Origin of the sequence: Catellatospora sp. NPDC049609 (assembly GCF_040675365.1) — a bacterium.
Lineage (GTDB): Bacteria > Actinomycetota > Actinomycetes > Mycobacteriales > Micromonosporaceae > Catellatospora.
Genome location: NZ_JBFAOU010000047.1, coordinates 1 through 48,172, shown reverse-complemented (window position 1 = coordinate 48,172; position 48,172 = coordinate 1). Strand labels below are relative to the sequence as shown.

44 protein-coding genes, 1 tRNA gene and 1 other RNA gene are annotated in these 48,172 nt (G+C 72.8%); 21 read left to right on the top strand and 25 right to left on the bottom strand.

The window, feature by feature from the left end:
- Positions 1-126: 126 nt before the first annotated feature.
- Positions 127-855 (bottom strand): tyrosine-protein phosphatase, encoded by a 729-nt coding sequence (locus AB0J67_RS15985; RefSeq protein WP_363482369.1) that lies wholly within the window; start codon positions 853-855, stop codon positions 127-129.
- A gap of 148 nt (positions 856-1,003) precedes the next feature.
- Here AB0J67_RS15985 and AB0J67_RS15980 point away from each other — a divergent pair, with 148 nt between their 5' ends.
- The 5 genes from AB0J67_RS15980 (at position 1,004) to AB0J67_RS15960 (ending at position 5,855) form a co-directional block, all read left to right on the top strand.
- A complete protein-coding gene (locus AB0J67_RS15980; RefSeq protein WP_363482366.1) occupies positions 1,004-3,205 on the top strand; it encodes a germacradienol/geosmin synthase in 2,202 nt (733 codons plus the stop codon).
- A gap of 254 nt (positions 3,206-3,459) precedes the next feature.
- The gene (locus AB0J67_RS15975) at positions 3,460-3,996 is read left to right on the top strand and encodes a hypothetical protein (RefSeq protein WP_363482363.1); all 537 of its coding nucleotides are present in this window, start codon (positions 3,460-3,462) and stop codon (positions 3,994-3,996) included.
- Between the two features lie 77 nt (positions 3,997-4,073).
- Entirely contained in the window at positions 4,074-4,442 is a 369-nt protein-coding gene (locus AB0J67_RS15970; RefSeq protein ID WP_363482360.1) for a hypothetical protein, read from the top strand.
- Positions 4,443-4,581: 139 nt separating this feature from the next.
- A complete protein-coding gene (locus tag AB0J67_RS15965; protein WP_363482358.1) occupies positions 4,582-4,914 on the top strand; it encodes a PadR family transcriptional regulator in 333 nt (110 codons plus the stop codon).
- Positions 4,911-5,855, top strand: a complete 945-nt coding sequence (locus AB0J67_RS15960; protein ID WP_363482355.1) for a permease prefix domain 1-containing protein — start codon at positions 4,911-4,913, stop codon at positions 5,853-5,855. Before AB0J67_RS15965 ends, AB0J67_RS15960 begins: the two co-directional genes overlap by 4 nt.
- 63 nt (positions 5,856-5,918) lie before the next feature.
- Here the strand turns inward: AB0J67_RS15960 and AB0J67_RS15955 are convergent.
- Both AB0J67_RS15955 and AB0J67_RS15950 read right to left on the bottom strand, forming a co-directional pair.
- Positions 5,919-5,991: transfer RNA gene (locus AB0J67_RS15955), tRNA-Ala, on the bottom strand.
- A 175-nt stretch (positions 5,992-6,166) separates the two neighbouring features.
- Positions 6,167-6,721 carry a YqgE/AlgH family protein gene (locus AB0J67_RS15950; RefSeq protein ID WP_363482374.1) on the bottom strand — a complete coding sequence of 185 codons (555 nt, stop codon included), beginning with the start codon at positions 6,719-6,721 and terminating at the stop codon, positions 6,167-6,169.
- A gap of 217 nt (positions 6,722-6,938) precedes the next feature.
- On the opposite strand from AB0J67_RS15950, the gene AB0J67_RS15945 reads away from it, so the two are divergent.
- Positions 6,939-7,517, top strand: coding sequence for a nucleosidase (locus AB0J67_RS15945; RefSeq protein WP_363482352.1), 579 nt, complete (start codon positions 6,939-6,941; stop codon positions 7,515-7,517).
- Positions 7,518-7,610: 93 nt separating this feature from the next.
- Here AB0J67_RS15945 and AB0J67_RS15940 read toward each other — a convergent pair whose 3' ends face one another.
- The 11 genes from AB0J67_RS15940 to prfB form a co-directional block, all read right to left on the bottom strand.
- The gene (locus AB0J67_RS15940; protein WP_363482349.1) at positions 7,611-8,642 is read right to left on the bottom strand and encodes a hypothetical protein; all 1,032 of its coding nucleotides are present in this window, start codon (positions 8,640-8,642) and stop codon (positions 7,611-7,613) included.
- Positions 8,643-8,682: 40 nt separating this feature from the next.
- Positions 8,683-8,949 (bottom strand): hypothetical protein, encoded by a 267-nt coding sequence (locus AB0J67_RS15935; RefSeq protein WP_363482346.1) that lies wholly within the window; start codon positions 8,947-8,949, stop codon positions 8,683-8,685.
- A 169-nt stretch (positions 8,950-9,118) separates the two neighbouring features.
- Positions 9,119-9,494, bottom strand: a transfer-messenger RNA (tmRNA) gene (gene ssrA, locus AB0J67_RS15930).
- Between the two features lie 86 nt (positions 9,495-9,580).
- Positions 9,581-10,720 (bottom strand): SRPBCC domain-containing protein, encoded by a 1,140-nt coding sequence (locus AB0J67_RS15925; RefSeq protein WP_363482343.1) that lies wholly within the window; start codon positions 10,718-10,720, stop codon positions 9,581-9,583.
- An 80-nt stretch (positions 10,721-10,800) separates the two neighbouring features.
- A complete protein-coding gene (locus AB0J67_RS15920) occupies positions 10,801-12,042 on the bottom strand; it encodes an SRPBCC domain-containing protein (RefSeq protein WP_363482340.1) in 1,242 nt (413 codons plus the stop codon).
- Positions 12,043-12,107: 65 nt separating this feature from the next.
- Entirely contained in the window at positions 12,108-12,836 is a 729-nt protein-coding gene (locus AB0J67_RS15915; RefSeq protein WP_363482337.1) for a cellulose binding domain-containing protein, read from the bottom strand.
- Positions 12,837-12,911: 75 nt separating this feature from the next.
- Complete coding sequence (smpB, locus tag AB0J67_RS15910) at positions 12,912-13,388, bottom strand: SsrA-binding protein SmpB (RefSeq protein WP_363482334.1); 477 nt, start codon at positions 13,386-13,388, stop codon at positions 12,912-12,914.
- Between the two features lie 247 nt (positions 13,389-13,635).
- Entirely contained in the window at positions 13,636-14,877 is a 1,242-nt protein-coding gene (locus AB0J67_RS15905) for a peptidoglycan DD-metalloendopeptidase family protein (protein WP_363482331.1), read from the bottom strand.
- Positions 14,878-15,026: 149 nt separating this feature from the next.
- A complete protein-coding gene (gene ftsX / locus AB0J67_RS15900) occupies positions 15,027-15,902 on the bottom strand; it encodes a permease-like cell division protein FtsX (RefSeq protein ID WP_363482328.1) in 876 nt (291 codons plus the stop codon).
- Between the two features lie 64 nt (positions 15,903-15,966).
- A complete protein-coding gene (gene ftsE / locus AB0J67_RS15895) occupies positions 15,967-16,647 on the bottom strand; it encodes a cell division ATP-binding protein FtsE (protein ID WP_203689272.1) in 681 nt (226 codons plus the stop codon).
- Between the two features lie 213 nt (positions 16,648-16,860).
- A complete protein-coding gene (gene prfB, locus AB0J67_RS15890) occupies positions 16,861-17,976 on the bottom strand; it encodes a peptide chain release factor 2 (protein ID WP_363482324.1) in 1,116 nt (371 codons plus the stop codon).
- Positions 17,977-18,090: 114 nt separating this feature from the next.
- On the opposite strand from prfB, the gene AB0J67_RS15885 reads away from it, so the two are divergent.
- The 3 genes from AB0J67_RS15885 to AB0J67_RS15875 all read left to right on the top strand — a co-directional run bounded on the left by AB0J67_RS15885 (position 18,091) and on the right by AB0J67_RS15875 (position 21,742).
- Positions 18,091-19,302 (top strand): ROK family protein, encoded by a 1,212-nt coding sequence (locus tag AB0J67_RS15885; protein ID WP_363482321.1) that lies wholly within the window; start codon positions 18,091-18,093, stop codon positions 19,300-19,302.
- A gap of 122 nt (positions 19,303-19,424) precedes the next feature.
- Positions 19,425-20,684: a 6-phospho-beta-glucosidase gene (locus AB0J67_RS15880; RefSeq protein ID WP_363482318.1), complete on the top strand. Its 1,260-nt coding sequence runs from the start codon at positions 19,425-19,427 to the stop codon at positions 20,682-20,684.
- 59 nt (positions 20,685-20,743) lie between these two features.
- Positions 20,744-21,742 carry a BadF/BadG/BcrA/BcrD ATPase family protein gene (locus AB0J67_RS15875; RefSeq protein ID WP_363482315.1) on the top strand — a complete coding sequence of 333 codons (999 nt, stop codon included), beginning with the start codon at positions 20,744-20,746 and terminating at the stop codon, positions 21,740-21,742.
- 9 nt (positions 21,743-21,751) lie between these two features.
- Here the strand turns inward: AB0J67_RS15875 and AB0J67_RS15870 are convergent, their stop codons facing one another.
- The 3 genes from AB0J67_RS15870 to pruA all read right to left on the bottom strand — a co-directional run bounded on the left by AB0J67_RS15870 (position 21,752) and on the right by pruA (position 25,143).
- Positions 21,752-22,267, bottom strand: a complete 516-nt coding sequence (locus tag AB0J67_RS15870; protein WP_363482312.1) for a PadR family transcriptional regulator — start codon at positions 22,265-22,267, stop codon at positions 21,752-21,754.
- A 359-nt stretch (positions 22,268-22,626) separates the two neighbouring features.
- Positions 22,627-23,409, bottom strand: a complete 783-nt coding sequence (locus AB0J67_RS15865; protein WP_363482309.1) for a tryptophan 2,3-dioxygenase family protein — start codon at positions 23,407-23,409, stop codon at positions 22,627-22,629.
- Positions 23,410-23,496: 87 nt separating this feature from the next.
- The gene (gene pruA / locus AB0J67_RS15860) at positions 23,497-25,143 is read right to left on the bottom strand and encodes an L-glutamate gamma-semialdehyde dehydrogenase (protein ID WP_363482305.1); all 1,647 of its coding nucleotides are present in this window, start codon (positions 25,141-25,143) and stop codon (positions 23,497-23,499) included.
- Positions 25,144-25,433: 290 nt separating this feature from the next.
- Between pruA and AB0J67_RS15855 the strand changes: the two genes are divergently transcribed.
- Positions 25,434-26,378 carry a hypothetical protein gene (locus AB0J67_RS15855; protein ID WP_363482302.1) on the top strand — a complete coding sequence of 315 codons (945 nt, stop codon included), beginning with the start codon at positions 25,434-25,436 and terminating at the stop codon, positions 26,376-26,378.
- A gap of 4 nt (positions 26,379-26,382) precedes the next feature.
- Here AB0J67_RS15855 and AB0J67_RS15850 read toward each other — a convergent pair whose 3' ends face one another.
- Complete coding sequence (locus AB0J67_RS15850) at positions 26,383-26,889, bottom strand: hypothetical protein (RefSeq protein WP_363482299.1); 507 nt, start codon at positions 26,887-26,889, stop codon at positions 26,383-26,385.
- Positions 26,890-27,023: 134 nt separating this feature from the next.
- Between AB0J67_RS15850 and AB0J67_RS15845 the strand changes: the two genes are divergently transcribed.
- Both AB0J67_RS15845 and AB0J67_RS15840 read left to right on the top strand, forming a co-directional pair.
- A complete protein-coding gene (locus AB0J67_RS15845) occupies positions 27,024-27,257 on the top strand; it encodes a helix-turn-helix domain-containing protein (protein WP_363482296.1) in 234 nt (77 codons plus the stop codon).
- A 99-nt stretch (positions 27,258-27,356) separates the two neighbouring features.
- Positions 27,357-27,857, top strand: coding sequence for an Rv3235 family protein (locus tag AB0J67_RS15840; protein WP_363482293.1), 501 nt, complete (start codon positions 27,357-27,359; stop codon positions 27,855-27,857).
- Positions 27,858-28,084: 227 nt separating this feature from the next.
- Here AB0J67_RS15840 and secA read toward each other — a convergent pair whose 3' ends face one another.
- Positions 28,085-30,922, bottom strand: coding sequence for a preprotein translocase subunit SecA (gene secA / locus AB0J67_RS15835; protein WP_363482290.1), 2,838 nt, complete (start codon positions 30,920-30,922; stop codon positions 28,085-28,087).
- A 359-nt stretch (positions 30,923-31,281) separates the two neighbouring features.
- Between secA and AB0J67_RS15830 the strand changes: the two genes are divergently transcribed.
- The 3 genes from AB0J67_RS15830 to AB0J67_RS15820 are packed head-to-tail and all read left to right on the top strand — an operon-like array spanning position 31,282 to position 34,662.
- Entirely contained in the window at positions 31,282-32,928 is a 1,647-nt protein-coding gene (locus AB0J67_RS15830) for a BTAD domain-containing putative transcriptional regulator (protein ID WP_363482287.1), read from the top strand.
- Positions 32,929-32,977: 49 nt separating this feature from the next.
- Positions 32,978-33,547, top strand: a complete 570-nt coding sequence (locus AB0J67_RS15825) for a GNAT family N-acetyltransferase (protein WP_363482284.1) — start codon at positions 32,978-32,980, stop codon at positions 33,545-33,547.
- Positions 33,544-34,662: a GNAT family N-acetyltransferase gene (locus AB0J67_RS15820; protein WP_363482281.1), complete on the top strand. Its 1,119-nt coding sequence runs from the start codon at positions 33,544-33,546 to the stop codon at positions 34,660-34,662. Before AB0J67_RS15825 ends, AB0J67_RS15820 begins: the two co-directional genes overlap by 4 nt.
- Before the next feature lie 61 nt (positions 34,663-34,723).
- Here AB0J67_RS15820 and raiA read toward each other — a convergent pair whose 3' ends face one another.
- The 5 genes from raiA to mtrA form a co-directional block, all read right to left on the bottom strand.
- Positions 34,724-35,356, bottom strand: coding sequence for a ribosome-associated translation inhibitor RaiA (raiA, locus tag AB0J67_RS15815; protein WP_363482278.1), 633 nt, complete (start codon positions 35,354-35,356; stop codon positions 34,724-34,726).
- Positions 35,357-35,609: 253 nt separating this feature from the next.
- Positions 35,610-36,338 carry a ComF family protein gene (locus AB0J67_RS15810; protein WP_363482275.1) on the bottom strand — a complete coding sequence of 243 codons (729 nt, stop codon included), beginning with the start codon at positions 36,336-36,338 and terminating at the stop codon, positions 35,610-35,612.
- Positions 36,339-36,341: 3 nt separating this feature from the next.
- A complete protein-coding gene (locus AB0J67_RS15805) occupies positions 36,342-38,003 on the bottom strand; it encodes an LpqB family beta-propeller domain-containing protein (RefSeq protein WP_363482272.1) in 1,662 nt (553 codons plus the stop codon).
- Between the two features lie 194 nt (positions 38,004-38,197).
- Positions 38,198-39,829 carry an MtrAB system histidine kinase MtrB gene (mtrB, locus tag AB0J67_RS15800; RefSeq protein WP_363482372.1) on the bottom strand — a complete coding sequence of 544 codons (1,632 nt, stop codon included), beginning with the start codon at positions 39,827-39,829 and terminating at the stop codon, positions 38,198-38,200.
- 151 nt (positions 39,830-39,980) lie between these two features.
- On the bottom strand, positions 39,981-40,670 hold the full coding sequence (gene mtrA / locus AB0J67_RS15795) for an MtrAB system response regulator MtrA (protein WP_120316862.1): 690 nt from the start codon (positions 40,668-40,670) through the stop codon (positions 39,981-39,983).
- A gap of 248 nt (positions 40,671-40,918) precedes the next feature.
- Between mtrA and AB0J67_RS15790 the strand changes: the two genes are divergently transcribed.
- The 5 genes from AB0J67_RS15790 to AB0J67_RS15770 are packed head-to-tail and all read left to right on the top strand — an operon-like array spanning position 40,919 to position 45,846.
- The gene (locus tag AB0J67_RS15790) at positions 40,919-41,773 is read left to right on the top strand and encodes a hypothetical protein (protein ID WP_363482268.1); all 855 of its coding nucleotides are present in this window, start codon (positions 40,919-40,921) and stop codon (positions 41,771-41,773) included.
- The gene (locus tag AB0J67_RS15785) at positions 41,773-42,339 is read left to right on the top strand and encodes a DUF4129 domain-containing protein (protein WP_363482265.1); all 567 of its coding nucleotides are present in this window, start codon (positions 41,773-41,775) and stop codon (positions 42,337-42,339) included. Before AB0J67_RS15790 ends, AB0J67_RS15785 begins: the two co-directional genes overlap by 1 nt.
- Complete coding sequence (locus AB0J67_RS15780; RefSeq protein ID WP_363482262.1) at positions 42,336-43,550, top strand: DUF4350 domain-containing protein; 1,215 nt, start codon at positions 42,336-42,338, stop codon at positions 43,548-43,550. The genes AB0J67_RS15785 and AB0J67_RS15780 overlap by 4 nt, the downstream gene beginning before the upstream one ends.
- Positions 43,547-44,527 carry a MoxR family ATPase gene (locus tag AB0J67_RS15775; RefSeq protein ID WP_363482259.1) on the top strand — a complete coding sequence of 327 codons (981 nt, stop codon included), beginning with the start codon at positions 43,547-43,549 and terminating at the stop codon, positions 44,525-44,527. Before AB0J67_RS15780 ends, AB0J67_RS15775 begins: the two co-directional genes overlap by 4 nt.
- A gap of 5 nt (positions 44,528-44,532) precedes the next feature.
- Positions 44,533-45,846, top strand: coding sequence for a DUF58 domain-containing protein (locus AB0J67_RS15770; protein ID WP_363482256.1), 1,314 nt, complete (start codon positions 44,533-44,535; stop codon positions 45,844-45,846).
- Positions 45,847-45,993: 147 nt separating this feature from the next.
- Here AB0J67_RS15770 and AB0J67_RS15765 read toward each other — a convergent pair whose 3' ends face one another.
- Positions 45,994-46,977, bottom strand: a complete 984-nt coding sequence (locus AB0J67_RS15765) for a stage II sporulation protein M (protein ID WP_363482253.1) — start codon at positions 46,975-46,977, stop codon at positions 45,994-45,996.
- An 81-nt stretch (positions 46,978-47,058) separates the two neighbouring features.
- On the opposite strand from AB0J67_RS15765, the gene AB0J67_RS15760 reads away from it, so the two are divergent.
- Positions 47,059-48,066: an RDD family protein gene (locus AB0J67_RS15760; RefSeq protein ID WP_363482250.1), complete on the top strand. Its 1,008-nt coding sequence runs from the start codon at positions 47,059-47,061 to the stop codon at positions 48,064-48,066.
- The last annotated feature ends 106 nt before the right edge of the window (positions 48,067-48,172 follow it).

The following is a 48,172-nucleotide window of genomic DNA, read 5'->3' as shown; positions in this document are numbered from 1 at the left end:
GCCAGCCGTCTCCCAGCGCCCACCGCCGCCTGCCGGATCGCGACGCGGCCAACCCCAACAGTTCGCGCAAGATCGACGCGATCTTGATCGGCGCGCGGGGCCGACGGGACCCGGCCGGCGGGTCGGTTACGGGGTCAGCAGGGTTTCGCGGAGGCGGGCCACGTAGGCGTCGTCGACGCCGAGGCGCTTCTCGGCGTAGCCGCGCAGCGAGCCGTAGTTCTCATTGACCCAGGCCAGGAACAGGGTCATCACCTCGGCGGGGGCGCGGCCGTAGCCGAGCCAGGTCGGCGGCTGCCCGGAGCGGGCGGTCCAGTCGGCGACCAGGCGCTCGCTCGCCAGCTCGGTGAGGGCGTAGTCGGCGACGATCACGTCCTCGGGCACGTCCAGCAGCGCCAGCACCAGCGCCGCGACCAGGCCGGTGCGGTCCTTGCCGGAGGCGCAGTGGAACACCACGGGCGCGTTCTCGTCGGCGGCGATCACGTCGAGGGCCTGCCGCAGCTCGGCCACGCCGTCCTCGGCCACCTCGGTGTACTTGCCCGCCAGGAAGGGCCCGGTCGGCACGTCGGGGTCCAGATCGGCCTGCCGGTACGGCCGGTGCTCGATGCTGAGGTTGTGGTACGCCAGCCCGGGGTGCTCGCGTACCCGCCCGGCACGGTCGATCTCCCACGGGTAGCGCAGGTCGATGACGGTGCGCACGCCCAGCTCGGCGAAGCGCGCCCAGTCCGCCTCGTCCAGCTTGGACAGCGAGTCGGACCGGAACAGCCGGCCCCACCGCACCGTCCTGCCCGCGTGCCCCCGGTATCCGCCGAGGTCGCGGAAGTTGTGCACGCGCCCGAACGCGATGTGTCTGTCCACAGTCGGCACGGTAGCCGAGGCGGTGCCGCATAGCCGATCCGGTTAAATTTCGCAATCTACTCAAATCGGGCAAATCGCTGTACCGTCGTCAGCAGCCGCGGCACACGGAACTGCACGTCATCGCCAGGAAACACGTCAGGAGACGGTGATGCAATCGTTCACCCTGCCCGACTTCTACCTGCCTCACCCGGCCCGGCTCAATCCGCACGAGCAGCACGCCCGGGACCACTCCGACGAGTGGGCACGGCGGATGGGCATGCTCGACGCGCCCGGCCCGTCCGGGGAGCCGGTGTGGGACCAGGAGAAGCTGAGCAAGCACGACTACGCGCTGATGTGCGCGTACACCCATCCCGACTGCGACTCCCCGACGCTGGACCTGGTCACCGACTGGTACGTGTGGGTCTTCTTCTTCGACGACCACTTCCTCGCGTCGTTCAAGTACGACCGCGACCTCGCCGGGGCGCAGGAGTACCTGGACCGGCTGGAGCTGTTCATGACCGAGCCCGGCCAGGTGCCGCCGGAGCCGCGCAACCCGGCCGAGGCGGGGCTGGCCGACCTGTGGGCGCGCACCATCCCGCACCGGTCCGACGGGTGGCGGCGGCGCTTCGTGCTCAGCACCCACAACCTGATGGTCGAGTCCATGTGGGAGCTGGAGAACATCTCCCGGCACCGGGTCGCCAACCCCATCGAGTACATCGAGATGCGGCGGCGGGTCGGCGGCGCGCCCTGGTCGGCGAACCTGGTCGAGTTCGCCTGCGGCGCCGAGCTGCCCGACCGGCTGGCCGAGCAGCGGCCGCTGCGGGTGCTGCGCGACACCTTCTCCGACGCGGTGCACCTGCGCAACGACCTGTTCTCGTACCAGCGGGAGGTGGCGCAGGAGGGCGAGAACTCCAACGCGGTGCTGGTGCTGGAGCGGTTCCTGCAGGTGCCGCCGCAGCGAGCCGCCGACCTGGTGAACGAGCTGCTCACCTCGCGGCTGCACCAGTTCGAGAACACGGTGCTGACCGAGCTGCCGCTGATGTTCGCCGAGCACGCGGTGACCCCGCCGGAGCAGCTCGCGGTGAGCCTGTACGCCAAGGGCCTGCAGGACTGGCAGGCGGGCGGGCACGAGTGGCATGCCCGGTCCAGCCGCTACCAGCGGATCGAGTCGGGTGGCGGGGCCGGTCCGCTGGCTCCCGGCCTGCCGACGCTGCTCGGGCAGTACGCACACGTGCCGCTGGCGCGGCGCACCGGCCACCTGCCGCTGCCCGCCTTCCACATGCCGTACCGGCCGCACACCAGCCCGCACCTGGCCCGCGCGCGGCGGCACGTGCTGGCCTGGGGCCGCGAGATGGGCTTCTTCGACCCGGTGCCCGGCACCGGCGTGCACGGCCTGTGGGACGAGCGCTCGATGGCGGGCTACGACCTGGCGCACTGCGCCGCGATGATCCATGCCGGTGGCACGCCGGAGCAGGTCGAGCTGTCCGCGGACTGGCTGGCCTGGGGCACCTACGGCGACGACCTGTTCCCGGTGCAGTACGGGCGGACCCGCGACTTCCTCGGCGCGAAGGCGCAGAACGCGCGGCTGTCGCTGTTCATGCCGCTGGACGGGTCCCCGGTGCCGGAGCCGCTGAACCCGGTCGAGCGGGGCCTGGCGGACCTGTGGCGGCGCACCGCCGACCCGATGGCGCCGCCGGCACGGGCCCGGTTCCGCAAGGCCGTCGAGGACATGACCGCGTCGTGGCTGTGGGAGCTGGCCAACCAGATCCAGAACCGGGTGCCCGACCCGGTGGACTACGTGGAGATGCGGCGGGCCACCTTCGGCTCCGACATGACCATGAGCCTGGCCCGGCTGGCGCACGCCGGGCAGGTGCCCGCGGCGGTGTACGAGCACCGGGTGCTCCAGCAGCTCGAACACGCCGCGCAGGACTACGCCTGCTTCACCAACGACCTGTTCTCGTACCAGAAGGAGATCGAGTACGAGGACGAGATCCACAACATGGTGTTCGTGCTGGAACGCTTCCTGGGCTGCGACCGGCTGACCGCCCGCGACCTGGTGGCCAAGCTGATGACCGAGCGCATGCGGCAGTTCGAGCACACCGTGGCGGTGGAGCTGCCCGCGATGTGCCGGCAGCTGGGCCTGACCGACGAGGCGTGCGGGCAGCTCGACGCGTACGCCGACCACCTGAAGGACTGGATGTCGGGCATCCTGCGCTGGCACGAGCAGTGCGTGCGGTACTCGGCCGCCTCGATGCCGCTGCGCAGCCCCGGCATGGCCGCGCCGCACCTGCCCGCGGTGCCGCTGCCGTCGGGCCTGGGCATGTCGGCGGCGCGGGTGCTCGAATGGCTGCACCCGGTGCATCTGAACTGAGCGGTACAGCGGTGGCGCGGGCGTCGGGGGATGGCTCCCACGCCCGCGCCACCGTGCGCTCGGCCCCACCAGCGAGCCCGTGAGCTGTGCCAGAAGTTCACAACTTATCGATGTTTCTAGATTGTTTCAAGACCGGCCTACATATCGATATCTGACAGTCTATCGATCTATGGCCACGCTTAGTATATCGACGGTTGCCGAAGAGTGACGACCCGGCGACCTGTCCCGTCCCGTCCCCTGAATCGGAGGCCCTCGTGGTCCGACTCGCCCGTGCCGCCGTCACCGCCGTCCTGGCGATCGGCGGCACCCTCTTCGCGGCCGCCCCCGCCGAGGCCGCGGTGCTCGACGTGAGCTGCACCTCGCCCAACAGCACCAACGTCATCACGTTCAGCCCGCCGCTGACGCTGGTGAACCAGCCGACCGTGGTGTCCCGCAGCACGTCGTACCAGCCCTGCCGGGCGCCGCGCTGGCCCAACCTGACCCACGGCAAGGAGGCCAAGACGATCACCATGCTCGACGACTGCACCATGGTCCTCGGCACGCTGAACGTGAACTTCACGATCACCTGGAACACCGGCCAGACCACCACGGTCAGCGCCGTGCGCACCGCGTCGCTGTCCGGCTCGAACCTCGTGGTGACCTTCAACGGCACCGTGACGGCCGGGCTGTTCCTCGGCAGCAACGTCAACCAGGTGTTCGTCGGCTCCGGGGTCGACCTGATCAACTGCCTGGCCGGACGCGGCTCGGTGCAGAGCATCGTGTCCCGGGTGCAGCTGACGATCACGCACTGACGTGCGATCCGCCGCGGCGGCCCCAGCCCCGGCCGCCGCGGCCCCACGCGAGCACAGCGATGCCCGACAATGCCTTCATGACACTCGCGGAGCCGGATCCGGAAGCGCTGCCCGACGAGCCCCTCGACTACCGGGCGGGCGCCTACTACGCGCTGCGGTTCGCCCTGGTGGTCGCCTGGCTGGTCGCGGCGTACTTCCTCTTCGCCATCGCGGTGTTCGGCTTCGGGCACACCTCGCTCGATCCGGGCGCGCCCCCGCCGCACGCGGCGGCCCTGCGCCGGCACGCGGACTTCGTGCTGGCGCTCGACGTGCTGCTGGGCGTCCAGACGGCCGGCGCGCTGGCGCTGTGGCTGCTGCGCCGCCGGCCGGTCGTGGCCGCCGCCCTGCTCACCGTGACGGTGGTGCTGGCGATGTGCACGTTCGGGCTCCGCACGCCCCCCGCCTGACGGCGGCGTAACCACCTTCCGGCACTCCCGCGCCGCCCAGGTCTGTCGACCTGGGCGTTCCCGCGCGCCCGGACCACCCTCCGGAAAGGATTGGTGTGGTCCGTTGCATTAGTGTGTGGCACACAGTATCGTGTGAGACATGGACGACGAACTGCTCTCGACGCACCTGCAGGAACTGCGGCGGGGCACGGTCGTGCTGGCCTGCCTGCTCGTACTGCACCGGCCGAACTACGGCTACGCCCTGCTCGAGGTGCTGCAGCAGCACGGCTTCACGGTCGACGCCAACACCCTCTACCCCCTGCTGCGACGGCTGGAGAAGCAGGGACTGCTCACCAGCGACTGGAACACCGACGAATCGCGACCGCGCAAGTTCTACCGGACGAGCGCCGAGGGGACCGCGCTCGCGCAGACCCTCGGCGACGACTGGAACTCCCTGCACACCGCATTCCGATCCCTGAGAGGCGAGTCATGACCACCCTCACCGACCGCTACGTCGACACCGCCGTGCGCCGCCTGCCGCCCCGCCAGCGCCCCGACATCGAGCGGGAGCTGCGTGCCTCCATCGAGGACGCGGTCGAGGCCCGCGTCGCGGCCGGCGAGGACCCCGCCGAGGCCGAGCACGCCGTGCTCACCGGCCTGGGCGACCCGGCCCGGCTGGCCGCCGGATACGCCGACCGGCCGCTGTACCTCATCGGCCCGGCCCTGTTCGTCGACTACACCCGCCTGCTGACCGTGCTGCTCGCCACGGTCGTGCCGATCGTCGCGGCCGTCGCCGCGGTGGTGCGCGCGGTCGACGGCGCGGCCTTCGGCGCCATCCTCGGCGGCGCCATCGGCGCGGCCATCACCACCGCCGTGCACATCGCCGCCTGGACCACCCTGGTCTTCGCGGTCCTGGAGCGCACCGGCAGCCGCTGGACCCCGTCGGACGCGCAGCCGTGGACGCCGGACAACCTCCCCGCGCCGCCGAGCCGCCGGACGCGGCGGGCCGAGCTGTTCATCGAGAGCGTCTTCACCGTCGCCTTCGCCGCTCTCCTGCTGCTCTCGCCCCGCCTGGGCCTGGAGCGGACCAGCGGCGGCGACCCGATCCCCGTGCTCGACCCGTGGCTGTGGGACACCGGCATCGTGTACGCCTTCGTCGCCCTGGTGCTGGCGAGCCTCGTCTTCACCTTCGCCCGCCACCACTCGCGCTGGTCCCCGGCGATCGGCGTGGCCGGCGGCCTGGTCCAGGCCACCCCGGCCGCGCTGCTGATCTGGCTGGCCACCGAGGACCACGTGCTCAACCCGGCCTTCGTCGCGGCGACCGGCTGGCCCGAGCAGGCGACCCGCTGGATCGCCCCGGCGCTGATCATCTCCGGGGTGCTGGGCATCATCTCGGCGATCTACGAGACGGTCCGGCACGCCCGCAACCGCTGAGCCGCACCGCCGCCCGCACAAAGCAGAACGCCCAGGTCATCGACCTGGGCGTTCCTCATTCGGTGGAGCCGAGGGGACTCGAACCCCTGACCCCCACACTGCCAGTGTGGTGCGCTACCAGCTGCGCCACGGCCCCTTGTTCCTGGTAAGTCCCCGTTTGACGTTTCCGTCGCTCGGGCACCTGCGAAATAGTACACGGCCCCGGGCCCCTGGCAAAAACGGGTATCCCCGCGAGTTGACCAGGAGGTTGTGCACCCGCCACACCGGTCGATCATGAACCTTTGTTCATGATCGACAAAATGAGCGGTGGGTCAGTTGAGGGCGACGTCCGGGGGGAAGTTGGCCACGGCGGCGGTCATGCCGCCCTGGCGGCGCAGCACCAGTGACCACAGCTCCTCGGGCTGGGTGCGGAACGGATCGCTGGGCAGCGCCTCGAACACCAGCCAGGCGTTCTCCTCGATCTCCTGCTCCAGCTGCCCGGCGCCCCAGCCGGCGTAGCCGTGGTAGACGCGGACGCACTCCAGCCGCTGGCCGATGCGGGCCGGGTCGCGGCTGAGGTCGACGGTGCCGATCTGGCCCATCACCCGGCTGAAGCCGACGAACCCGGCGACGCCCGCGCGGGCACGGGCCACACAGATCGCCGAGTCGGTGCCGACCGGGCCGCCCTCGAACAGCACCCCGGGCTCGCGCAGCAGCGACTCCCAGCCGGGCAGGATGTCCCCCACCAGCGCCTCGGTGGGCCGGTTCAGCACCACCCCGAGCGCCCCGTCCGCCTCATGGGCGAGGACGAAGACGACCGTACGTTCGAAATTGGGGTCTCGCAGCGAGGGCAGGGCAACCAGCAGGTGCCCGGTCAGTGACTCCACCGCGTCCCGCCCCGCGCCTTTCCCCACCTTGTCGTGCCGCGTTATGTGCGGCTCTCCCGACGCCATGAATGGCACCCTATCCGTCCGGAGGCGGCACGGTCAGGGTCTCCGCGCGGCAACTGCGCCAAACTTCCCCGACCCGGTGAACGTGAGCCTGCTGACCTGCCGCAGACGGGGGATCTGAGAGCAAAACGACACGCCGCCTAGACTTCCGGCCATGAAACTGACCGGCACCGTGACCCCCGACCGGCCGCTGATCGTCGTCGCACTGCCGGAGGAGGCGGCGCATCTGCGGACCGACCTGCCGGTGCTGCTGACCGGGGTCGGCAAGGTGCGGGCGGCGCTCGCCGTGACCCGGGCCCTGGCCACGGGCCCGCTCCCCCTGGAGATCATCAATCTGGGTACGGCCGGGGCGCTGCACTCCGGGCTGGCGGGCACCCATGAGATCAGCCGGGTGGTCCAGCACGACTTCGACTCCGCCACCATCGAGGCGCTGACCGGCCGCAGCTTCGGCGCCCCGCTGGACCTGCTCGGCTCCGGCCCCGTGCTGGCGACCGGCGACGTCTTCGTCTCCGACCCCGCCCTGCGGGCCGCCCTGGCCGAGCAGGCCCACCTGGTCGACATGGAGGGCTACGCGGTCGCCGCCGCGGCCGCCGACCACGGCGTACCCGTACGCATGATCAAGCACGTCAGCGACGAGGCCGACGCCGCCGCCTTCGCCTCGTGGACCGAGTCCGTCGACGCCTGCGCCCGCATCCTCGCCACCTGGCTCACCGACTGGCAGCGCACCCGCTGACCAACGACGATCTTGCGCGAACTGGTGGGGATCTGCCCGAAAGGGGCGTGTCATCCCCACCGTTCACGCAAGATCGTCGTGATCTTGGGCGCGTCAGGTCAGGTTCTTGGTGACGGGTTGGCCGGTGGTGGCGTCCAGGAGGATGCGGGTGCCGAGGGGGGTGGTGAGGGTGACCTCGACGGGGGCTGCGACGAGCATCGCCACGCAGACGCGGTCCTGGTCGGGTGGGGTGACGGTGCCGCCGATGACGACCACGTCGACCGATTCCCAGACCAGCGGCGCGATGTCGGAGTCGCAAGCGCCGACGCCGAGGCGGTAGGCGACGGTGCGGTCGTCGGCGCGGTCGAGGGTCTGGGTGGCGACCAGGTGGAAGTCCGGGTCGGCGGGGACCGCAGGCGGGGCGGGCAGCTCCGGCAGCGGGCGGACCGCCTCGGGGGCCACCGCCACGCGCACCATCGGGTCGGGCAGCTCCTTGACGGTGAAGACCCAGGCGGGCACCGTGGCCAGGCCCCGGCTGGTGCGCAGCTGCGCCGTGCCGAGCTTCGCGGCCGTGACGGTCAGCGCCGTGCACGGGCCGGCGTGGGCGGACACCGAGCCGTCGGCGCCGGCGCTCGCGTCGGGCGCGGGAGCGTCGGGCGCGGCGGCGGACCGCTCGCACTGCGGCTGCCCGCCGTGGGCCAGCGCCCGGTAAGCCGCGTCCGCGCTGACCAGCGGCACGCGCAGGCTGGTGCCGTCGGGGAAGGCGACCGAGCCCGTCCCGGCCTCCCGCGGCAGCGAGCCGGCCAGGCGGTACCACCCGGCCGACGCCGCGTTCTTGGTGGCATCGTCGGGGTAGCCGCGTTCGGGTTCGATGGTGAGCGGTGCCAGCGGCACGAAACCCTCGCGCCACGGGCCGGTGAGGTTGGCGTCGCGCCACTGCCGGGCCACCTCGGCGGCGCGGCGCTCGAACGCGGCCGCCGCGTCGGCGGGGGCGGTGGTGACACCGGGGCCGGCCTGGTCCGTGGCGGCTCCGGCGCAGCCGGCCACGAGCAGGGCCGGCAGCACGGCCAGCAGGGTCAGTCCGCGGCGCAGGCGGAAGGTCGCAGTAGCGGCGGCGCGCCGCGACGAACCGAATTCGGGGAGCATGTCCTGTCCGACGCGCCGCGCGGGGCACGGGTTGCCTCGGTCAGGTCTCCCCGCCGAGATCGATGCCGTACGCCTGATACAGCACGTCGGCGGTGCGCTGGCGGTAGGCGGACAGTCGGCGGGCCAGGGCCTCCTCGCCGTGCCGGTCCGCGGGACGGGAGGTCACCGCGTCGAGCAGCGCCCGCCGGTCCGACTCCAGCGCCCGGACGCTGTGCGTCAGCCGGGGCGCGTCCGCGATCACGTCACCGAGCCGCCCGGCAGGGCCGAGCACGGTGTTCGACAGCTCGTCCAGTGGATCGGTGGCCATACGTCACCCCCCGGGACCGCGAAACGTCCTTGCGTTCGATGGTCACGCCGAGCGGGCCCGATGTCCATAGTTTCGCCCGCTTTGAACGCTCGTTCAGCCGGACACCGAGATCAGGTCGGCGCTGCTCATGACGAAGGCCCCCGTCCGTGTGGACCGGGGCCTTCGCGATAGGTGGAGGTGCCGGGAATCGAACCCGGGTCCATCGCCGCATTGCCAGGGCTTCTCCGAGCGCAGCTCACTATGCCTCTACTCGGCCCCACCGATCACATGAGCGAGACGGTGTGACGGGCCCAGTCGCGATTGATCTCGCCTCAGCAGCCCCGCGACGGGACTGAATCGGCCAGCCTACTAACTGATGCCGGTACATGGGCCGTAGGCACTCCCAGACCGACAGACCTGCTACTCGCCTCAGGCGGCGAGAGCGAGGTCGCGCTTCACGTAAGTGTTGGCGCTTGTGTTTTTCCGACGATGATTATCGAGACAACGTCGGCTTCCTCGGCTCGCTTCTCCTGACTCAACGTACGATGTCGAAACCTGTCACCCCCTGGTCGTGCGCACTGGCACGCACGGTGACGATCACCGTGTACCTCAAGAGTAACGCCCGGAGGCGACGAAGTCATTCCGGTATCGGTCAACGCCCCGTGCAGGCGGTCCCGTCGACCGTGCACGCGGTGATCGACTGGCCCAGCGCCAGCAGCGCCGGGAACCGGACGGTGAACGTCACCGACCCGTTGGCGTCCAGCCTGCCCGCCGTGCCGACCGGGGTCACCGTCACCTGGGTGCCCGACTGCGCCAGGCTGACCGCCGCCGCCGAGCGGTTCTCCACCGTCTTCTCCGCCGGCAGCGTCAGCACCACGGTCCAGTCCGCCCGGGTCGCCTGCCCCGGATTGCGCACCGTCACCTCGGTGTCGAACCCGCCCAGACCCAGCAGGGCGATCGTCTTGTACGACGCGGTCAGCGGCACCGCCGCCGTGGCCGATCCGGTGGCCTCGGGCAGGGCCGTCCCGCTCGCCGACGGCTGCGCGCCCGGCGCCGGGGTCCCGCCCGGGGACCAGCCCGGCTGCGGGGTGCCCGAGCCGGCCGCCGAGGTGCCGGTGGCAGCCGCCTGCACCCCGGAGTCGAGGCCGTACACCTGCTGGGGGTCCTGGCCGGGGTCCGTGCCGCCACCGCCGATCATGACCGCGGCCGCGGTGCTGACCAGGACGACCAGCACGACCGCGCCGGCCAGCGACAGCAGCCGCATGCGCCGCGAGCCGCCCGGGGGCTCCGCGCGCGGCGGACCGAGCGGCACCGTCTCCCGCCGGCGCGGGATGGCCGTGTGCAGGTCGGCGACCACCCCGCCGAGGTCGACCTCGCCGGAGGCCAGCCGCTCCAGCGTCAGCGGCAGCTGCTCGGCGAACATGAACTGGTAGGACCGGCGCAGCTCCCGCCGGCGCCGGGTGCCGTCGACCCCGAAGAAGCCCGCCTGCAGCAGGGTCAGCCGGGTGCCCGTGCCCTGCTCGGACAGCTCCCAGCTGACCTCGGTGTGGGTGTGGTCGTCGCGCCAGTGCATGGCCAGCTTCTCCTGCGGCACCGCCTCGACCACGTCCAGGTCGAACGGGGTGGCCAGGCCGGCCAGTCCGGGCGGCGGGAAGGCGCGGAACGTCTCCCCCGGGTTCGGGGCGAGATCGGTCGGCACGAACCACTCGCGCAGCAGGCGCTGCTCGGTGAGCGCACGCCAAACCCGAGCCCGGGGGTGGGCAAGATCTACGTCGAGTCGCAGCTCGGTCACGGACCGACTATAGGGTCGTCGCGCCCACGACGGCAGCCCCCGGAAACGACCGTGCACACCGGACGGCTGACGGTTGTCCGTCAGGAGCAGGGTGTGCTGTTCACGGCGCAGGCGTCGGGGCGGGTCGCCCCGGAGGGGTCGCCGACCTGGAACGCGAAGCTGAAGTCCCGGGCCGCGGGCAGGTTGCGGTGCACCTGCTGCGGGGTGAACGTCACCCGGGTGCCGTCCTGCCGGAAGTCGATCCGGTCCCAGGCGCTGGTCACCTGCGCATCCGCCGGCAGGTCGAGCGTGGCGGTCCAGCCCGCCAGCCCGCCCGCGCCGGGGCGGACGGTGATCTCGCCGATGAAGCCGCCGGTGAACGCCTCGGTGGTGCGATAGGACACGCTCAGGGCGCTGGGCGCGGCGGGCCGGGTGTCGTCCGCTGCCGACGGTGACGGGGCGGCGCTCGCCGAGCGCGGCGGCGCCGTGGCCGGTGACGGCGTCGGTGCCGGGCTCTGCGCGGGCGCGCCGGACGCGGCGGGCTTCGCCGGATCGGCCGCCTGGACCCCGGATCCGGGCCCGCGCCCGCTGCCCGCGGCCTCGGCGGCCGGGCCGGGCGTACGCAGCAGCAGCGTGGTCACCGCGGTGACCAGCAGCACCGTGATGACCATCGCGCCCGCGACGGACAGCAGGCGCAGCCGCCGCTCCACCGGCATGGCGTACACGCTGCGGAGCAGGCCGTCCCGCGGTGTCCCGGCGGCGGCGGTCGGCACGGGCGGCGCCTCGTCCGGCAGCGCCGCCTGCTCCGGTGCCGTCTCGGGCGGGGCGGCCGGGGCGGGCGCCGTGGCCACGGCCGGCGGGCGGCGCGGCATGTCGGCGGCGTCGTAGACGTCCCGGCTGCGCCGCCGCCGGGCGGGCGGTGACTGCTCGGCGTCGAGCCGGGCCAGCAGCGCGGGCAGCCGCTGGGCGAACATGAGCGCGTACGCCCGCTGCAGCTCGGCGCGGCGCTCCTCGCCCGCGATGCCGAGGAAGCCGGTCTGGCTGATCCGCATGCGGCAGCCCGCGGCGATGGTGGACAGCTCCCAGACCACATCGGAGTGCAGCTGCTCCCCGCGCCAGCGCAGGGCGAGCCGGGTCGGGCTGACCACCTCGACCACGTCCATGTCGAAGGGTGCGGTGAAGCCGGGGATGTCCGGCGTGGGGAACGCGCGGTAGACCCCGCCCGGCACCGGCAGCAGGTCGGTGTGCAGGAACCACTCGGCGAGCAGGCGCCGGTCGGTCATCGCCCGCCAGACCAGCTCCACCGGGTACGGAAGCTCCACATCCAGCCGCAGCACGGTCACGGAGCCGAATATAGGGCCGCCACGACCGTGCTGCCGCCCGCTTTACGGCGGAGTTAAGGCTCCTGTCAGGCAGCCTGGCACGCGGCCCCGTTCACGGTGCAGGTCACCGCGAAGTCGCCCTGGCCGCGCTGGCCGATGAAGCCGAAGACGTACGTCGCACCCGGCGCCAGCGGGCCGCGGTCGGGGGTGAACACCCACACCCCGTCCTTGCCGGAACGGCCGGCCTCCCAGTCGCCGCTCACCGACGCGCCCTGCGGCAGCTGGAAGCGCACCGACCAGGTCAGCGACTCGGAGCCGGTGTTGCGCACCTGCACGGAGACGACGTACCCGCCCGGCCAGACGTCGACGTCGTACACCGCGGTGGCGGCGGCGCCCTCCGCCGGGGGCGCCGCGACGACGGTGCGCGACGGGCTGGGGGTGAGCGACGGGAGCATGGTGGGGCTCGGGGACGCCGCGGCCGTGGGCCCCGCCGTCGGGCTGGCCGCCGGCTCGACCGGCGGCTGCGCGGCCAGGTCGGTCGGGCTCGGCGTGACCACGCCGAATCCGTCCACGAAGCCCGCGCCCGGGGTGCTCGGCACGACCTCGGGCAGGACCAGGGCGGGCGGGTTCGGCGTCGGCTTGGCCAGCGCCCACGCCGTCGCGCCGGACAGCAGCAGTCCCGCGGTCGCGACCGCGATCACCAGGGGCTGGCGCCGCGACGGCCGCTGCTCCTGGCGCTCCTGCACCGCCAGCTCCTCGACCGTACGGGGCAGCAGGGTGGTCTCGTCGTCCTCGCGAAGCCGATGCTTGCTCACGTTCGGCGAGGTTACCGGGCCGGGGCAGGCGTGCGCGATCGGCCATCCGACTGCAACCCGGCGGCGATCACCGGGTTAGCGCATGCCCTTGGCGCGGCGGCCCATCTCACGCTGGATCTCGCGGTCGGAGTCGCGCTTGGCGATGTCCTGCCGCTTGTCGTAGGTCTTCTTACCGCGCGCCAGCCCCAGCTCGACCTTGGCCCAGCCGTCCTTGAAGTACATCGACAGCGGCACCATGGTCAGCCCGCCCTCGCGGGTCTTGGTGATCAGCTGCACGATCTCCTTGTGCTTGAGCAGCAGCTTGCGGGTGCGCCGCGGCGCGTGGTTGGTCCACGTGCCCATCGCGTACTCCGGGATGTGCAGCTGGTGCAGGTAGATCTCGCCGTCGCGCTCCTGGCCGAACGCGTCGACCAGCGACGCCCGCCCCGCACGCAGCGACTTCACCTCGGTGCCCATCAGGGCGATGCCGGCCTCGAACGTCTCGAGGATGGTGTAGTCGTGGTACGCCTTGCGGTTGGACGCGATGACCTTGCGCCCCTTCTCCCGCGGCATGACGGCCCTCCTCTCCTCGATCACCGAACCCGACAATGCTACCGACCACCACACCGGGACCGCGATCGAGATAGACCCGCCCTCAACCAGGGCCCACGACCGCGTCCGGCCGCCGGGCGCACCCGCCGCGCATTCGGCCGCCGGGCGCACCCGACAGGAGCGGAAGTCCGCGCAGCGGACGAGCGACCGGAGGGTAAGCCCGGCTTCAGAGGCCGAATGCCGCGCCCGCGGAGCGGGCGCCAGCAGCTCAGCACAGGCAGCCGGGGAGCCAGTCGAGGGGCTGCACGGGGGTGCCGTTGCGGCGTACCTCGAAGTGCAGGTGGTAGCCGGTGGAGGCGCCGGTGGTGCCGACGCGGCCGATGAGCTGGCCGCCGCGGACCTTGTCGCCGTTCTTCACCAGGATCTTGGACTGGTGGGCGTAGCAGGTGGAGATCACCTTGCCGCCGGACCGGCCGTGGGTGACGCAGGTGTAGTTGCCGTACCCGCCGAGCCAGCCGGCGCTGCTGACGGTCCCGCCGGCCGCGGCGTAGATCGGCTGGCCGCCGCCCGCCGCGATGTCGACGCCCGCGTGCAGCTGCCAGACGCCGTAGTACGGGTCGTAGCGGTTGCCGAAGTCGCTGGACTTCCAGCCCTTGGTCGGCATCAGGAACCTGGCGCCCGGCCGCAGCACCGGCACCCACTTGCCGTACTGCTGCTCCCAGCCGCGCAGCTCGGCGGCGATCTGCTCGCTCTGCTCCTTGACCTCCTCGTAGCGGCGCTTGACGTCCTCCTTCTCCTCCTTGGCCGCGGCCAGCGCCTTCTCCCGCCGCTCGGTGAGCACGACCAGGTCGCGCTGCGCCTGCTCGGCGTCCTTGCGGGCCTGCTCGGCGGCGATCAGCGCCGCGCGGGCGCTGCGGGCCGCCTCGTCGGCCTCGCGGCGGATCAGCTCGGCCGCGCTGGTGACCTCCTTGGCCTCGCGCCGGGCCGCGACGTAGCCGTCGATGGCGTCCCGCCGGATCTGTCCGAGCTGGTGCAGGTAGCCGGTGCGGTCGAGCAGCTCCTTGGGCCGGGTCGCGGCCAGCAGCGTGTTGAGCTCGGCCAGCCCGGCGCCGTGCAGGGTCGCGATGGCGAACCTGGCCATCCGGTCGCGGCCCTGCTCGACCTGGCGTACGGCTTCCTGGTAGCGCTGGTCGGTGACGGCCCAGGCGGCGGTGGCCTTGTCGGCGCGGCGCTGCGCGGAGACCGCCTTGGTCTCGGCGACCACGACGGCGGACCTGGTGGTGGCGATGCGCTCCTGCGCGGCGGGCATGGCCTTCTCCGCCTGGGACAGCTCGGCGGCGGCGTTGCGCGCCTTCTCCGACACCGCCTCGAGCAGCGCGCCGGTCTTGGCCAGCTCCGCGTCGATGCGCTTCTTGTCCTGCTTGATGTCGTCGGGCGCGGCGTGTGCGGGGATGCCGACCGCGACCGCGGTCAGCAGGGCGCACACCACCTGTACGAGTCGCCAGCGCACGGGACCTCCTGCGTCTCGGCTGTCCCGATCACCCTACTGCCGACATACACCTATTTTCTACGCAAAAGCGACACTCAACCGTGATCTGGGCGAAAAAGTGACGGCCCGCCCCCGGCGGGGGGCGGGCCGTCGCCGTGCGGCTCGCGCGACTAGACGCGGATGTAGAAGCGGAGCGTGACCCAGGCCGTGACCGCGGCGACCACGGAGCCGACGCCGGCCAGCACCGGGAGCATCAGGTTCACGTTGCCCCAGCTCACCGGTAGCAGCAGGTCGGTCAGGGCGGCCAGCTTGCGGTCGATCAGCACGATCTTGCCGATGACCAGCATCACCCACGCCAGGATCGAGCCCAGCAGCGCGGCGAAGACGGCCTCCAGCACGAACGGCGCCTGGATGAACCAGTTGGACGCGCCGACCAGCTTCATGACCGCGACCTCGCGCCGCTTGCTGTACGCCGCGACCTGGATGGTGTTGGCGACGAGCAGCAGGGCCGCGATACCCATGGCGCCGGCCACGACCAGCGACAGGCTCTGGATCGAGCCGAGGATGTCGAAGATCTTCTGGAGGAGCTTCTGCTGGTCCACGACGGTGTCGACGCCCTCGAGGTCCGCGTACGCGCTCTTGATCTGCTCGAACTGCTGCGGGTCCTTCAGCGCGACCCGGAACGACTCCGGCAGCTCGTTGGCGCTGATCGCGCCGACGAGGTCGGGAGCGTCCGCGAACTGCAGCTTGAAGTTCTCGTACGCCATCTCCTTGGTCTCCCAGAGGACGTTCTTCACCTTCGAGTCCGCGTCGAGCTGCGCCTTGATCGCAGAACGCTGGTCGTCGGTGATCGTCTTGTCCAGGTAGATGGAGACCTCGACCTGCTCGTAGTAGTGCCCCTTCATCTCGTCGACCTGCAGGTACATCAGCAGGCTGGCGCCGAGCATGGAGAGTGACACGATCATCGTGATGATCATGGCGATGGTCATGGTGACGTTGCGCCACAGCCCGACCAGCACTTCGGCCAGGACATACTTCGCACGCATCGGGGGGAATCCTCCGGGGAGACGGTCAGGTCGTCAGGACAAAGGGGCTCAGGGTTTCCACGGCTCAGCCGTAGACGCCACGGGCCTGGTCGCGGACGATCCGGCCGCCCTCGATCTCGATGACGCGGCGGCGCATCTGGTTCACGATGTTCGAGTCGTGGGTGACCATGACCACGGTCGTGCCGGTCCGGTTGATCCGGTCCAGCAGGCGCATGATCTCGATGGAGGTGTCGGGGTCGAGGTTACCCGTGGGCTCGTCCGCCAGCAGGATCAGCGGCCGGTTCACGAACGCGCGCGCCACCGCGACGCGCTGCTGCTCGCCACCGGAGAGCTCGTGCGGGTAACGGTGCTCCTTGCCGCCGAGGCCGACCAGCTCCAGCACCTCGGGGACCACCCGCCGGGCGACCGCCTTGGACTTGCCGATGACCTCCAGCGCGAACGCGACGTTCTCGTACGCCGTCTTGTTCGGCAGCAGGCGGAAGTCCTGGAAGACGCAGCCGATCGAGCGGCGGAAGCTGGGGATCTTCCACGACCGCATGGAGCTGATCTCCTTGCCGTTCACGAAGACCTTGCCCTTGTTGGGCTTGATCTCGTGCAGCATCAGCTTGACGATGCTTGACTTCCCGGAGCCGGACGGACCGATGAAGAAGACGAAGTCGCCCTTCTCGATCGAGACCGACACGTCGTCCAGCGAGGGTCGGGACGCCTTCGGGTAGGTCTTGGTCACGTGCTCGAGTCGAATCACGGCCGAGAGTCTACGCGGTGTCGCGGATTCGCCAAGCCCGCAGGGGTTGAGATGACGGTATTGCCGTGAATGTTCACAGAAAATTCCGTGATCTGACCGTGATCAACTCTCACTCACCGTAGTGGTTTCACCCACCAGGGCGACGCCCTCCGCCGACCGGACGACGCCCCCGCCACGTCCGTGGCGGGGGCGTCGCGAGGTCGCGCCGGACGGTTAGGCGGCGGCTTCCATCTGCTGCTGCTTGCGCCAGCGGATGCCCGCCTCGACAAAGCTGTCGATCTCCCCGTCGAACACCGCGTTGGGGTTGCCGGTCTCGAACTCCGTGCGCAGGTCCTTGACCATCTGGTACGGGTGCAGCACGTACGAGCGCATCTGGTCGCCCCAGGAGCCCGCCGCGTCGGTCTTGAGGCCCTCCATCTTGGCCCGCTCCTCCTGGCGCTTGCGCTCCAGCAGGCGGGCCTGCAGCACGCGCAGCGCGGAGGCCTTGTTCTGCAGCTGGGACTTCTCGTTCTGGCAGGACACCACGATGCCGGTCGGGATGTGTGTGATGCGCACCGCCGAGTCGGTGGTGTTGACGCTCTGCCCGCCCGGGCCGCTGGAGCGGAAGACGTCGACCCGCATCTCGGCCTCGGGGATGTCGATGTGGTCGGTCTGCTCCACCACCGGCAGCACCTCGACGCCGGCGAAGCTGGTCTGGCGGCGGCCCTGGTTGTCGAACGGGCTGATGCGCACCAGGCGGTGGGTGCCCGACTCGACCGACAGCGTGCCGTAGGCGTACGGCGCCTTCACCGCGAAGGTCGCCGACTTCAGGCCCGCCTCCTCGGCATACGACGTGTCGTAGACCTCGGTCGAGTAGCCGTGCCGCTCCGCCCAGCGCAGGTACATGCGCAGCAGCATCTCGGCGAAGTCGGCGGCGTCCACGCCGCCCGCGCCGGCCCGGATCGCGACCAGCGCCTCGCGGGAGTCGTACTCCCCGGAGAGCAGGGTGCGCACCTCCAGCTCGTCGATCGCCTTGGCCAGGGAGTTCAGCTCGGTGCCGACCTCCGCCATGGACGACGCGTCGCCCTCGGCCTCGGCCAGCTCCAGCAGCACCCCGGCGTCGTCGATCCGGCCGCGCAGCTTCGTCAGCTTGTTGATCTCGCTGCTGACGTAGGACAGCTGCGAGGTGACCTCCTGCGCCTTGGCCTGGTCGTCCCACAGGTCGGGAGCCGAGGCAGCCGCCTCGAACCGCTCCTTGTCCCGGCGCAGCCGGTCCAGGTCGAGCACGGACTCGATGTTGCGCAGGGTCGCGTCAAGGGTCTTGAGCTGATCGGCGTAGTCGGCAGTCACATCAACAAGACTAGTGGTAACGGCGACCGGGTTACCGGGGGCGGCACCCGTGACTTGACAGCCGCCGGACACCCGACAATAGTAAAGCTACTTTCCTATTGCGGAGGAGGGCGCGTGGCACGCCTCGCCGGTTCGTCCAAGCTGCTCCGGGCCATGAACGAGAGCGCGACCATGGCGCTGCTCATCGATCGGGGCACGCTGACCCGCGGCGAGCTGCGGGAGCTGACCGGCCTGTCCAAGCCGACGACGTCGGACGTGCTGCGCACGCTCACGGAGGCGGGTCTGGCGATGGTCGTCGGCCACACCAGCGGCGGGCCCGGTCCCAACGCGGAGGTGTACGCGGTCAACCCGGCAGCGGCACTCGTGGTGGCGATCTCGGTACGGGACGTGTCGGAGACACTACACGCCCCCTTCGACGCCGCCCTCTGCGATCTCACCGGCACCGTGCTCGCCCGCGCGGAGTATCCGGCCGACCCCGCCGCCGGCGACCCGGTGGCCACCGTCCGGGCGATCGTCGAGGATCTGCGCGCCCGCGCCGGCCTGAAGGCCGGGCGGCCCGCCCGCCTCCAGCTGGGCGTGCCCGGCTCCTACGACCCCGGCACCGGCACCATCCGGCACATCGACGTCGCCGGCTGGAGCCGGCCCGGCCTGGTCCCGGAGCTGGCCGCGGCGCTCGACCTGACCGTCGACGCCGACAACGACGTCAACCTGGCCGCCATCGCCGAGCGCCACCGCGGGGTGGCCGCGGGCACCGGCAGCTTCGCCCTGCTGTGGCTGGGCGCGGGCCTCGGCTGCGCGATCGACCTGGGCGCCTCGCTGCTGCGCGGCGCGACCGGCGGGGCGGGCGAGATCGGCTACGTGCCGCTCGGCCTGGCCGCTCCGGGCCAGCCCCGCGACCTGCAGAGCCTGGCCGGCGGCCCGGCCGTGGCCGCGCTCGCGGCGACGTACGGCTTCCGCGGGGCCACCGCCGAGGAGATGATCGCCGAGGCGGTCACCCGGCCGGAGGCGCCCGAGGCGGACGCGTTCCTGCGCGCGCTCGCCGACCGCATCGCGGTCGTGCTGGCCGTGGTCGCCTCGCTGGTCGACCCGCCGCTGGTGGTGCTCGCCGGGGAGCTGGCCCAGGCCGGCGGGCGCGTGCTGCGCGACCTGGTCACCGACGCGTTCCACCGCAACACCCCGCTGCGCACCCCGGTCGAGGTCACCTCCCTCACCGACGACGCGGTCCTGCTCGGCGCCATGGACGCCGGCCTGCGCGCGGTGCGCGAGGCCCTCGTCGACTCGCTGAACGCCCGGCCGATCCCGGCCGCCGCGGCCCGTTCCGCCTGAGCCGGGACCCTGCACACCACCGTTCCCTCACCAGGGAGCCCGCCGTCGCGGCCGTTCGGTGTACGGCCGCGGCGCCGCGCGGCCGGACGACGGCCGGGCTCCGACCGACAGGAAGAGCACCAATGAAGATCGCAGTCGTGGGTGGCGGCTCCACCTACACCCCCGAGCTGGTCGACGGGTTCGCCCGGCTGGCCGGCAGCCTCGACGTCACCGAGCTGTGCCTGGTCGACCCGGCCGGCGACCGGCTCGACGTGGTCGGGCCGTACGCCCGGCGCCTGCTGGCGCACCATGGCCACCCCGGCAGACTGACCTGGACCACCGACCTGGACGCGGGCCTGGCCGACGCCTCCGTGGTGGTCGTGCAGCTGCGCGTCGGCGGGCAGGCCGCCCGGATCAGCGACGAGACGTTCCCGCTGGAGTGCGGCTGCGTCGGGCAGGAGACGACCGGCGCGGGCGGGCTGGCCAAGGCGCTGCGCACGGTGCCGGTCGTGCTCGACGTGGCCGAGCGGGCGGCCCGGCTGGCCGCACCCGGCGCGTGGATAGTCGACTTCACCAACCCGGTCGGCATCGTCACCCGGGCCCTGCTCGACGCGGGCCACCGGGCCGTCGGCCTGTGCAATGTGGCCATCGGCTTCCAGCGCCGGTTCGCCTCGCTGCTCGGCGTGGCGCCGGCCGCGGTCACCCTGGACCACGTCGGGCTCAACCACCTCACCTGGGAGCGCGCCGCGTACGTCGACGGCGTGGACCGGCTGCCCGAGCTGCTCGCCGGGCACCTCGACGCCCTCGCCGACCAGGTGCAGCTGCCGCGCGAGGTGCTCGGCCTGCTCGGCGCCGTCCCGTCGTACTACCTGCGCTACTTCTACGCCCACGACCTGGTGGTCCGCGAGGAGCGCGAGGCGCCCACCCGGGGCCAGCAGGTGGCCGAGATCGAGGCGAAGCTGCTCACGATGTACGCCGACCCGGCCCTGACCACCAAGCCGGAGCTGCTCTCCCAGCGGGGCGGGGCGTTCTACTCCGAGGCCGCCGTCGGGCTGATCACCTCGCTGGTGACCGGCGACGGCGGCGTGCACGCGGTGAACCTGCGCAACGACGGCCACCTGCCGTTCCTGCCCGACGAGGCGGTCATCGAGGTCAGCGCCCGGGTCGACCGCGACGGCGCGGTCCCGGTCCGGGCCGCCCCGGTCGGTCCGGAGCTGTCCGGCCTGATCGCCGGCGTCGCCGCGTACGAGGAGCTCGCGGTGCGCGCCGCGGTGCACGGCGGCCGCGACCGGGTCTACGCCGCGCTGCTGGCGCACCCTCTGGTCGGCCAGCACGAGCAGGCCGAGGCGCTCACCGGCAGGCTGCTCGCCGCCAACGCCGACCACCTGGCGTGGGCGAAGTGAACGGGGGGCGTCCCGCGGGTGGCGGACCGGCCGGCCGGCGAGCGCAGCGAGGAGAAGGCATGAGCCCGGCAGAACTGTTCCTCGCCGTCGACGGCGGGAACTCCAAGACCGACGTCGTGCTGGCCGACTCGGACGGGCGGGTGCACGGCTACGTACGCGGACCGGGCTCGTGCCCGCAGGTGATCGGCCTGGACAAGGCCATCGGGCTGTTGGACGAGCTGGTCGCCGCGGCGCTGCGGGCGGCCGAGATGCCCCCGTCCGTGCCGATCGCCCGGGCGGAGGTCTACCTGTCCGGGCTCGACCTGCCAGAGGAGGTCGAAGCCGCGGAGAAGGCGGTCGCGGCGGCCGGGTGGGCGCAGTCCCACCGGCTCGACAACGACACCTTCGCGCTGCTGCGGGCGGGCACGGACAGCCCGGACGCGATCGCGGTGGTGTGCGGCGCGGGCATCAACTGCGTGGGGCGGGCGGCCGACGGCGGCACCGCCCGCTTCCCGGCGCTCGGCCCGCTCTCCGGGGACTGGGGCGGCGGGCTGCACCTGGCCTCGATGGCGATGTGGCACGCCGCGCGCGCCGAGGACGGCCGGGGGCCGGCCACCGCGCTGGCCCCGGCGGTCGCCGCGCACTTCGGGCAGACCCGGGTCGCCGACGTGATCACCGGCCTGCACCTGGGCAGCCTGAGCCAGGACCGGATGATCGGGCTCAGCGAGGTGCTGTTCGCCGTGGCCGGGGACGGCGACGAGGTCGCCCGGCGCGTGGTGGCGCGACAGGCGACCGAGATCGTGGCATTGGTGACGGTGGCCGCGGACCGGCTAGGGCTGAGCGGTGAGCCCTATGCCGTGGTCCTGGGCGGTGGCGTGCTGCGTGCCCGGCATCCGCTGCTGGAGGATGCCGTATCCGCGGGAGTGAAGGCCCACTCGTCGAGGGCCCGGCTGACCGTGCTCGCACAGCCGCCGGTGGTGGGAGCGGGCCTGTTCGCACTCGACGCGCTCGGCGCGACGCCTGCCGCCGCGACCGCGTTGCGGTCGGCGCTCACGGCGGGGCGACCGCACCTCGCCTAGCGCCGGCCGTCACTTGGCGATGGCGGTCTTCAGCCAGTTCAGTGCGGCCTTGTGGTAGGCGACGGCGAACTCCAGCCCTGCGGCGGTGAAGTCGTCGCCTTCCTTCTTGGCCTCCTTGGCCTGCTCGCGTGCTTCGGCCAGCGCCTCCGAGTGGTGCGAGTTGGCGCTGTTGAGCAGCGAGTCGAACTGGTTGGTCGCGTGCGTGGATCCGAACGCGACGCGCAGCGCGTACGGGTTGCGCACCAGCTCGCGGCCGGGTTCCTCGTTGAGCCAGCGGGCGAAGGCGCGCTTGCCCGACGCCGTGATCGCGTAGGGCTGGCTCGCCCGCGGGCCGGGCTTGCCGAGCTTGACGTAACCGAGCTCGGCGAGGACCGGCAGTTCGCGGTAGACCTGAGACCGGGTCATGGACCAGTAAGGGCTAAGCCGGCGCTCGGCCGCGGCCATCAGCTGACCCCCGGTCATGGGGCCATCGTGCAGCAGACCGAGCACGGCTGCCGCAGTAGCGTTGATTCCTACCTCTGCCATGACTCAACGCTGCCACTTCAACAGCCTTCTGTCCAGGATATCGGCCCATCCACAGTGCACATTCCGCGCCGGACAGTCCGGTCCCGACTGTCTGATCAGACAGGAATATGTCCGTTTCCTGCCTCCGAGAGCACGGGTGACGGGATAACACAAACCGTCCGATATCCCCCTCCCCGGCGTGTCGCCCCATTCCTCCCCCGGCGGGACCGCCCGGCGCGACACGATCTTGCGCCGCTCAGCGCCCCTGCCGACCCCAAAACGGACATAATTCTCAGGCGTCCAGCCATGATCGCCGATTCGGGCCGAAACTTCGCGTCCAACCACCTCCGTCGAACTGAGACGGCGATCACACCGCGTCCTCAGAGGGCGGCGCGCAGCTCCCACAGCGCCGGGTAGAAGCGGGCGTCGAGGCGGGCGCGCAGGTACGGCGCGCCCGCGGAGCCGCCGGTGCCCGCTTTGGAGCCGATCTGGCGCTCCACCATCAGCACGTGCCGCGCCCGCCAGAGCGACCATGCCTGGTCGTGGTCGAGCAGCGCCTCGGCGAGGTCCCACAGGGCGCCGTGCCGCTCCCGGTCGCGGGCGATGGCGACCAGCGACGCCAGCAGATCGTCGGCCGGCTCGACGCGGAAGCCGCGGGCCGCCAGCAGCGCCAGGTACCCGTCCCACAGGGTCGGCTCGGTGAGCCGGCGGCGCAGCCGCTGCTCCTCGGCGCGCTCCAGGCCGCGCAGCCGGTCGAGGAAGGCCGGATCCTTGAGCCCGGAGATGAACTCGATCTCGCGGAACTGGGCGGACTGGAACCCCGAGGCCGGCGCGAGCAGCGTGCGGAACGCGAGGAAGTCCTGCGGCGTCATCGTGTCGATCACGTCGACCTGCTGCACCAGCAGCATCTCGATCACGTGGCAGCGCTGCAGGCGGACCCGGGGCAGGTAGCTCTCCCCCGCCAGCATCCGGTCACGAGCGTCGGCCAGCTCGTGCAGCAGCAGCTTGAACCACAGCTCGTACGCCTGGTGGATGGTGATGAACAGCAGCTCGTCGTGCGCCTGCGGCCCCGCCAGCCCCACCTGCTGCGCCAGCAACTGCGGCACCCGCAGGTAACTGCCGTACGTCAGCCGGCCGCCCTCCTCCCCGAAACTGCGCCCCACGCCCGTGCCCCCGTCCGTCCCCGTAACGCGATCTAGGAGTCGCGGTGCCGTTTCGGCACCACAACTCCTAGATCGACGCAGCAGGGGTCAGGGACGCGGGTGATCGGTGTCCATGTGCGGGTAGCGGTGGTCCGTCGGCGGGACGAAGGTCTCCTTGATGGTCCGCGGGGACATCCAGCGGATCAGGTTGTGCCAGGAGCCGGCCTTGTCGTTGGTGCCGGACGCCCGGCCGCCGCCGAACGGCTGCTGACCGACGACCGCGCCGGTCGGCTTGTCGTTGAGGTAGAAGTTGCCCGCCGCGAAGCGCAGCCGGTGCGACATCCACTCCAGCGCCCGCCGGTCCTGCGCGAAGACCGCCCCGGTCAGCGCGTACGGCGCGACGCTCTCGGCCTGGGTGACCACGGCCTCGAAGTCGGCGTCGTCGAACACGTGCACGGCCAGGATCGGCCCGAAGTACTCGGTGGTGAACACCTCGTTGGCCGGGTCGGAGCAGACGATCACGGTCGGCGAGACGAAGTAGCCCTCGCTGTCGTCCACGGTGCCGCCCGCGATGATCTCGCAGGACTCCGACGCCTTCGCCTTCTCCAGCGCGGCGGCGTGCCGGGCGAACGCGCGGGCGTCGATCACCGCGCCGCCGAAGTTGCGCAAGTCGGTGACGTCGCCGTACGTCAGCGACTCGGTGTCGGCGACGAGCTGGTCGCGCACGCCCGCCTCCCACAGCGAGCGGGGCACGTACGCCCGCGACGCGGCGGAGCACTTCTGGCCCTGGTACTCGAAGGCGCCCCGGACCATCGCGGTGACCAGCGCGGCCGGATCGGCCGACATGTGCGCGACGATGAAGTCCTTGCCGCCGGTCTCGCCGACGATGCGCGGGTAGGAGCGGTAGCCGGCGATGTTGTCGCCGACCTGCTTCCACAGGTGCTGGAAGACCTTGGTCGAGCCGGTGAAGTGGATGCCGGCCAGGTCCGGGTCGGCCAGGGCGACCTCGGAGACGGCCAGGCCGTCGCCGGTGACCATGTTGATCACACCCGGGGGCAGGCCCGCCTCCTCGAACAGCCGCATCACGAAGTGCGCGGAGAACTGCTGCGTGTGCGCCGGCTTCCAGACCACCGTGTTGCCCATGAGCGCCGGGGTCGCCGGCAGGTTGCCCGCGATGGCGGTGAAGTTGAACGGCGTGATCGCGTAGACGAAGCCCTCCAGCGGGCGGTGGTCGAAGCGGTTCCACACGCCGGGCGAGGACATCGGCTGCTCGGCCAGCAGCTTGCGGCCGAACTCGACGTTGAAGCGCAGGAAGTCGATCAGCTCGCAGGCCGAGTCGATCTCCGCCTGCTGCACCGTCTTGGACTGGCCCAGCATGGTGGCGCCGTTGAGGGTGTCGCGCCACGGCCCGGAGAGCAGATCCGCGGCCTTCAGGAAAATCGCGGCCCGGTCGTCGAAGGACATATCACGCCAAAGGGGGGCGGCTTTCTTCGCGGCCGTCACCGCCGCCACCGCATCGGCGTTGGTGGCATTGTGGGTGACTCCCAGCACATGCGAGTGCTTGTGCGGCTGTACGACGTCGATCGCGTCGCCGCCACCCATACGTTGCTGCCCGTCGATGGTCATCGTCAGGTCGAGGCGCTCGGCGGCGAGCTCGGTCAGCCGCTTCTGCAGCCTGGTGCGCTCGGGCGTGCCCGGCGCGTAGGTGTGCACGGGCTCGTTGCGGGGTGCGGGCACCTGGGATACGGCGTCCATCGACGGCTCCTCCGATCGGAAGGTACGGCAACGTTCTTTGTATACAAGTACGCAAAGTACCGCCAGGAGTCCCCGCGAGCGCGGACATGTGATCCGTTCAACCCTCGGCGCAGCACCGGCGGGGCTGTCCCACCGGTCCAGACTACCCACCCCTCCGGCATGGCTAGGCTAGGTCGACCGACCATCCCGAGCACGCCTCGCCAGCCGATCAGGCCCTCACGACACGGGGCCGTCCCGGCGGTGCGCACCGCGCCGCCGCCAGGCCCACTGTCGCCCCACAGGAGACCACGATGACCGAGCCAGCGACCGCCACCCCCGCCCAGCGCGCCGCCGAGCCCGCGGCGCCCGACGGGGCGCGCACCCCCTCCACGACCGGCTGGCTCGCCTTCGCGGCGCTCGCCTGGCTGCTCGTCGCGCTGCTCTTCTACCGCACCGCCTTCACCGGCACGCAGGGCGACTACAACCTGGTGCTGGCATCCGTGCTGCTGCCGCTCGTGGTGCAGGCGAGCCTCGTCGCCGGGGCCGCCGTCGGGCTGTGGTCGACGCTGGCGCTGGGCCGCCGCCGGCCGTGGGCCGACCGCGGCGCCGGGCGCTGGGCCGTCGGCGCCGCCGCGGGCCTGCTGACCGGCACGCTGGCCAGCGGCGCCGTGCTGCTGGCGTACGGGATGTCGGCGCGGGCCGTCGGCGTGGTCGCGATCGCGGTGGGCGCCTCCGGCGCGCTCGGCGGGGCGCTCGGCGCCATCCGCCCGGCCCGCATCCTGGCCGCCGGGCTCAGCGCCGCGCTGGCCGTGCTGGTCTTCCTCAACGTGATGGCGCTGTTCTCCACCTCGCTGCTGGACGCGTTCGGCGGCGGCGACACCGCGGCCGAACGCTACGAGGCCAACGGGCTGCTGGCGGGCATGATCGCCATCGTCGCCGGGCTGATCGCCGGGCTCGTCGCGTACTGGCGCATCCGCCGCGCGGCCAGGCGGGCCGGCGACGCCCCGTCGTGGCCTGTCTACCTCGCCGCGGGCGCCGCCGCCGGCCTCATGCTGATCGTGGCCGAGCTGTGCACCCGCCTCGGTGTCGCGCAGCTGCTCTCGCTGGCCACCGCGGACATCACCGCCGACTCGGAGATCCTGTCCTTCATCGCGGCCTCGCGCCGCAACACCGGGCTGGTCGTGCTCTTCGTCGGCGCGATCACCACCATCGTCGCGTTCGGGCGCAGCCTGCCGAAGGCCGCCGCGCGCGACTGACCGGTCAGTGCCGGAGGAGCTCGTCGAGCTCCTCCGGTGCGAACCAGAGCAGGTCCAGATCCTCGGCCGAGTCGACGGTGAACTGCGCGTCCGGGTCGCCGCCCGCGGCCCGCTCCACCACCTCGGCGGCGGCCGCCACGACCGGCTCGGCCTCGGCCTCGTCGACGTGGAACGCCGCGATCGCCCGGCGGGGCACCGCCCCCGACAGCCGCACCGTGCTCGTGCCGAGGTCCCGGTTGTCCACACTCACCTGCGCGGCGGGCACGTCGGCCGAGACCACCACCCGCCGCCGCGGGGCCGACGGGTCGTCGCGCAGCAGGCGCAGCGCGTCCTGGGCCGCGCGCATGAACGCGACGTACTCCAGCTCCTCCTCGTCGCCCTCGGCGTACCACTCGCGCAGGGCGGGGGTCACCGCGTGGGCCGTGGCCCCGGACAGCTCGTCCGCCTCGCGCAGCGCCGCCACCAGCCGCACCGTCGCGGGCAGGTACACCCTCACGAGATCGCTCGCCACGTCCGGACCCCTCCCGTCGGATCTGTCGTCAGGCACAGTCTCGCACGAGCGCAGCGAACCCCCGCGCCACGCCATACGATGGCAAACTGAAGCAACCGAAAGCTTTCCCGCCCTCCACAGGAGACCCCGCCGACATGACCCAGGCCCCGCCCCGTTTCCTGACCCTGGACCAGGTGGCCGAGGAGCTCGCCACCACCACGGCGCAGATCTACGCGCTGGTGCGCCGGGGCGAGCTGCCCGCCATCAAGCTCGGCGGCCGCGGCCAGTGGCGCGTCGAGCGCGCCCGGCTGGAGGAGTACATCACCCAGCTCTACGGCGAGACCGAGCAGTACATCAAGGACAACCCGCTCACCGGGGGCGACGACTGAGATCTTGGGATTGGCATTGACCGATCGCTGTCCACGAGCTACAAAGAATCAAACGGAGGCAAACTCAAGCAAACTCAAGATCAAAGGGTGGTGATCCCGATGACGGTCGCACCGGCCGGGTCCGTCCGCATCCATCGCGCGCCGCGACTCGACCCGCCGTTCGACGACGAGCTGCGCCCCACCACCTACCGGCCGAGCCGGCCGGAGCCGCGGGAGGTCGTGCCGCCCGGAGCCGTCGCGGGCGCCTCGCCGGAGTGCCACACCGCGGCGCACCGCTTCCTCAACCTCTGCCTGGAGCTGTTCAACGGCTTCCGCTCCCCCAGCCAGCTGCGCCCCCTGCTGCGCGTCACCGAGGCACACGACGTGCTGGAAGAGCTGTCGCGCGCGCTGCGCCGGCTGGCCGCACAGCACCGCGCCGCGCCGCCCGGCACCCCGCGCACCCCGGTGCGCCGCCGCCAGCTGCGCACCTGCGAGCCACGACCGGGCGTCGCCGAGGTCGCCGCAGTGCTCAGCAACGGCCGCACCACCTGGTCGATGGCGTACCGGCTGGAGCGCGACGGCACGACCTGGCGCTGCACCGCCCTCACCGTGCTCCTCTGACCCCGGGGCGGGCCGCCGCGAGCCACACCCACCGCGCCGCCCGTTCCGGGCTCCACCACCGTTCCGCCGACCCGGCCCCGAAGATCGCCGTTTTGGGTCAGGAAGTGCAGTCCAGCTTCACTTCCTGACCGGAAACAGCGATCTTCACCAGCGCGGCCGCGCCAGACCGACGCAGGAACGAGGAAGGGGCCGACCCAGCCGGGTCGGCCCCTTCGCGTCGTCGCCGGTTACGCGGCGCCGTGGCAGCGCTTGTACTTCTTGCCCGAGCCGCAGGGGCAGGGGCTGTTGCGGGAGGCCGGAGCGGCCACCGCGCCGCGACCGGCGCTGCGCGGGGACGGCTTGCGGGAGTCTCCCCCGCCGCCGATGCCCAGCGCCGGAGCCTGCTGCACCTGCGGTGCGCCCGCGCCCGCCGCGCCGTCGATGGTCGGCGAGGTGTACTGCACGCGCTGCGGCTGCTGCCGCTGGCCCAGGCCCTTGGCCCGGACCTCGACGTGCGACTCGCCGTCGGGCAGCGGCACCCCGGCCGTGGGCTCGGCCGGCGCCGCCTGCTCGACCTGGACCTCCAGGTTGAACAGGAAGCCGACGGCCTCCTCCTTGATGCCCTCCATCATCTGGGCGAACATGTCGAAGCCCTCGCGCTGGTACTCGACCAGCGGGTCGCGCTGGGCGTACGCGCGCAGGCCGACGCCCTCCTGGAGGTAGTCCATCTCGTAGAGGTGCTCGCGCCACTTGCGGTCGATGACCGCGAGCAGCACCTGCCGCTCCAGCTCGCGCATGGCCTCCGCACCGAGCTGCTGCTCGCGGCGGTCGTACGCGTCGTGCGCGTCCTGCTTCATCCGCTCGACGAGGAAGTCGTGGTCGAAGGTGGTGCGCTCGGCGCCGGCCTCCTTCTCCAGCTCCTCGATCGTGATGGTGACCGGGTAGAGCTGCTTGAGGTTGGTCCACAGCTGGTCGAGGTCCCAGTCCTCGGCGTACTCCTTGCCGGTGCCGGTGGTGCCGCCGGTGACGTACGCGCTGACCACGTCGTCGATCATGCTCTCGACCTGCTCGTTCAGGTCCTCGCCGTCCAGCACGCGCTTGCGCTCGGCGTAGATCACCTGGCGCTGCTTGTTCATGACCTCGTCGTACTTGAGGACGTTCTTGCGGATCTCGGCGTTCTGCGCCTCGATCTGCGTCTGCGCGCTGCGGATCTGCCGGGTCACCATCTTGGACTCGATCGGCACGTCGTCCGGGATGTTGAAGCGCTCCATGACCGCCTCGACCGCGCCCGACCGGAAGCGGCGCATCAGGTCGTCCTGCAGCGAGAGGTAGAAGCGCGACTCGCCGGGGTCGCCCTGGCGGCCGGACCGGCCGCGCAGCTGGTTGTCGATGCGGCGGGACTCGTGGCGCTCGGTGCCCAGCACGTACAGGCCGCCGGCGGCCTGCACCTCCTCGGCCTCGGCCTTGCAGGCCTCCTCCCACGCGGGCAGGATCTCGTCGAGCGCCTTGTAGTAGTCGTCGCCGTGCTCCTCCTCGGTGAGCCCGCGCTGGCGCAGCTCCGCCGCGGCGAGGAACTCGGGGTTGCCGCCGAGCAGAATGTCCGTGCCACGGCCGGCCATGTTGGTGGCCACAGTGACGCCGCCCTTGCGGCCCGCCTGCGCGACGATCTCCGCCTCGCGGGCGTGGTACTTCGCGTTGAGGACCGAGTGCGGGATGCCCTTGCGGCGCAGCAGCTGGGACAGGATCTCGGAGTTCTCCACGGAGACCGTGCCGACCAGCACCGGCTGGCCGGTGACGTGGCGCTCGGCGATGTCCTCGACGACCGCCTGGAACTTCGCCTTCTCGGTCTTGTAGATGACGTCGGACTTGTCCTGGCGGACCATCGGGCGGTGCGTCGGGATCGACACCACGCCGACGTTGTAGACCTTGTTGAACTCGCCGGCCTCGGTCTGCGCCGTGCCCGTCATGCCGGACAGCTTCTCGTACATGCGGAAGTAGTTCTGCAGGGTGACCGTCGCGAGGGTCTGGTTCTCCTGCTTGATCTCGACGCCTTCCTTGGCCTCGATCGCCTGGTGCATGCCCTCGTTGTAGCGGCGGCCGTGCAGGATGCGACCGGTGAACTCGTCGACGATCAGGACCTCGCCGTCGGAGACGATGTAGTCCTTGTCGCGCTTGAACAGCTCCTTGGCCTTGATGGCGTTGTTCAGGTAGCCGACCAGCGGGGTGTTGACCGACTCGTACAGGTTGTCGATACCCAGCCGGTCCTCGACCCGGGACACGCCGCGCTCGGTGACCGCGATGGTGCGCTTGGCCTCGTCGACCTCGTAGTCGCCGGAGCCGTCCTTGCCGCGCTCCAGGCGGGCGACGACCGCCGCGAACTCGCCGTACCACCGCTGCGACTGCTCGGCGGGGCCGGAGATGATCAGCGGGGTGCGCGCCTCGTCGATGAGGATCGAGTCCACCTCGTCGACGATCGCGAAGTTGTGGCCCCGCTGCACCATGTCGGCGGCCGACCAGGCCATGTTGTCGCGCAGGTAGTCGAAGCCGAACTCGTTGTTCGTGCCGTACGTGATGTCGCACTCGTAGGCCGCGCGGTGCTCGTCGGAGGGCCGGTTGGGCAGCACCACGCCGACGGTGAGGCCGAGGAAGCGGTGCACCCGCCCCATCCACTCGGCGTCACGCTGGGCCAGGTAGTCGTTGACCGTGATGACGTGCACGCCCTTGCCGGCCAGAGCGTTGAGGTACGCCGGCAGGGTCGACACGAGGGTCTTGCCCTCACCGGTCTTCATCTCGGCGATGTTGCCGAAGTGCAGCGCCGCGCCGCCCATGAGCTGCACGTCGTAGTGCCGCTTGTGCAGCACGCGCTTGGCGGCCTCGCGCACCGTGGCGAACGCCTCGGGGAGCAGGTCGTCCAGGGTCTCCCCGTCGGCGAGACGCTCCCGGTACTGGTCCGTCAGCGCCCGCAGCTCGGCATCGGTGAGATCGACGTAGTTCTCCTCGATGGAGTTGACGGCGTCGGCGATGGCCTTGAGCCGGCGGAGCATCCGCCCCTCGCCGGCACGGAGGATCTTCTCGAAAATCGACACGGGTGTTCAACGCTCCCTAGACAGTCTGCCGACCCATCGTAGGCGCATCGGACGGCGAATCGTCACCCCCGGGGAAGTGATCCGGCAGAATCGGGCACGAAGTCACAAACCTCCGGGCGGAACGCCGCTGCCAGAGGGTGGTGTCGCGGCCGCCCGGCACCGGGGAGACGGCCGCCGCGAATCGACGCGCCGGCCGCCCCCGTTCCCCCGGACGCCGGGCTGGACCGCCTCGACGACCAGCCTGAGCGTCGCTGCTGCCGATCCGCTGCCGTTATGCTGCCGACTGCTGCGCTCCGGCTTACCCATCGGCGTACCCGCCGCTCGACCCGGGCGGCAGCCGCCCCCACCAGGAGGACCCCGTGACCGACCGGCCGCTGCGCTTCGAGTTGCTCGGCCCGCTGCGGGCGTGGCACGGCGAGCGGGAGCTGGACCTCGGGCCGGGCAAGCAGCGGGCGGTGCTGGCGATGCTGGTGCTCAACGCCAACCGCCCGGTGGCGCCGACCGCCATCATCGACGCCGTCTGGCAGCAGGAGCCGCCGGAGAACGGCCCCAACGTGGTGCAGAAGTACGTCGCCGGGCTGCGCCGCGCGCTCGACCCGGACCACTCGCCGCGCACGCCCGGCCAGCTGATCACGCTGACCCCGGCCGGATACGTGCTCGCCGTGCCCGAGGGCAGCCTCGACACCGAGCGCTTCGCCCGCGAGGTGGCCCGCGCCCAGCGCCTGCGCGACGAGCGGCGGCTGCTGGAGGCGGCCTCGGTGCTGCGCGAGGCGGCGGGCGGGTGGCGCGCGGAGCCGCTGGCCGGGCTGGCCGGCCCGGTGTTCGACACGGCCCGGGAGCGGCTGGTGGACAGCCGCGCCGCCGCGCTGGAGACCATGGTCGAGCTGGAGCTGGAGCTGGGCCGGCACGTGGACGCCGCGCCGCGCCTGGTCGAGCTGGTGGGCGAGTTCCCGCTCCGGGAGGGCTTGCGCTACCTGCTGATCCTGGCGCTGTACCGGTGCGGCCGCCAGGCCGAGGCGCTGGCCGCGTACCGGGAGGCGCGCGGCCTGCTCGCCGAGGAGTTCGGCGTGGAGCCGGGCGAGCGCCTGCAGCAGCTGCACCGCGCCATCCTGCAGGGCGACCCGGCCCTGCTCGCACCGGTGCCGACGGGTCCCGGCCAGGCGGTGCACCTGACCGTCCCGGCGCACCTGACCGTCGCCGCACCGCACTCGCCCGCACCGCAGCCGCTCGCGGCGTACGGCCCCGTGCCGGGGTCCGCCGGCGTCGCGCCGGTGCCCGCCGGCTGGGGCGCCTACCCGGTGGCGGGCTGGCCGGCGTACGCGCCGCCGCCGCCACCGCCGCCGCCGCCGCCGCCGGTGTCGGCCGAGGACAACGCGCGCACCCGGCGGATCATCCTGGCCGCGGTCGGCGCGGCGGTGCCCCTGCTGTCGTGCGGCTTCGCCAGCTTCGCGGCGGTCGGCTTCTTCGCGGCATACCGCCGCAGCTGGCGGGTGGGCGTGTGCGCGGCGGCGTACCTCGTCCTGAACATCGTCGCCTGGACGAACCTGGCCAGGCCGGTCTCCGAGACGCTGAGCCTGCACGACACGCTGGCGATGGCGTCGATCGCCGCATGCTGGGCCGGCGGCATCGCGCAGGGCCTGTTCCTCGGGCTGGACAAGCCGGCCCGGACCCTGCCGCCCGCGCTGGTGCGCGACATCGAGCTGCGGGTGCGCCGCGAGCAGGCGCGGCACCTGCTGGCGCAGCACCCCGACATCGCCCGGCGGCTGCACATCGGGCGCCCCGACCTCGCGCCCGCCTTCGACGACGGCGGCCTGGTCGACGTGAACAGCGCCCCGGCCGAGGTGCTGGCCGAGGTGCCCGGGATCAGCCCGGAGCAGGCCCGGGGCATCGTCGCGCACCGCACCGAGCACGGCCCGCTGCTCACCGTGGACCACCTGGCGCACCACCGGCTGCTGCCGCGCCAGACCGTCGACGACCGCCGCGACATCCTGGTCGCGCTGGCCTGAGGCGATATCGGGTGGGCCGCCGGCGGCACGATATGCCAGGGTGGGGGCCATGACCGACCCGTACGACCGCCCCCAGCCGGTGCTGCGCACCACCACCGACCGCGGCGAGCCGCTGACCCTGCGGCTGCCCGACGCGGGCGACGCCCCCGGCATCCTCGCCGCCTGCACCGACCCGGAGACCCTGCGCTGGACCACGGTGCCCCTCGACTACGACCACGAGCGGGCGCTCGGCTTCATCGACGAGTACGCCCCCGGCTGGTGGCAGCGGCGCCAGGGCGCGGCGTTCGTGCTCGCCGACGGCGACGGCGGGTACGTCGGCCAGATCGACCTGCGGGTCGGCGGCGACCCCGAGGTGGCCGACGTCGGCTTCCTGACCGCGCCGCACGCCCGCGGCCACGGCTACATGAGCGCCGCGCTGCGGGCCGTCACCGAGTGGGGCATCCGCGAGCTGGGCCTGAGCCGGGTCGAGTGGAAGGCGCACGTGGGCAACGAGGGCTCCCGCCGGGTGGCCGAGAAGGCCGGTTTCACGTACGAGGGCGTGCTGCGCAACGGCTGCGCCCACCGCGGCGAGCGCCGCGACGCCTGGATCGCCTCCTTCGTCCGCGAGGACCTGTCGTGACGGCCGTCGAGCCGGTGGAGCTCGACGGCGGCACGGTCCGGCTGCGGCCGTGGGCCCCCCGCGACGCGCAGCGCACGCGCGAGGCGTGTGCCGACCCGCTGATCGCGGAGTTCATCCCGCTGATGCCGAGCCCGTACACCGACGAGGTCTCGCAGTGGTGGATCAACGAGGGCGCCCCGGCGGCCTGGCAGAACGGCGGCGCGTCCTGGGCGGTCGTCGATCCGGCCACCGACGACGTGCTCGGCGGCGCCGGCATGGGCCAGGTGGTGGCCGAGCGGGCCCAGGCCGAGGTCGGCTACTGGATCGCCCCGTGGGCCCGGCGGCGCGGCGTGGCCACCGCGGCCACCGTCGCGATCACCCGGTGGGCGTTCGCCGAGCGCGGCATCGCGCGGATGGAGCTGGTCACCGCGCCGCGCAACGCGGCGAGCCAGCGGGTGGCGCTCGCGGCGGGCTTCACCCGCGAGGGCGTACGCCGCGGCGCGGCGACCCTGCGCGACGGCTCGCGCGGCGACCACGTGGTGTTCGCCCGGCTGGCGACCGACCCGCCCGGCCCGGTGGCCCCCGGCCTGCCCGACTTCCCCGGCGGTGAGCTGTCCGACGGGCTGGTGCGGCTGCGCCGGCTCGCGCCCGGCGACGCCGAGGCGTACTTCGCGCTGAGCGAGCTGCCGGAGGTGCGGCGTAACAACATCGGCGGGCCGACCACGCTGGAGGGTGTACGGGAGCGCTGCGCCCTGGCCGAATCGGACTGGCTGGCCGGGATCCGGGCGGCCTGCGTCATCCTGGACGCCGCGACGGGCGAGTTCGCCGGCGACATCGGCCTGTACTACCAGGAGCCGTTCCTGCGCCAGGGGATCATCGGGTACGGGCTGCGCCCGGAGTTCCGCGGGCGCGGTCTGGCCACCGCCGCCGCCCGGCTGATCAGCGACTGGGCGCTGGAGCAGGCGGGCCTGGTGCGGGTGGCGGCGGGCACCTTTCCCTACAACGAGGCGTCGCGCCGGGTGCTGGAGCGGGCCGGGTTCGAGCGTGAGGGCCACCTCAAGGCGCGCCTGCCCGGCCCCGACGGCACCCGCATCGACGACATCCAGTACGTCCGGATCGCCGAACGGTACCGCTGACGGGCATGAAGAGCCGGCCTGCCCCGTCGCAGACGGGACAGGCCGGTTCGGGTCGGTCACCTCACCAGGCGAGCGTCAGCAGTCCGTAGTCGTAGGCCTTGCGGCGGTAGACGACGCACGGCCGGCCGCTGTCCTTGTCGTGGAAGAGGTAGAAGTCGTGCCCGACCAGCTCCATCTGGTAGAGGGCGTCGTCGATCGTCATCGGCTCGCCGGAGAACTCCTTCTCCCGCACGATGTGCCACGGCTGGTCGGCGTCCTCCAGCGCGTCCATCGGGCCGCCGGCACCGTTCGCGGAACGGGCGAGCGTCGCGGTCGAGCCTGCTGCGGGGGGTTGGAAAGCGGCCAGGCCCGCGGTCGCGGCCGCGACGGAGACCGGCGCCCGGCGGCCGCGGTGCACGCGGCGGCGGTCGGCGGCCTTGCGCAGGCGGCGGTCGAGCCGGTCCACGGCCTCGTCGAGTGCCGAGTAGAAGTCTCCGGCGGCGCCGCAGGCGCGGATGACGGGCCCCCGGGTCACGCAGGTGATCTCGATGTGCTGGCAGGAATCAGCTTGGCGCGGGTTGCGCTCGTGGATTAGTTCGACGTCGAATTCAATGATCTTCTGGTCGTAACGTTCGACCTTCTGCAGCTTGTCGGCCACATGTACCCGGAAATGATCCGGAACTTCGACATTACGACCCTTGACCTCGATGTCCACGCCTGACCTCCCACGGTCTGTCCGAGTGCGGAAGCACCCCGGCGACTGTGTCCGGGGCGCACTGGTGTAAGCCCCTTCCGACGCTCCTGTCACTGCCTTGGCGGTGACTCCATCAGGTGGTTGGCTTCTGACGCTAGCCGCTCGTCAGCCACTCGTCATCCCTTGTACCAAGACTGTTTTGACGAGATTCGCCCTTTCGGTACCACGCGTCATGGAGCCGTCACGCAGCACCGATCACGCCATTATCCGAAGATTACGACCATATTGCGCGTTGCGGCTGAATACGGCGTGTCGCCGCCAGGGTGACGCACCCGTCGACGCGCACGCCCGCACCAGCGAGCAGCTCCGACGCGGCCGCGAGGGTGGACCCGGTGGTCACGATGTCGTCCAGCAGCATCGTCACGCAGCCGGGCGCGGTGCGCCGTACCCGCTCGATACCCCTTGATCGCAGCGCGAAACCAGCGGCCGCACCCGCCGCCCGCTGCGCGGAGGTCAGGTGCGCCGAGTCGGCCTTGGGCAGCGCGCGCAGCGGCGCGGCGGCCGCCGCCGAGCGGCCCGCCTCGCGCAGCCGGGCCGCCGCCGCACGGGCCAGCAGGCGCATGTGGTCACCGTGCCGGGCGCGGGCCGCCGCGGCGGTGTCCGGGACGTAGAGCAGCAGCACGGGCGCGCCGGGCGGGGTGGCGGCCGCGACGGCCTCGGCGAGCAGCGCCCCCAGCGGGCGGGCCAGCCGGTGCCGGCCGCGCTCCTTGAACGCGAGGAGCAGCTCGCGCAGCTCGCCGGCGTACGGGCCGAGTGCCACGCAGGCGGGCAGGCCGGGCGGTGGCGGGTCGGGCCGGGTCGGCGCGGCCCGCAGCGACCCGACCGCGGCGGCGCAGGCGGCGCACACCTCGTGCCGCAGCGGCTCGCCCGAGCGGCCGCAGCCCGCGCAGGACGCGGGCAGCACCAGATCGGCCAGCGCCTGCCAGAGCGTCGCGGCCGGCACGGCTCAGCCTTCGAAGAACGCGGTCGAGACGCTCGCCTCGGCCGGCGTGCCGGGGGAGGCCGAGGGGGATGCCGACGGTCCCGGCGACGGGACCGGCAGCACCGCCTTGCCCACCAGCGCCTCCAGATCGGAGAAGCTCTGGGTGGGCCACGCCCGGTAGGCCTTCCCGTTCACGTCCAGCATGATCTTGCCCGGTCGATCGGTCCGCCCACCGTCCTCGACGTATCCCGTCAGGTTGGTGACGGTCCCGCTCTGCACCGTCGAGTAGGTCTTCTGCAGGGCGCCGTCGACGGTCACCTCGGCCAGCCACACCTTCTCGTCGGCTCCGCCGGTGCCCACCGCGACGATGTCCTCCCTGATGAAGCCCACGCCGTGCAGCTTGCCGTCGAAGCCCGAGCCGACCGGCACCCGCTGCCACTCGACGATCTTGAAAGTGCCGGCCGTGGCGTTCGCTCGCTGCAGCAGTGCCATGTGCAGCCGTCCCCCGATGACCAGGGCCAGGCGCCGCCCGTCCGGTGCCACCGAGAAGGCGGTGATGTCGCCGCTCGGCAGGCCCTTGGTCGCGGTCACCATGCTGGCGTTCGTGTCCCTGGCCCCGACCGCCCACAGCTTGCCGTCGCCGAGCACCATCAGGACCTCGGCGGATCGATCGAGCCAGACCGGGCCGGAGAGCGAGGCCACGCCCGGCGACGGGAACGCCACCTGGCGCGTCGGGCGGCCCGCCGCGCGTACGTACAGCCGCTGCGTGTCGCCCTCCTGGCGCACCAGCGCGAAGGCGCGCTCGCCGTGGGCCACCGCGGCGGTGACGAGGCCACGGTTCTGCTTCTCGCCGTCGAGCAGCGGCTCCTGCTCGCCCCGGCTGCCCTTCAGGCGGCGCAGCACCCCGTCGGCGATCACGTACAGCCGCGGCTCCGACTCGGGCCGGAACGCGGTGAGCCACGGCCGCGCGGTGGCGAAGTCGACGGCGTACTCGTTGCGGTTCACCCGCAGCAGCACGCGCTCCTCGGTCTCCGGCGGGACGAGCGTCCAGTAGAGCTGGATGGCGAGCTTCTCCAGGTCGGCGTCCGAAGCCGCCGCGACCAGGTTGACCTTGATCTGGGTGTCGTCCTTGATGATCAGATCGGCTCGGCTCGCGCCGGTCGGGAGTTCCAGCACCGCTTCCTTCACCGCCGGCGAAGGCCCCTTCAGCAGCCAGTCGACCAGCCGGTTGCTGTGCTGCTCGGCGGGTAGCGCCCGGGGAAGGTAGCGCAGGTCGGGCACGAGGGAGGTCTTGTTCTTGTTCCAGAAGTAGATCGGAAGCTTCAGGTAGAACCTCTCGAGCTTCGCGACGTCGAACAGCAGGACGGGCGGCGGGTTGGTCAGGAAGAGTCCCGCCTTCCCGTCGACCGGCTTGAAGAGGAACCTGAGCTGCTCCACCTTGCCGTCGCCCGGCTCGACCTGTCCTTCGGGATCCAGCGTGCCGACGTACTGCACGGTCACCTTCACCGTGTCACCGTCCTGGGTCGGCTCGTCCAGCACCCGGACCAGGGTGAGGTCCGGTCCCGGATCCCAGGTGGCGAGCCTCTCCTCGGAGATGAAGTTCTTGAGCCTGGTCAGGGTGGCTTCCCTGGTCGCGTCGGGCGCGTAGTCGCCGGCGGCCGCTTCGAGGAAGGACCTGAGCAGCATCCGCGGGTTGTTCTCCGTCGGACTCCACTGGGCCGGCGTCGGATTGCTGGAAGGCACCCCACCCGGCCCGGTCGACGGGCCCGCGCCGTCCCGGCGGACACCGCTGGGCACCCCGATACCGCAGCCGGCGAGCACCGCACAGACCAGCCCGGCTGCCAGCACACCGGCCGCAGTCCGCGTACGCCGCCGCCTGATCATGCCCGCACCTGCGCCGACTCGCCGCGAAGCTGCGGCGCCGGGTGATCGGCGGGCACCAGCGGCAGGGGTGAGCCCGCCAGCCGTCCGCCCGCGCGCACCGGCAGCGTGAGCCGGAACTGCGCACCGCCGCCGGGTGAGCCCCATGCCTCCAGCCAGCCGCCGTGCAGCCGGGCGTCCTCCATGCTGATGGAAAGGCCGAGCCCGGTGCCCCCGGTCTGCCTGGCCCGGGACGGGTCGGCCCGCCAGAACCGGTTGAACACGAGCTTCTCCTCGCCGGGCTTCAGCCCCACCCCGTGGTCCCGCACGGTGATCGCGACCGCACGGCTGTCCAGCGCCAGGGTCACCGTGACGGGACGGCCCTCGCCGTGATCCACGGCGTTGCCCACCAGGTTGCGAAGGATCCGCTCCACCCGGCGGGGGTCGATCTCCGCGATCACCGGCGGGTCCGGTGCGACCAGTTCCAGCTGGACGCCGACCCGCTCGGCCACCGGCTCCAGCCGCTCGGTCACCCGGCGCACGACCGTGACCAGGTCGGTGGGCTCGGCGTCGAGCATGGCGAACCCCGCGTCGAACCGGCTGATCTCCAGCAGGTCGGTGAGCAGCTCCTCGAACCGGTCCAGCTCCGCCTGCAGCAGCTCGGCGCTGCGAGCGGAGGCGGGGTCGAAGGTGTCGCGCTCGGAGTAGAGCAGGTCGGCGGCCATCCGGACGGTGGTCAGCGGGGTGCGCAGCTCGTGCGACACATCCGAGGTGAAGCGCCGCTGCAGCCGGGACATCTCCTCCAGCCGCACGATCTGGCGCTGCAGGTTGGCGGCCATCTGGTTGAACGCGTCCGCCAGCAGCGCCATCTCGTCCTCGCCCTTGACGACCATGCGCTGGTCGAGCAGGCCGGCGGACAGCCGCTGGGCGGTCCGGGCGGCCACCCGCACCGGGCTGACGGTGGCCCGGGTCACCAGCGCGGTGACCATGCCCAGCAGCAGCACCAGGGCGACACCGACGAAGGTGATCGTGGAGCGGATGTCCCCGGCGACCTTCACCTCGGTGTCCACCGGGAAGAGGTAGTAGAGCTCGACCGAGCTGCCCGCCCACTTCTGGGTGGGCACGGGTGTGCCGTAGACGAGGTAGGTGTGGACGCCTTCCCCGAGGTCGGCGTCGACGTACTCGTGCCCCCATCCGCCGTCCAGGACCATGTTCTGCATGTCCGCCGTGATCGCCTGGCTCAGATCGAGGTCGTTTGGCCAGAACAGCCCGGCCCGCGGCAGCGTCGCGACCTTCTCGTTCTCGAAGCGCATGGCCACGACGAGGCCGTTCTGGCCCTGACCCGCCAGCGTGCCGAGCACGCTGGTGATCTCGTTCTCGATCGTGGGGCTCTCCGGGTTGGGGATCGCACTCATCTGCTCGATCGCCTTGGTGCGGCCGATGAGGAACTGGCGCTCGGCATCCTCCTGCGCCGCGAGCAGCAGGCTGTCGGTGCTGCTGCTCGCGATCAGGTAGCCGAAGCCGCCGACGAGCGCGCTGGAGCAGAGCAGCGTGATGGTGACCATGCGCAGCTGCAGCGAGCGGCGCCAGATCCGGTGCACCTGCCGCACGCCGGGGGCCAGCTTCCGGGCCGCGGGACGCAGCGCGGGCACCTTCGCCGCGCGCTTGACGAACCGCTTGACCGCGGCGGCCGCCCGCTCCGTCGGGGCGGGCACGGCCACACGCTGCCCGGACGGCTCCGCTTCGCGGGGTCGGGGCAGCTCAGTGGGGGTCGGGGTGGGGGTGGTCACGATGCGGGCAAGGTTAGCTGGTGCCGGCCTTGTAACCCACCCCGCGCACGGTCAGGATGATCTCCGGGCGCTCCGGATCCGGCTCGATCTTGGCGCGCAGTCGCTGCACGTGCACGTTCACCAGCCGGGTGTCGGCCGAGTGCCGGTAGCCCCAGACCTGCTCCAGCAGGACCTCGCGGGTGAACACCTGGCGCGGCTTGCGGGCCAGCGCCACCAGCAGGTCGAACTCCAGCGGGGTCAGCTTCACCTCGGCGCCGTTGCGGGTCACCGTGTGCGCGGGCACGTCGATGATGATCTGGTTGTCCGGCGGCCCGATGGTCAGCAGCTCCGGGGTCACGTCCTCGCCGCGGCGCAGCCGTGCCCGGACCCGGGCCACCAGCTCCTTGGGCTTGAACGGCTTGACCACGTAGTCGTCGGCGCCGGACTCCAGGCCCAGCACCACGTCCACGGTGTCGCTCTTGGCGGTGAGCATCACGATCGGCACGCCGGACTCGGCCCGGATGGCGCGGCAGACGTCCAGCCCGCTCATCCCGGGCAGCATCAGGTCCAGCAGGACCACGTCCGGGCGCGCCTCGCGGAACGCGGCCAGCGCCCGCTCGCCGTCGGCGACGAAGGCGGGCACGAACCCCTCGCTGCGCAGCACGATGCCCAGCATCTCGGCGAGCGCCGGGTCGTCGTCCACCACCAGGACTCGCGCCCTCATGCGGCATGCCTCGGCATCATCGGGTCGCTCATGCCGTCCAATATCCCATCCCACACGCCGAGACACGAACCGGCTTCACCGATCTCGTCCGATCGGCCAGGGTAGGGGCCACGCATCGGGCCACGCCGTGCCACTATGGCGGCTGCTCTCCCCGACCCCTCGGAACCCGGCTCGTCACGGTGCGCCCACCAGTGCGGGGCACCCCTAGACTGCCTCACGTTCCGCCCCCACACCCCCTCGGAGCGATCATGGACCGCGCCGCGCCCTCGGCCAAGCGCCGGCTGCCGCGCGGCCAGGTGCTGCCGCTGCGCCCGCTCACCCTGGGTGAGCTGCTGGACTCCGCCGCCGAGCTGGTCCGCCGCCGCGCCGGGGTGCTGCTGGCCGCCGCCGCGGTGCTGGCCCTGGCCGAGCAGGCCGTGCTCATCCCCGGCCGGGCCACGGTGGGCGTACGCCTCGGCGACGGCGTGCCCGATCTCAGCGGCGGCTACTGGGTGCTGCTGGCGCTCGGCGCCGGCCTGGAAGCGCTGATCATCACGTGGCTGGGCGCGGTCACCGGGCGCACCGCGATCGCGGCGGTGACCGGGCGGCCGGTGCCCCGGGCGGCGGGCCGCGGCCGGCTGCGCGGGATCGAGGCGGTCGCCCTCGGCGGCCTGATCGCGGCCGCCCCGGCCGCGCTGGGCGCGTTCCTCGGGCCGCTGTGGCTGCTCGGATACCCCCTGTTCGGGCTGGTCGCGGTCGTGGTGACGGTGGAGCGGCGGGGTGCGTTCGCGGCCCTGCGCCGGGCCGCCGGGCTCGCCTTCCGGGGCGGTATGCGCGTCGCCGGGGTGCGGGTCCTGGGCTACGCGTCGTGGCTGATCATGCGGTTCGCGTTCTTCCTGGGCGTGCTGGCCGGGCTGGAGTTCCTGCCGATCGGCCCGGACGCGGCGGAGTGGCTGCTGGTGCCGGTGCTCGTCGCGGCCAACGCGCTGGCGTACGCCACCCTGGCCGCGCTGGACGCGGTGCTGCTCATCGAGTCGCGGGTCCGGCTGGAGGGCCTGGACCTGTGGCTGGACCGCGCCTCGCGGCACCGCGAGCTGACCCCCGAGATGCTGGTGGCGCGCTGATGAGGTGGTGGAACGAGGCGGCCGCCGTCTGGGACGACGGCTTCTCGCTCGTGTTGAGCTGGCTGGTGCTGCTGTTGCTGGCGGCCGTGGTCGCGGTGCTGTGGTACACGTACCCGGCCTGGCTGCCCTCGCGCTGGCGCATGCGCCGGGCGGCCCGCCGGGCCGGGCGCGCGGACGAGCTCGGCGAGGCGATCGGCGAGCCGGTCGACGGCGAGGACCCCGACGACGCCGAGGAGCTGCCGGCGCGCGCGGCGGAGGTCTACCACAACCTGGCCGACCGGTACGCCGCCGAGGGCCGCTGGGCCGAGGCGGTGCGCGAGCGCCTGCGCGCCATCGTCCGGGAGCTGGTCGAGCGCGGCGTGATCGAGCACGTGCCCGGCTGGACGGTGACCGAGCTGGCCCGCGCCGCCGCGGGCGCCCGTCCGGAGCTGGGCCCCGCGCTCGACGGCGCCACCGCCGTGTTCTCCGGCATCTGGTACGCCCAGCGCCCGGCGACGGCCGAGGACGACGAGCGGATGCGGGGCCACCTGGCCACCGTGCGCGAGACGGCGCGAGGTGCGCGATGACCCCCTCCCCGGCCGACCGCCGCCGCCGGTGGCGGCTGCTGCTGCCGTTCCTGCCGGTGCTCGCGCTGATCGCGGTCACCCTGACCGCGCACGCCGCCGAGGAGACCGACCCGCCGGACCCGGCATACCTGTCCCCCGCCGGCGGCGGCCCCGACGGCGCGAGCCGCCTGGCCGAGCTGCTGCGCGCCGAGGGCGTCACCATCCGCACCGTGACCAGCAGCGAGGACGCCTTCCGCGCGGTCGACGCCGAGCGCGGCGCGGCGACCCTGTTCGTGCCCACCCCGCAGTACGTCCGGACGGACCGGCTGAGCGACCTCACCGGCCTGGCCGACGGCACCCGCGTGGTGCTGGTGGAGCCCGACGGGTTCGCGACCATGACCGTGTTCGACTCGCTCACCGCGGTGCGGCAGCGCTGGGCGACCGCGGTCCGCCCCCGCGGCGCGGACTGCCCGGTGACCTCGGCCGGCGCGGCCGCGGCCACCCGCACCGTGTACGCGCGCACCGCGCAGGCGCCGGACCCCGTCCAGCTCTGCTACGACGGCGGCCTGGCCCGGGTGACCGAGCACGGCACCGAGTTCGTGGTGGTCGGCAGCGCCGACCCGTTCCGCGCGGCCCGCATCGGCGAGCATGACAACGCGCGGCTCGCGGTGGACCTGCTCAGCCGCGACCGCACCCTGGTCTGGCTGGATCTGCACGACGACGAGCCGAAGCCGCCCCGGCCCCGGACGCAGGCCGACGAGCCGCTGGAGCTGCCCGAGGAGGAGGACGGGCCCAGCCCGTTCCCGGACTGGCTGTTCTGGGTGGTGGTGACGCTGCTGGCGGCGACGCTCACCGTCGCGCTGGCCCGGGGCAGGCGGCTCGGCCCGCCCGCCGTGGAGCCACTGCCGGTGGAGGTGCCGGGCGCGGAGACCGCGGTGGGCCGCGGCCGGCTCTACCGCCGGGCCCGCGCCCGCGGCCCCGCGCTGGAGACGCTGCGGGCCGACGCCCGGCGCAGGCTCGCCACCGCCGTCGGGCTCACCCCCGGCGCGGAGGCCGAGCAGCTGCTGGCCGCGCTGCAGGCCCGGACCGGAGCCGATCCGGCCTGGCTGGGCGGCCTGCTCTACGGGCCGCAGCCGGAGACCGACGAGGAACTTCACCAGTGGGCCGGGCAGCTGCGGCTGCTGGTCGAGCGGGTGACCGCAGGACCTGTGAACGAAGGAGAGCACCGGTGACCGAGCCGTTGACTGTCGCATCCGCCGCCGAACCCGCCCGTGACGCGCTCGGCCGGCTGCGGACCGAGGTGGCCAAGGCCGTCGTGGGCCAGGACGGCGTCGTCGCCGGACTGCTCATCGCGCTGCTGTGCCGCGGCCACGTGCTGCTGGAGGGCCCGCCCGGGGTGGCCAAGACGCTGCTGGTACGCAGCCTCGGCGCCGCGCTGGACCTGGAGATGAAGCGCATCCAGTTCACCCCCGACCTGATGCCCGGCGACGTGACCGGGTCGGTGATCTACGACCCGCACACCGCCGAGTTCCAGTTCCGCCCCGGCCCGGTGTTCACCAACCTGCTGCTGGCCGACGAGATCAACCGGACGCCGCCGAAGACCCAGTCGTCGCTGCTGGAGGTCATGGAGGAGCGGCAGGTGTCGGCCGACGGGGTGACCCGGCCGCTGCCCGAGCCGTTCCTGGTGGCCGCCACGCAGAACCCGATCGAGCACGAGGGCACGTATCCGCTGCCCGAGGCGCAGGTGGACCGCTTCCTGCTGAAGCTGACCGTGCCGCTGCCGAACCGGGACGAGGAGCTGGGCGTGCTGCGTGCCCACCACGGCGGCTTCGACCCCCGCAACCTGGGCGCGGTCGGCATCAAGGCGGTCGCCGGGGCGGCCGACCTCGCCGCGGCGCGCGACGCCGTCGGCCGGGTCACCGTGACCGAGCCCGTGCTCGGGTACATCGTGGACCTGTGCCGGGCCACCCGGTCCACCCCCTCGGTGGAGCTGGGCGCCTCGCCGCGCGGCGCGACGTCGCTGCTGGCCACGGCGAAGGCCTGGGCCTGGCTGAGCGGCCGGGACCACGTCACGCCCGACGACGTGAAGGTGATGGCCCGGCCGACGCTGCGGCACCGGCTGCGCCTGACGCCCGAGGCCGAGCTGGAGAACGTGACGGCCGAGTCGGTCCTGGACGCGGTGCTCGCGTCCGTGCCCACCCCGCGATAGCCGCCGTGCCCACCGTCCGCACCGCAGTACTGGTCGCGCTGTGCGCGCCGGTCGTCGGCCTGCTCTCGGCGCTGTACGCGATCCCGCCCTGGGCCCTGGCCGGCGGGCTGCTCGGCCTGGTCGCGGCCGGGGTGCTGGTCGACTGGGCGGTGACCGCCGACCCGCGGCGGCTGTCCGTCCGGCGCGAGGGCACCGGCGCCCTGGTGCGGCTGGGCGAGCAGGCGCAGACCTCGCTCATCCTGACCAACCGCACCGGCGCCGACGCCCGGCTGCAGGTGCGCGACGGCTGGGCGCCGTCGGCCGGGGCGCAGCCGTACGCCCACCGGGTGAGCCTGCCCACGGGGACCGCGGCGACGCTCACCACCACGCTGACCCCGACCCGGCGCGGCGACCGCCCCGCCGACCGGGTCACCGTACGCAGCCTCGGCCCGCTCGGGCTCGCCTTCCGCCAGGCCGACCACCAGCCGCCGTGGCACCTGCGGGTGCTGCCGCCGTTCACGTCGCGCAAGCACCTGCCGGAGAAGCTGGCGAAGCTGCGCACCGTCGAGGGCGCCCTGGCCATCCGGGGCCGCGGCCAGGGCAGCGAGTTCGACGTGCTGCGCGAGTACGTGCCCGGCGACGACGTGCGCTCGATCGACTGGCGCGCCACGGCGCGGCGGCGCGACGTCATGGTGCGCACCTGGCGGCCCGAGCGGTCGCGGCGCGTGGTGTGCGTGCTGGACACCGGGCGCACCAGCGCGGTGCGGGTCGGCGACGAGCCGCGCCTCGACGCCGCGATGGACGCCGCGCTGCTGCTGGCCGCCGTCGCGCAGGAGGCCGGCGACCAGGTCGACCTGATCGCGGCCGACCACCGGGTGCGGGCCGTGGTGGCCGGGGCGCACGGCCGGGGCACCCTGCCCCGCCTGATCAACGCGGTGGCCCCGCTGCACCCCGCGATGGTGGAGACGGACTTCGAGCTGATCACGAGCGAGGTGCTGCGCCGGGAGCGCAAGCGCTCGCTGGTGGTGGTGTTCACCGCGCTGGAGCCGGGGGCGCTCGGCGAGGGGCTGCTGCCGGTGCTGCCCCGGCTGGCCGCCCGGCACCGGGTGCTGATCGCGGCCGTACACGACCCGGCCCTGGCCGAGCTCGCCGCGACACCCCTGCACGGCCCGAACGAGGTGTACGCCGCCGCCGCGGGCACCCGGGCGCTGGCCGACCGGGAGCGGCTCAGCAGCGCACTGACCCGGCACGGCGTCGAGGTCCTCGACTTCCCCGCCGACGTCTTCGCCAGCCGCGTCACCGACGCCTACCTCGCCCTCAAGGCCGCCGGCAAACTCTGACCCACCGCCGCCGCCACCGCCACCGCCGCAGCGCGGCGGCGCGAAGATCGCTGTTCCGGGTCAGGATATGCAGTCAGACTGCAGGTCCTGACCGGAGACAGCGATCATGCTTCCAGCCCCACCTCGCCGAACCCCGCCCACCGGCGGCTACCCCTGCGGACCGGCTGCGGCGGTGTCGAGCACCAGCTCACCCTGCTCCGCCCGCCGCCCCAGCACCAGGACGTAGGCGAGGAAGGCCCCCCACACCACCACCCCGATCGCGTCCCGCACGAGCAGCGGCAGGAACGACGGCGTCACGAACGCCTCCAGCAGCGCCGCCACCGCGAACACCCCGACCAGCCCGAGCGCGCCGTGCATCCCCTGGCGCATCGCGGCCGCCAGCGCCTGCCCGCGGGTCAGCACCGGCCCGGGCACCACCCAGGCCCAGCCGATGCGCAGCCCGACCCCGGCCGCGACGAAGATCGCGGTCAGCTCCAGCAGCCCGTGCGGGGCGATCAGGCCGAAGAACACGTCGGCCCGCCCGTGCCCGACCATCAGGCCGCCGACGATGCCCACGTTGAGCGCGTTCTGCCACAGGAACCAGGCGACCGGCAGCAGCAGCACCCCGGAGGCCAGGCACTGCGCCGCGATCCACGCGTTGTTCGTCCACACCAGCAGCCCGAAGCTGGGCGCGGAGTGCTCGCTGTAGTAGCTCGCGAAGTCGTGCTCGACGAGCTGGGCGATGTCCGCGTCGGTCATCCCGAAAGCCCGCGGCACCGCCGGGTCGCTGATGACCCACGCCCCCACCGCCACGGCCGCCAGCACGAAGCAGATCGTGGTCGCGTACCACCACCGGCGTGCCCGGTAGAGCGCCAGCGGCAGGTCGTACGCCAGGAAGCGGGGCACGCGCCGCCAGTCCACGGGCGCCGCGCCGGTGATCGTCGCGCGGGCCGACAGCACCAGCCGGGACAGCTCCGCCACCAGCGCCGGGTCGGGGGTGCGGCTGCGCACCACCGACAGGTGGGTGGCCACCCGCTGGTAGAGCAGCACCAGCTCGTCCACCTCGGCGGCGCTGGGCTTGCGGCGCCGGCTCAGCGCCTCGAGCCGCCGCCACTCGCCGCGATGCTCGGCGACGTACGCGTCCAGGTCCACCGCTCGTCCCTCCCCGGGATTGTCCGACCGGCAGCCTAGCGGGGGCCCGCTCCCCGCGCGCACCTGTGATTCACTGTGCCGATGCGGCAGGGGCACGAGGCGGCGGAGAGCACGGCGGGACTGGTCAGCGGCGAGGCCGTGCACCTGGAGGTGCGGCTGGCCCGCGCCGGCTCCCGCGTGCTGGCGCTGATGCTCGACGTCTTCGCCCAGCTGATGCTCGCGGCGCTGCTGCTCCCCCTGCTCAGCCTCGCGTTCACCTTCCTCCTGGGCTTCGACCTGGCGAACGTCAACACCGCGTACATCGTCACGATCGTCCTGGTCGCGGTGGGCTACCCGACCCTGATGCTGTCGCTGACCCGGGGCCGCTCGCTGGGCAAGCTCGCGATGGGCCTGCGGGTGGTACGCGACGACGGCGGTCCGATCACGCTGCGCCAGTCGTTCACCCGTGCCCTGGTCGGCGCCACGCTGGAGTGGCCGGGCATCCTGCTGATCGTGAGCTGGGCGGCGAGCCTGGCGGTGCTGTCGGGCTCGGCCCGGGGCAAGCGGCTGGCCGACGTCGCCGCGGGCACCATCGTCGTGCACGACCGCACGCCGGAGAGCTGGGGCTGGGTGCCCAGCATCCCCGTGCCGCTGCTCCCGTGGGCGGCGACGCTGGACCTGACCGGGCTGGACGACGAGCTGGCCCTGGCGGCCCGGCACTTCCTGGCCCGCAGCCGCAGCCTGCGCGACCCGTACCGCACGCGGTTGGGCCACGCGCTGGCCACCGAGATCGCCGCCTGCACCACCCCGCCCGCGCCGCAGGACACGCCGGGCTGGGCGTACCTGGCCGCGGTGATCGGCGAGCGGCACCGCCGCGCCGCCGCCCGGCTGACCCGCGACCGGGCGAGCCACGCGCTGCTGTGGCCCGAGCTGTTCAGCCCTCTGCCCACCCCGGCGCAGCCCGCCCCGGCGGCCACCGTGCCGGCACAGCCGCTGGGCACACCGGCCGGCGGCGCCGCGCCCCAGCCCGTCGCGGCAGCGCCGCAGCCCGTCGCGGTAGCCGCCCAGCCCGCCGGCCCGGCAGCGCTGCGCTCGGGCGCACCGAGCTGAGCCGTCCCACCCCGGCAGGGCCCTGGTCACGCCGAAGGCCCCGCCCTCAATCTACTGCTGATCATGATCCTGCTGCCGGGGAAACGAGCGATGCAGCGGGGCCGCC

Coding starts and splice junctions, on each gene's coding strand:
- AB0J67_RS15980 (WP_363482366.1), top strand. CDS start 1,004: ATGCAATCGTTCACCCTGCCCGACTTCTACCTGCCTCACCCGGCCCGG.
- AB0J67_RS15970 (WP_363482360.1), top strand. CDS start 4,074: ATGACACTCGCGGAGCCGGATCCGGAAGCGCTGCCCGACGAGCCCCTC.
- AB0J67_RS15965 (WP_363482358.1), top strand. CDS start 4,582: ATGGACGACGAACTGCTCTCGACGCACCTGCAGGAACTGCGGCGGGGC.
- AB0J67_RS15960 (WP_363482355.1), top strand. CDS start 4,911: ATGACCACCCTCACCGACCGCTACGTCGACACCGCCGTGCGCCGCCTG.
- AB0J67_RS15945 (WP_363482352.1), top strand. CDS start 6,939: ATGAAACTGACCGGCACCGTGACCCCCGACCGGCCGCTGATCGTCGTC.
- AB0J67_RS15940 (WP_363482349.1), bottom strand. CDS start 8,642: ATGCTCCCCGAATTCGGTTCGTCGCGGCGCGCCGCCGCTACTGCGACC.
- AB0J67_RS15935 (WP_363482346.1), bottom strand. CDS start 8,949: ATGGCCACCGATCCACTGGACGAGCTGTCGAACACCGTGCTCGGCCCT.
- smpB (WP_363482334.1), bottom strand. CDS start 13,388: ATGCCGCGGGAGAAGGGGCGCAAGGTCATCGCGTCCAACCGCAAGGCG.
- ftsX (WP_363482328.1), bottom strand. CDS start 15,902: ATGCGTGCGAAGTATGTCCTGGCCGAAGTGCTGGTCGGGCTGTGGCGC.
- AB0J67_RS15880 (WP_363482318.1), top strand. CDS start 19,425: ATGAAGATCGCAGTCGTGGGTGGCGGCTCCACCTACACCCCCGAGCTG.
- AB0J67_RS15875 (WP_363482315.1), top strand. CDS start 20,744: ATGAGCCCGGCAGAACTGTTCCTCGCCGTCGACGGCGGGAACTCCAAG.
- AB0J67_RS15870 (WP_363482312.1), bottom strand. CDS start 22,267: ATGGCAGAGGTAGGAATCAACGCTACTGCGGCAGCCGTGCTCGGTCTG.
- pruA (WP_363482305.1), bottom strand. CDS start 25,143: ATGGACGCCGTATCCCAGGTGCCCGCACCCCGCAACGAGCCCGTGCAC.
- AB0J67_RS15855 (WP_363482302.1), top strand. CDS start 25,434: ATGACCGAGCCAGCGACCGCCACCCCCGCCCAGCGCGCCGCCGAGCCC.
- AB0J67_RS15845 (WP_363482296.1), top strand. CDS start 27,024: ATGACCCAGGCCCCGCCCCGTTTCCTGACCCTGGACCAGGTGGCCGAG.
- AB0J67_RS15840 (WP_363482293.1), top strand. CDS start 27,357: ATGACGGTCGCACCGGCCGGGTCCGTCCGCATCCATCGCGCGCCGCGA.
- AB0J67_RS15825 (WP_363482284.1), top strand. CDS start 32,978: ATGACCGACCCGTACGACCGCCCCCAGCCGGTGCTGCGCACCACCACC.
- AB0J67_RS15805 (WP_363482272.1), bottom strand. CDS start 38,003: ATGCTGCTCAGGTCCTTCCTCGAAGCGGCCGCCGGCGACTACGCGCCC.
- mtrA (WP_120316862.1), bottom strand. CDS start 40,670: ATGAGGGCGCGAGTCCTGGTGGTGGACGACGACCCGGCGCTCGCCGAG.
- AB0J67_RS15790 (WP_363482268.1), top strand. CDS start 40,919: ATGGACCGCGCCGCGCCCTCGGCCAAGCGCCGGCTGCCGCGCGGCCAG.
- AB0J67_RS15785 (WP_363482265.1), top strand. CDS start 41,773: ATGAGGTGGTGGAACGAGGCGGCCGCCGTCTGGGACGACGGCTTCTCG.
- AB0J67_RS15780 (WP_363482262.1), top strand. CDS start 42,336: ATGACCCCCTCCCCGGCCGACCGCCGCCGCCGGTGGCGGCTGCTGCTG.
- AB0J67_RS15760 (WP_363482250.1), top strand. CDS start 47,059: ATGCGGCAGGGGCACGAGGCGGCGGAGAGCACGGCGGGACTGGTCAGC.